Here is a 57,671-nt window from a genome sequence, read left to right as displayed (position 1 = left end):
GAGGTCGAGACTTCGTTCAAAACCGTCGTCGGTTTTCTGGAACTGCTGCTTCAACACCTCCATCCCGGCGACGTTCCGAACCGAAAGCGTGGTCAAGCCCCGCAGGGCGTTCCGGAACGTGAGGGTGGTCAATCCGTCGCTGGGGTTGGGTGATACCGTTAACAACTGATCGGGTAAGGACGTTGGAATACCGGTAACGGCACCGGCGCGTACGAAAATCCGGGCGGTGGCCGTCGAATCACACAATTCCATACCGGAACCCGTAACGGTATAGGAAGTTGTCTGGGTGGGGCGGGCGATCACCTGCGCACCCAGCGTTGAACTCAGATTGGCCCCGGTCCAGTTGAAAATACTGGCTCCCCGGGCATTCAGCGTGACCGCTTCGCCAGCGCCCACAAATTGCGCCGAAGCCGCAACCTGGACGGACGATTTCATGCCTACGCGGGCCGAAATGTCATGGGCGACGTTGATACCAAGACTGTCCGCATACCGCGCCCAGTCGCCCTTTGCATTTTGTTTCCAGGCCGTTGCAAAAACCGACTCGCCGTTCTTCGTTGTTACCAGCGCCACGGTATCTCCGGCTGCGTACTTCAACTCAATGCCGATGTGGTAACCCAAACCGCTCAACGGCACGTTTCGGTCGAAGGTTACTTTGGTAGCCCGGTTATTGGCGACGTCTTCCAGGATGGTTCGCAACGGCACTTCTTTCGTTTCCAGGATGGCGCCCGGTCCGTTCTGGAAGCCGCGTGCATTCCAGACGTTCACAACCACAATGGATTCGGTTTCAGCACCTTTAGCGGCTTTGGCCACGCCAAACCGTAAGCTGGCCGAGCTCAGGTTGGTATAACCCAATTCGTTCGCAAACGATTCGGATACAGCTTTGGTCAGTAAACTATTCTGGCCCGCTACATACCCTCTTCCCCCGGGTTGAGGCAAAACCGTTCGGGTACCGTTGAAATTGGTTTGATCGCTGCACAACCCGCTGTTTAACACCTCAATATACGCCGTTTTAATTAATGGCTCGGAAGCTCCGGCAGGATTAGCGGCCACCAGCGTTACCTTGAATTTACCCGCCTGATTGTAAACAACGGTCGGATTCTGTTCCGATGAAGTAGACGGTGTTCCCCCTTCGAAGGTCCACTCCCAGCGCGTGGGGAAGTTGGATGATAAATCCGTAAACCGGACTGACGAACCCAACAGAACACGCTGGCGGTCGGCGCGGAAGTCCGGGATCGGTTTTCCGGCGACGCTCGTACCACATAGGCTGTTTTTAACCAGATTCGCCCGGCGCGGACTCACGTCCATAACCGCCCGGATACGAGTTTTCTGATCGAGCGTAAACACGTTAAAACAGGCGTCGTCGGAATAATCCATGTAGTTTTCAACCATGTTGGTATTGCCACAACTGACGCGTCCTTTCTGACATCCCCGGCTTTCGGAAGCCTGCGGAGGGGTGTCGGCGCAGAAATCGTCCCCGCAGGTTGCATCGCCCCAGATATGGCGAAGGCCCAGCCAGTGACCAGTTTCGTGAGTCAGCGTCCGGCCCAGATTGGTTGGTGCCCGCAGGACCGGGAAACTGCCTTTTTCGGAATTTCCAAACGCCCAGTAATTCACAACGACCCCGTCCGTACTGGCCGGTCCGGCCGACGGAATCCCCGGCAGATTGGACCCGCTCGGAAACTGCGCATATGCGACCACAATACCGCCCGCAGTAGCCTCGCTCATATCCACCACCCAGATGTTAAAGTATTTTTCGGGGTCCCAGTAAGAACCCGGTTTTAACACGCCTTCAACGTCACTTCGCGACCAGGTCGCCCGGTTTCCGTTCACCCGGTCAATCCCGCGTTCGGCCATCGCTCCGCCCTGCTGGTTGAAAGCAGCCAGACAAAACTCGATCTCGATATCGGCCCCGACGGCGTTCGTGTTAAACCCGCGCGTTCCGGCTTTCCGCCGAAAATCTTCGTTGAGGGTTTCGATTTGCGACTGCACCTGCGCGGCACTGATGTTCCGGCCGGTGCCGACGGCTTCACCATTGTGAACCACGTGGACAACGACCGGGATGGTCAGTAAGCTGGCGGCCAGACGGCCCGTACTCTGGAGTTTTTTGAGCTGGGTAATCCGGTCCTGCAACGATTTTTCAAGGTCATTCAACGAGCCCATTTCCGGATAACGTGCCCGTAGAGCGCTGTCCATTTGCATGGTTGCGCATTTTTCCGCCGTGGGCCGATCAATAATCTGCTTCCAGGCGGGGTTCTGCTGAGCTGCTAACCAATGACATGTCAGTAGAAATAGAGCTGTGGAAAGGAGTAATCGTTGAAGCATAAAACGGATCACAAAGTGTGAATTACGACTTGAATTTTACCATCAAATCCCCAAAACGCTCAGGAAATTTTCTATTTAAACCGCAATCCACCTTTTATTTAGTGGTTGAATTAAACGTAAACCGGTAACTGGCGTTGACCGGATCGGTGTATATTTTTTCGAAGTAAATCTCTACCGTCATCGATGTGGCCGTCAGATTCTTGATCGTGTAGGGCAAAACGCTGTTGGCAAAAACCGGGATCACAAATTCCAGCGTTGCGTTGGCGTTAATCAGCGCCCAGCTATCTTCGAATAAGGTGTCGGGTTCTGTAGCACTGCATTTTAAGGAACCGTTCAGGTAAGAAAGTTTGCGGGACTCATCTGCATAAAAGACGTACTGATCATCCCCCCGGCAGGCACTCAACGCATTCTGAACCGGGATGATGCCCGATTTCTGTCCCTGATCGACCACTTCGATGGAGACCAGCCGCCAGGTTTTCTTATCGGTTCCGGTAAGAAGCTGGCTGTAGGTCGGCGGCTTCGGTTCCAGTTTCTCCGCACAACCGGAGAAGATCCAGATCAGGCCAGCTGACAAAACCACAAGTCGGGCGAATATTTTCATGGTACTCATTATTGCGGAGTGTAAGTAAATGGGAATGTAATCGTCAAGGTCGTATCCTTACCGGCCGAGTTTGTGAAAACCGATTTCCAGCGTAGATTAAGTGAAATCTGACGGTTTTGCGGATTCCAGGAACCCGAGCCCGTCAACGTATCCCCACCCAGATCAGGACTCGACTGAACCGGAATCGTCAGCGAATTATCCCCGTTGTCAATAAAAGTAAATTTGGGTTTGATGGCACTGAATCCGAAAATATCTTCCAGCCCGATATTCCAGTTCGCGATCGTGTAGGTTTTACAATCCAGGCTGCTGATGTCGATACCCGAAACCGTAGCGCTGGCCGGCGTAATTCCCAGCAGGTTTACATAGGCTCCATTCTGGCGGACACCCGCATAGCTACCGCTGAACAGGCAATCATCCTGAATGATAAACGTCATCCGTTTTCCCAAAGCGCCTTCATTGCCAAAACCTACCTTCAGCGAATTGGGCGTAACACTTGTCAGGGTCAGCACCACCGTTTGCGATTCCAGGATATTATTCGCGTTGTTGATCAGTTTCAGCTTGATCTCCCCAAAACTTTGTTTCGCCGGAATCGTCACGGTTCCTTTGGTAGACTGAAAAGCGTAGTCTTTCCCTTCCCGGGCCGTTCCGCTGACGGTATAGTTAATGGTGATCGCTTCATTCAATTGCGGCCCCGCATTGTGCACGCGGATGGTAATCGGCTGGCTGTAGCTTTCTTTGTAGGTCAACGTTGTATCCGTAAACCGCACAAAATAAGGCCCTTCAAAGGTTCGGTCGATGTCTCCTTTTTCGCAAGCCACCACCACCCAGCCCAGGAGTAGCGCCACCAAACCAACCAGCAACTTTTTATAGATAGTCATCATGCGTCGTTATTGATCCTTTCTTAATATCCCGGATTCTGTGCGCCTTTCAGGGCCGGATTTCGCTGAATTTCGGTTTGCGGAATGGGCCAGCGCTCATAACGGGCATTCCAGTTGGGCGAAAAGGCTGCCATAACGGTCTGAACGCGCCCGGTCCGGACCAGATCATACCAGCGGTGCCCTTCAAACGACAGCTCATACTGGCGTTCGCGCTCGATTGTCAGCAGGAGTTCAGCCTGCGAAGTCACTGCAGCCGCACTTGCTTTCGCCCGGGCCCGGAGAACGTTTACATCCGCAATCGCTCCGCTTGTCCCCGTCAGTTTGCCCAACTGGGCGCGGGCTTCGGCCCGGATCAGGTACATTTCCGCCAGCCGGAAAACCACCATGTTGGAGTTACCGTCGGTGGCCGTACCGTATTTCCGAACGGTCCAGCCGTTGTCGTTACCCCGCTGTTTCGTACCGTCGAATCCGATGGTGCTAATCCGGTCTTTCGATTCCGCCGATGCCAGCGCCTGAATCAACTGTTCGGAAGGGATCATTTCGCGCCGGGTCACGAGCAGGTTATTCAGCAAGGGGCTATTCGCATCGTTCTGCGTATAACCCACTTCAAAGATCGATTCTTTCGGAAAGTTGGTCAGCACGATCGTTTCGTAAGATGGCTCCAGGGTATAGACTTTCGAGTCGATCACCTGCCCGGCATACTGTTCGGCCAGTGCCCAGTTTTTCTGATACAAATAATACCGGGCCAAAGCCGCCTTGACGGTATTCTGGGTGGCATACGCAGCTCCTTCGGTTTGCTCAGCGGGCAAATTGGTGAGGGCATACTGGTAATCCGCCAGCACGGAAGCCAGGATGTCAGCCTTCGCCGTTCGGGCAATGTTCCGGTTGGTTTCCTGATCGGTGGTTGTCACTTTCGGAATATCACCGTAGGTATAAGCCCCGTAAAAATTGGACAAACCGCGCAGAAAGTGGGCCTCAGCCAGCAGTTGCTTTTTCGCGGCAGCCTGCACGCCCGTTAAATCCGGCAGACGTTCCAGAATAAAATTGGCGACGTAAATTGTGTTGTAGATGTAGCCCCACATGGCCGCAACGTCGCCATTGGTGGTCGTGACCTGTTTGGTACCAAATTCCCGGTAATCATTGAAAGTACCGTTGTACCGGACGTGATCGGACATAAAATCCCCGGCCACCACCGTATACTGGGTAATGGCGCGGAACGAGGAATAAAGTCCTACGCGAACGGCCGGTACATCCTGCGGACGCTTCAACACCAGGTCATCGATCCGCAAGTCGCGCGGAGGTGGTTCCAGCACTTCTTTACAGGCACTCAGATACACCAGCGAAAACAGGAAAATATAGCTAAGAAGACGAGTCATAATCGAAAGTGATGAACGATGCGTATGGATTAAAAAGTAACCGAAAGACCCACCATGCCGGTTTTTACCTGGGGCAGGGTGTTAAGCTCAATACCCTGTGCCGAGGTCGATCCGTCAAGCGTACTTACTTCCGGATCGGAACCGCTGTATTTTGTCAGTGTCCAGAGGTTGGTTCCCGAAACGTACACCCGGGCGCTGGCCACCTTGACCCGGTTTACCCACTTTTTATTAACATTATACCCCAGGGTCACGTTTTTCAGGCGGAGGTAAGATCCATCTTCCAGAAACCGGCTGCTTTGGTAGTTATTGAACGTATTTTCGAATTCGTACCGGGGAACGCTGGTAATGTCTCCCGGTTTCCGCCAACGTTTCAGCGCATCCTTGCTCTGGTTGAACTCCAAAGATTCGCCTGCATTGACCGTACTGTTCTTCGTCAAATTGAGCACTTTGTTTCCGTACGAGAACTGGAGGAAAACACTCAGATCGAAGCCATTCCACGACACTTTGTTGGTCATCCCACCGAAGAGTTTGGCCTGGGCCGTTCCGATTACCTGCGCATCGTCGGGCGTAATCCGGCCATCGCCGTTTTTATCTTCATAAATTGCGTCGCCCGTTGCCGGATCAACGCCCAGGAACTTGAGTCCCCAGAACGTCCCGAGCGGCTGGCCGGGCAAAATAATGTTCGTCGCCGTGGCTCCGGAAGCCTGGTAACCCCGGTACAACGGTTCGGGCGTATCGAGTTCCACGACTTTATTGGAGTTGTGAGACAGGTTCAGATCCGTGCTCCAGCGCACGGTTTTATTCAGATTGACCGAAGACACCGTCAACTCGGCTCCTTTGTTCGATACTTTACCGATATTTCCCTGAACGGCGCCAAAACCGGTCGTACGCGGAATGGGCTGGGCAAACAAGAGTTTATCCGTTAAGTTGTCGTAAGCATCGATCGAGAAAGACAAGCGACCGTTAAAAAAGGAAGCATCCAATCCTAAGTTGGCTTCGCGGGTTCGCTCCCACTGCAGAAAAGGGTTCGGAACCGACGATGGTCCCAGACCCGTGGCCCCGCTGTAGGTTGTTGATCCCCAGGTACCCAGAAACTGGAAGTCTCCAATTCGTTCGTTACCCGTGTAACCAAAACTGGCCCGCAGCTTCAGGTCGCTCAGGTCGCGGAAACGCTCCATGAACTCTTCGCCGGAAATCCGCCAGGCAGCCGAAGCCGATGGAAAAAACCCAAACCGGCGGTCACTCCCGAATCGTGATGAGCCGTCGTACCGCGAGGTCAGCGTAAACAGGTAGCGTTCCTTGTAGTCATACCGGGCTTCCCCAAAGAACGACAACAGACCGCTGTTGGACAACCCTGAGCCTCCCTGGTCGACTACACCGGCTGAACTGATATATGTAAAGTCGTCGCTGGTAAACAACCGACCCTGCACAAAGCTGCTCCGGTCCGTCCGGTTGATCAGTTCGTGACCCAGCATCACACTCAGGCGGTGCTTTTCGCTGAATAGCGCATTGTACGTCAGCGTGTTGGTATTGATGAAGGTAGCCGCTACGGAAGCCGTATAAACCCCGAGCCCCTGCCCGCCGACACCTTCGCTGATCCCGCCCGCCCAGGTCGTCGTCGGGAAGTAATCATCGTCGATAACGCTATTGTAGTCGATACTGGCTTTGGACCGAAACCGCAGGTTATCCAGTAATTCATACTCTGCGTAAATACCGCCTAACATTTTGACCGAAATTACATTTTGGCGCGGAAACAGGGCTTCGCCAACCGGGTTGTAATTGCGCAGGGAATAATTCGGATCACCCGGCACCAGGATCTGCCCTTTTTCATTGTAGGGCGAATAAAATGGCAGGCTATTGACCGCCCCGGAGTAAACCCCATTGAGCGAGTTATCGCCCAACACCCGTTTGTTCATGGAGCGGGCCAGCGTCATATTGGTTCCGAATGATAACTTCGAGTTGGCTTTGTGGTCCAGATTGACCGTTCCACTCATGCGTTTAAACTCATTCGCCAGCAGAACACCCTGCTCGTCACGGAAGTTGCCACTGATGTAAAACCGGGTTCGTTCGGTTCCACCGCTCGCCGAAAGCTGGTATTGCTTGTAGAGTCCGCGACGGGTAACGGCATCGACCCAATCCGTATTGATCGCGTCGGTTACGCCGGGAATTAACCCGAATTTGTCCGGGTCCTGACCGGCATTGACAACCGCTTCGCGTTGCAGTTCGAGCAATTCCGTCGAGTTCAACAAACGCGGTTTGCGGATAATTTCCGTCATACCCCGCTGCACTTCCGCCGTGATCGTGGTTTTTTCGTTGTTCTTCCCGCGCTTGGTGGTGATTAGCACCACACCGTTGGCGGCCCGGGAGCCGTAAATGGCTTTGGCCGAAGCATCTTTCAAAATCTGCATCGACTCGATATCATTCGGATTCAGCAACGCAAAAGCGTTGTCGTTCTGCCCGCCGGTACCCAGCGAAGAAAGACCGCCGTCTTCGACAGGAACGCCATCGACAATAAACAGGGGCCGGTTGCTGGCCGAGATGGACGTGCTACCCCGAACACGGACGGAAATACCCCCCCCCGGCGTACCCGACGATTGGGTTACCTGAACCCCCGCAGCCTGACCTTGCAAAGCCTGATCGAAACTCGTTACCGGAAGCTCTTTGAATTTTTCAGAAGATACCGAAACCATCGAGCCGGTAATGTCTTTCTTCTGGACGGAGTTGTATCCCGTTACGACGACCTGTGCCAGTTCGTTGACGGCTTCCTTCAACTGCACATTGATGACTGACCGGTTATTGATCGTGACGTCCTGGGCAATTAGCGCGATGGAGGAGAAAGTCAGGATATTTTTGTCGTCGGGGACGTTGATGCTGTAACTCCCCTGCGCATCGGTGCTGACGCCGATGGTTGTTCCCTTCACAACGACGTTCACGCCCGGCAGCGTGGTTCCGTCCTGCGCCGAGGTTACCCGCCCCGTCACCCGGCGAGTCTGCCCAAATGCCAGACTGCCCGACAGAATAAGAAGTAATAACCAGGAACTTAAAAAAGTAGACCGTCTTCCCATAGATTGGTTACTGCGTGTTTAACTGAACTCCCGGCCAGGATTAAATGCCTTTTCTGCCCATTAAAAGTCCAATATACTTAATTTTCAAAATTATAAACGTTGAAGATCTATTAATCAATGTATACCGAATAAAAAATTCTGTAACATAGACCATGACGCGGTTTTTGACTGAAACGTTGTAGTTAGGCCAAATAAAAACGCCGAACCCTGAGGGAACGGCGTTTTTAGTATTAGCTTTTACTACCTGTCAATAGCCCGGATTCTGAACCAGCAGGTTGTTGGCGTCAACTTCGCGTTTTGGAATCGGGAACACCAGCTTCGGATCATTCCAGTTATAATCACCGGTTTTGCCTTTGGTCCGTTTGATGTCGTGGATGCGTAACCCCTCGAATGCCAGTTCTTTAACCCGCTCGGTTAGGACGTTCTGGATCGTCGGTGCCGCAATCGGCGCGATCCCTGCGCGCTGCCGGATGGCGTTCAGATCGGCGGCTGGCGTGGCGCCCACCGTTGAATTCAGCCGGAGGTTGCATTCGGCACGGACCAGCATCATTTCCGCCAGCCGAATCACCGGAATGTTGGCACCAAAGTCGGTGTATTTTCCCGTATAGTAGCGGTTTACACCTTTGTATCCGATGTAAAAAAGCTCCGTCCGGCGCGCATCCGTCGAATCATACGAAGTAACAAAAGCCGTGTTTACCTGGATGTCACCCCGACCAATATTGACGCCATTTACCGGCAAGCTGGCATACAGGGTGGTCAGACCGTCGTTCGACGTTCCGGCGTTGTTCTGATCGTTTTGCTGAATTTCGAAAATACTTTCTGACGTATTCCGGTTGCGGAAGGCAGAAGTAACCGACGGATTCAGCCGGAATTGCCCCGACTCAATGACCTGATTGGCGGCATTCAGCGCTTTGGTATAATCGCTTTGCTGCAGGTAAACCCGCGCCAGAAACGCCAGAGCCGAATACTTATCCGCCCGCGTTCTGTTATCGGTGGGCAACAAGGTCGATGCTTTGGTCAGATCGTCGATTGCTTGGGCGTAAACCTGAGCGACTGTATTCCGGGCTGCGGTTTGGGCAGCCTGATCCGCGGTGATGGTGGCCCGCAACACGATCGGCACGCCCGGCTGACTGTTGTCGGCGGTTGCACCCCAGGGCAGGGCATAATACCGTGCCAGTTCAAAATACAGAATGCCCCGTACAAACCGCGCTTCTCCTTCCAGTTGGGCTTTTTTATCAGCATCCTGCACCTTGCCCAGCGCTTCCAGCACATTATTGACGGTATTAATGGCCGCGTAAGCATTCACCCAGGTGCGGGTTACATCGGTATTGATGGCCTGCGTCGTTTTCTGATACACTTCGCGGTAACTGGCAAACGTGCCGCGCCAGGTCAGGTACCCTTCGGCTCCCTGCAATTCAGACAGCAGGTTCAGGTTGGTTCCGTACAAGGCCCCGTTGCCCAATTGACCGTAAGCCCCGATAATGGCACTTTCGACATCCTGTTCCGTCGATAAAGCCGTTGCGGCATCAATCGACTGGGCGGGTTGCAGATTCAGCCGGTTGTCGCAGGCCGACAGGCCCAAAACCAGCGAAACGCTTAAGATTGCGATTATTTTTTTCATCCTGAAAGTCTTTTTTGATTGTCTTCCTCCACGCAGGTTTGCGGAGATGAGCTGACAATCCGGCTAAAATTTAGAATCCGAGATTGATACCAACCGTGATCGTCCGGGCCTGCGGTGGCGTATAGAAATCGTGTCCCAAGGCGACGTTGGCCGTTTGGGTCGACGAATTTGCGTACTGCGTGCTCACCTCGGGATCGTACCCGGTATACTTGGTAAACGTAAACAGGTTCAGGGCTGACACGTAAATCCGGGCCGACTGCGCAAAAACCCGGCGCATCAACCGACTCGGCACATTATAGCCCAGCGAAACGGTTTTAACCCGGAGAAACGACCCATCCTGCACCCAGCGCGACGAAACCGACGTTCCGTTTCCTTCGTACAGACGCGCCTGCGGAATGTCAGTCTGATCACCCGGTTTTTGCCAGCGTCTCAGCTGGTCAACGGTTTGGTTATCAAAATAATCGCCATTGACTGACTGGAATAATCCGGCAACGTTGTAGATATCATTTCCCGAAACGAATTGCAGCAACACGTTCAGGTCGAAGCCTTTGTAGGAGAAATTATTGGTCAAACCACCCGTAAAATCCGGGTTCGGGTTGCCGACGTACAGGTCCGGCGCCGAAGCGTAATCGTTGGTCGGTTTTCCATCCGGGCCTTCATACAGGGCGTCGCCATTGGCGGGGTCAGCACCCAAATACTTTTTACCGTAGAAAATACCCAGTGGCTGCCCTTCCGTCACGTAGCTCAGGAAGCGCGAATTGGGGCGGATGGGCGATACATCGAGCCGGAGTACTTTATTGCGGTTGAAGGAAATGTTGAAATTAGTCGACCAGCGGAAAGCGCCAACCAGATTCTGGGAGGTCACGCTGAATTCGATTCCCCGGTTTCGCAAACTACCGATGTTGCGGGCGATGGTCGTAAAACCGTTAATGGCAGGTTGCGGTACGTTCAGCAGCAAGTCGTTGGTCGTTTTGTCATATAAATCGATCTGGCCGTTCACCCGGTTATTGCGGAAGCCAAATTCCAGACCCAGATCAAACTGCGACGATTTTTCCCAGCGCAAATCCGGATTGGCGATCTGGGTAGGCTGAATACCGGCCTGATCCGCGTACGGAATGGCGGAATACAAACCCCGCGAGTCGAAGTTGCCAATTTCTGAGTTGCCGGTTACGCCGTAGCTGGCCCGCAGTTTCAACAGACTAAGAACGGGAACCAGATTTTTAATGAAAGGCTCTTCATTCAGCACCCAGCCTGCCGACACCGATGGAAAAAAACCGTACCGGTTATTAGCCCCAAACCGCGATGAGCCATCGATCCGGCCCGACAGTCCGAGCAGGTACCGATCCCGGTATTTGTAGTTGGCCCGGGCAACGTACGAAAGAATGCTGTACCCCGTGGCAGTCGAACTGCCACTCAGAATGCGGGCCGCACTGGCCAGTTTCTTAAACTGATCGTTTGGAAAACCCCGGCCCGAGGTTGTTACGGACTGCAAATTCTGTTCCTGGTAGGTTATACCTCCCAGTAAGTCAATGTTGTGATTACCGAAAGTCCGCAAATACGACAGGGTATTGTTGGTCGTCCAGTTCAGCGCCCGCGACTGCGCCTGGTAGCCGTAGCCCGTGGGCGAACCATCTTCCGTCAGGCGGCCTTGATAAAGTTCTTCCTGCAGGTTCAAAAAGTCAAAACCGTATTCGGTGCGGAACGTCAGTCCGGGAATGACCTGATACGATCCAAACAGGTTGCCAAAAATCCGGTACGTATTTGCATAATTATAGGCATTGGTGACTTCGATCAGGTTGTTGTAATACAGCGTCTGCCGGTTAAACTGGGTCGGATTGGCCGGATCGTAGATCGGCTGGATCGGCGGCAGTGCGTTCAGCTGCACCGGGTTCGAGAAAGCGTTGTCGCCCGGTGTTTTGCGGTTAATCGTCCGGGTCAGGGCCAGACTGGTTCCGACGGTAAACTTCTTGCTGATGTTATGATCCAGGTTTAACCGGATGTTGTTCCGCTTGAATTCATTCGCGATCACAATCCCGATCTGCTTGTTGAGCGCCCCTGAAAGGTTGAAGCGGGTCTTTTCGTTTCCTCCGCTGATCCCGAAATTTGCCTGATTGACCGACCCGGTTTGAAAAGCCTGGTCGGACCAGTTTACGTCGGAGGTGGAATTAAGGTCCAGCCCGGCGCCTTCAAATTCCTCGGCCGGAACATAACCGGCATTGGTGGCGGCTTCCGAGAAGAGTTCCTTGTACTGGGCGGCATTCAGGAATTTGCGCAGTCGGGTTGGTTTACTCACCCCGGTATAATAACCGACGGTTACGTTGGTCCGGCCCACTTTTCCCCGTTTGGTTGTCACCAGCACGACGCCATTGCTGGCCCGTGAGCCATAAATAGCCGATGCCGAAGCATCTTTCAGAATTTCAATGGACTCAATATCATTCGGATCAATGTCGGCCAGCGGGCTGAAAAGTTCGTTGTCCGTGGTATTGACGTCCTGTGAAGTAATCGGAATGCCATCCAGCACGTACAGAGGTTCGTTTCCGGCCGAAATGGAAGCCGCCCCGCGAACCCGGATCTGCAGCGCCGACCCCAGCCGACCGCTTCCCTGCGTAATCTGAACGCCCGGCGTACGGCCCTGCAGGGCGGTTTCGAACGTTTGCACCGGTAGCCGGGCAATGTCGTCACCTCTGACCGTTACCTGAGAACCGGTCAGGTCCCGACGTTGCTGCGTACCGTACCCAACCACGACCACCTCATTCAAGGCGCGGGCATCGTTGACCAGTCTGACATCAATCGTGCTGCGATTGCCAATTTCAACTTCCTGCGTAGTAGTACCGATGAAGCTAAAAATCAGCGTACCGCCCGAGCTGGGAACACTGATCGTGTAGGCGCCATTGGCGTCAGTCTGGGTGCCGCGCGAGGACCCTTTCACTTGAATGGATACACCCGGCAACGATGATCCGTCATCGGCAGACGTGACCTTTCCCGTCACCTGCCGGTCTTGCGCACTAGCCGTCGCCCACACCAATAGGGTTAGCAGACAGCTAAGCAGTAATGATCTTCTCATACAAATAGGTTTGGTTTGTTAATGAAATTGATAAACTATTACGTAATCCCGCACTCAATGGGAATTTACTTAATGGCAATTTAATGCAATCCGGGGGATAAGAAGTGCCTTACAATCAAAAAAATTTGTATGCCTGCATACCAATAAACGATAATTTATCGGCTCTGCAATTAAACAAAAAATAAAAATAAAGCTATAAATAGCTGATAAACAAAGACATACCCAGTTCTTCTATATTTTAGTCCAAGAAAAAGCGATGAGATCACTCTGGCAGGCAACGTTCCGTATTTGCTACCTCATTGGGTTACAAAATGTATTCATTTCTGCCCAACCGGTTTACAAACAGACGGAAAGGTTCGGCGTTTTGCAGTAGCGGTTCCCAAACAATTGATTTGCCTCGGTTTATTACAGGTCAGTTACAAGACAGAATCCAGCGTTTTGCTTAGCTCGGATTTGATGGATTGGGTGTGCTGGTAACCAATGCGGAAGAGATCGCGGGCCCGTCGCCAGTCGAACACATCGAAGCGGCTGAGTTCGGGCGGCTCGATGAGCAGATTGCATTTGGCCAGGCGTTCCTTGGTTTTGCTGCGGACGGCCAGAATCAGGCTGCGTTCCAGGACGCCTTTGACGGAGGTAATCGGTTTTTGCGTCGTGAACGGATTGCAGTGAACGCCCACGATAAAATCAACTTTCGGCTCAACAACTTCCACCGGCATATTATTCAAAACCGCCCCATCAACGTATTGTCGTTTATTGATCAGATACGGTTCAAAGATTCCGGGCAAACAACAGGACGCCAGGATGGGCCGGACGAGTTCACCGGTTTCAAAAACCGTCAGAACGCCTTCGTTCAAATCCGTCGCCACTACGTGCATAGGGATTTGTAGGGCTTCAAAACGATCGTGCGGCAGATAAGTCCGGTATAAGTCTTCGGCTTTATCAAGTCGCAGCAAACCCATCCGGGTAAACGCGGGCCGGATGTGCCGGTAAAACGGTGTCGTCTCGATGATTTTCAATATTTCATCAGGCGTATATCCATTAGCGAATAACGCGCCGACAATTGCTCCGGCACTCGTACCCGCAATCTGATCGAATGCAAAGCCCTGCTCGAGCAATCCCTTCAAAACGCCCAGGTGCGCGATCCCCCGCGCCCCGCCCCCCGAAAGCACCAGGCCAATTTTCATTGCATTACATCAATTAATTACCAGACAACTATTTCTTATAATAAGCTGGAGAGCGATCCTTTGTCCCGGATTCGGATGCCTTTTTCGGTCGCTTCAACGGTGGCAGCTTCAAAAAGCGGATCGTGTTCGAAAACCAGAATCCAGTTCCCATCGGCGGCCTGTTGCAGCAAGCGCGTTTTTTCTTCCAGCGTCAACAGCGGGCGCACATCGTAGCTCATGATCCACGGCAACGCAATGTGGGCCGACGACGGAATCAAATCGGCAACGTACGCAATGGTCCGATCCCCAAACTTAAAAATGGGCAACGTCATTTTTTCGGTATGCCCGTCGACCTGCCTTAGATCAACGTTGGGAAATGCGAAACTATTTTTATCCAGAAACTGCAGTTGGCCGCTTTCCTGCAATGGCTCCATATTCTCCTTCAAAAAAGACGCCTTCTCACGCGGGTTCGGATGGGTGGCCCACTGCCAGTGTTCGCTATGACTCCAATAGGTTGCTGCACTGAACGTTGGCAATAAGCGATCAGACGCCCGATATACAGCCCCACCAACATGATCGAAGTGCAGGTGAGTCAATAAAACATCCGTAATATCCTTCTCCGAATACCCCGCCTGGTGGATCGACGTCAAAAGGGAAGCCTCACCGTGTGGTTCATAAAAACTGAAAAACCGGGCATCCTGTTTATCACCCATGCCGGTATCCACCAACAACAACCGGTTCCCGTTTTCGACCAGCAGGCAGCGCATGGCCCACGTACAAAGGTTGCGGTCGTCGGCCGGATTGTGTTTGCTCCAGAGCGTCTTCGGTACAACGCCGAACATCGCCCCGCCATCTAATTTGAAAAAACCGGTATCAATAATTTGTAATTTCATAAGGATTCAGCTAGGATTTCCGAAAATGAATAAACAGACTCTCATTTACAATTTAATTGGCTATTTTTCCCCGAAAAATAAAAAATGAACATACTTTACTTGAAGAAAAAACTATTTTTATTTATTTTAAAAATTGATTTGACTTGCATTTACCAGACATAATCATTACCTTTAGGCGTTGATTTAATACTTAACGTGTATGAACCTTAAAGATTTCCCTGCTGAACTGCTCTACTCGAGCTAGACATTCACGCCTGTTTTTTTGGTGTACACATACCCGACATTTCATCAAAAATTTTACTCGTTCAAATCCGTGTCAACGTGCACAAGATTTGATATCATTTGAATTTATTCGGCCATTTATTATTTCGTTGCAAATTGATCAATCTGATTGCCACGAGTATTGTTCAGGCGGATCAACCCATGGCGCGAATTCAATATAAAGATCTTTTTTGAGCCTTACTCTTAACGGGGTAAGGTAGGTAGGACAGAGAAAATGGTAGCAAAGATCCCCGGACGAAGATTCCGGGGATTTTTCTTTTTTGGTCAATTCGCCGGGCGGTCCAGGTTGTTCGGGTCGATTAAAAAAGTCACCCTTTCGCCGATCTTCCATCCGGAGGTTTGCGACGACATTTCCAGCAATACGGTTTGATCAGTCAGGGAAATTTGAACCTGCCCGGTTTCTTCTTTCAATTCCGTTACGATTCCGGCAACCCGCTGACTTTTGAAACTGCTACGGTCCGGATGGTCCCCGGCGAAGTGAATTTTCCCCATTTTTAATTCGATCCAGTGATCGGCTACCCGGTGTATTTCTTCCAATTGGTGGCTCACCAAAACCGTTGTGGTTTCAAATCGCTGGTGCAATCGAACCAGTTCCATCAAAAGCTGGTCGCGGGTTTCGCGGTCTAAAGCCGAGAAGGGTTCGTCCAGCAACAATACCTTTGGCCGTCGCGCCAGTGCCCGAATCAGCGCTACCCGCTGCCGCTGCCCTCCCGAAAGCGTGGCCGGTTTTCGGTCCGCCAGATTCTGTAAACCCATCAGTTCCAACAGTTCATCCACGAGGAAAGCCCGGCGGTTTTCGGCCGCAAATTCCACATTTTGCCGAACGGTCATATTGGGAAACAAAGCCGCATCCTGAAAAACCATCCCAACGTTTCGTTGCTGAGCGGGCAAATCAATACGCCGTTCGGTATCGAGCCAAAACCGGTCGTCGACCCGAATTCGGCCACTTTCCGGTGTGGTCAAACCCGCCAGAATCCGCAAAAGAGTGGTTTTTCCCGAACCGGACGGGCCGTATAAACCGGTCAGGCTACCGGTTTTCAAGGTAAAATCGACGTCCAGTAAATCGCTGCCGCTGGCGAACGCCAGGTTCATCCGGGCTTGTAAATGAATGGTTGGCATCAGAAAATCACCCACCGTTTATTAATGGCATAAACCGCCAGCAAAATACCAAAGGAGACCGCCAACAGCAACAGGGCGTAGGCATTGGCAGTATCGTAGTGCAGCAGCTCGACCTCGTCGTAGATGGCCACCGACGCCACGCGGGTTTCGCCGGGCAGGTTGCCGCCAATCATCAGCACCAGTCCAAATTCGCCGATCGTATGGGCGAAAGAGAGCACGACGCCGGTTAACAGCGAGGGTTTTATGTTGGGCAGCAATACCCGGAAAAACGTTTCCCGGGGCGACTTTCCCAAGGTATAGGCCACTTCACGCAATGAATTGGGGAGGTTTTCCAACCCAGCCTGAACGGGATGCACCATGAACGGCAGGCTGTAAAAAATGGAAGCAACCACCAGCCCTTCAAACGTAAACAATAAGCGTATATCGAACCAGGTAAGCAGTTTTGCGCCCCAGAAACCGGTCGGGCTAAACGCCAGCAGGAAGTAAAAACCCAGCACCGAGGGCGGCAGAACCAACGGCAGGCTGATGACCGCTTCGACCACCGGTTTGAACCGAAACCGGGTAAATGCCAGCCAACCGGCCAGCGGAATACCGACCAGGAGCAACAGGATAGTGGTGGTGGTAGCCAGCCGAAACGTGAGCAGCAACGGTTGCCAGTCGAAATCAATCATTGGCGGGAAGGCAGTTGGTAGCCGTATTGCCGGAAAATGGCCCGCGCTTCCGGCGTAAACAGGTAATCGTAAAACGCCCGGGAGCCTTCTTTGGCGTTTTTGAGTAACACCACCCCCTGGGCGATCGGCTCCGCACCTTTCACGTCAGCCCAGCGCCCTTTGTCTTTCAGCATCGGCTCCAGTACCACCGATTTGGCCGTAAAACCGGCGTCGACTGCGCCCGAAATCAGGTACTGATTGACCTGGGCAATGCTTTCGCCGTAAACGATTTTGGGTTGCAGACCGGTCAGGAGTTTCTGTTTGGTTAACACATCGACGGCTACGGTTCCGTATGGGGCGGTTTTGGGATTTGCGACGGCGATTTTTACGACAGCTTTATCGTTCAACACGGACAATCCCCGGCTGGGGTCGAGCCCGGATCGCGTCCAGAGCACCAGCAAACCGTAGGCGTAAATTTTCGGTTTGGTTTCGGACAATCCGGCCTGAAAAACCGCTTCGGGATAGCTCATGTCGGCTGACAGAAAAACGTCGAACGGCGCTCCATTCTGAATCTGGGTGGTTAATTTCCCCGACGAGCTAACGATGGTTTCAACCTCCCGACCGGTTTTCTTTTCAAAACCCGCCTGTAGTTTCTCCATCACAAACTGCGCATTGGCGGCCACTGCCACCCGGATTTTCTGGCCCGACGCGGATAAGGTAAGTGCAATAAGCAGCAAAGTCAGGCACTGACGCATACGGTATCGTTATGGTTTTCCAAATATAGCGAGTTCTTGAAATTTCGGGTTAAAATTGGTAGTATTGATTTCATCTTGATGAGCCAGCTATGACCATTCCGATTGTTACCGAAGAACCCAGGCGTCGGAGAAAGATTCCTACTTCGCTGATTTACGAGACACTCAACGGGAAGCCCCTGTATTACAGGGACTATAAAGAAGTTTTGTCCGGAAAGAAAACACCCGAAGAGGTTATGGGAAGTAGTTCGTTGCAAGCAGCACTCGTATCGCTTATACACGGTTTTCTGTTTAACAATATCAATCGAAAACTATATTTACTCGTTACGAATGAGTCTGGCGTGCATGTGGATAAAGGGAATAATTTATCCAATGACATTGCCATCTTTGCAAAAAAAGGTTTAATCCTGAATAACAAATATTTCGACAGACCTCCGAAAGTTGCCATTGAAATTGACGTCCGGATTGATCTGGAAAACTTCCCGTCCCGCGACCAAAGTTACATTTACGAAAAAACCGAGCGGCTCCTCGACTTTGGCGTCGAACGGGTGATCTGGATTACTACCCAACCGCAAAAGATTTTCATCGCCAGCCGCGCTGCCGACTGGACAACGCATAACTGGGACATCAATATACCGGTTTTGGATACTTGTGTATTGAATCTGGCGGAGTTGTTGCGGGAAGAGGGGATTGAATTTTAGTTGATGAATTCTTTTTAGCCTCTGAGCCAGAAAACCGGCGTTCAATCGCCATCAGGCTTTTTTTCGTTTTTCCTCCGAGACAAATTAGCTGCGTAATATGGCCCCTGATCACATCAAACATGGGCGATATCAATTACCCGGATTAAACCGGGCCGCATCGATGATGGACCATAAATGAATCAGCCAGCCGAGCAGAAAAAACCAGAGAACGCCCGCCAGCACGAACTGAATGATCGCCATCAGCAGTCGGCCTTGCAAAAGCTGTCCCAAACCCGGAATGAAGAAACTACAGAGGGCTGCCAACACGTTGCCGCCCGATCCTTGACCTGCCATTTTTTGCGAGTTTAAAGGGTAAAACCGTCCTGAATTTAACAGGATAACTAATCGAACCATCCGGTTTTTTACGAATGGAAGTTTGCTGCTTTAAACTGTCAAAATCCGGGGGTGGTTTTAAAATTTGAGGGAGAATTGTCCCCAGGTCCTGACCAATAGAACCTTAGGACAACTCTCCCCCACTGAATTATAAGCCCAGCAATTTCTTGTTGAATGCTTCATCAGCACCGGTTCCGGCGAAATCGTCGAAAGCGTGTTCCGTTACGCGAATGATGTGGCTTTCGATAAACGGTGCGCCTTCGGCCGCACCCTGCTCGGGGTGTTTGATGGCACATTCCCATTCCAGAACCGCCCAGCCGTCGTAGTCGTACTGCGACAATTTGCTAAATATGCCGCCGAAATCGACCTGACCGTCGCCCAGCGAACGGAACCGCCCGGCCCGCTCAACCCAGCCCTGATACCCGCTGTAAACACCCTGCTTGCCCGTCGGGTTGAACTCGGCGTCTTTCACGTGGAAGGCATAAATCCGGTCGTGGTAGAAATCGATGAATTGCAGGTAATCAAGCTGTTGCAACACAAAGTGGCTCGGGTCGTAGTTGATCCCCGCGCGTGGGTGCCCGCCGACGTAGTCCAGAAAGGTTTCGAACGTAATCCCATCGTGCAGGTCTTCGCCGGGGTGCAGCTCATAACCAACGTTCACACCCGACTCATCGAACGCGTCCAGGATGGGTTTCCAGCGGTTTGCCAGTTCCTGGAAAGCCGTGGTTACCAACCCTTGCGGGCGTTGAGGCCAGGGATAAACAAACGGCCATAACAACGCCCCCGAGAACGTCACGTGCGACGTCAGACCGAGATTCTGGCTCGCTTTGGCGGCCCATTTCAATTGCTGCACGGCCCACTCCTGCTGCGCTTTCGGTTTTCCCGCCAGTTCGCCCGGCCCAAAACCGTCGAACATGGAGGCATACGCCGGATGAACAGCCACGAGTTGCCCCTGAAGGTGCGTCGAAAGTTCGGTGATTTCCACGCCAATATCCTTCAGTTTGCCTTTCAGTTCATCGCAATACGTAACACTTTCAGCGGCTTTTTTCAGGTCAATCACCCGGGGATCCCAGGTTGGCAACTGAATCCCTTTATAGCCCAGATCGGCCATGTATTTCGCAATCGAATCTAACGAATTGAAGGGTGCCGAATCCCCTAAAAACTGCGCCAGAAAGACCGCAGGTCCTTTGATAGTCTTCATTTTTATTGAGTGAGTTAGTGATTGAGTGATTGAGCGAAAGCAATCGGCTATTTTTTGATACTGTTCCGTGATTTGGAAAGCATCTTCACTAGTTGGATTCCTTCACTTAGTAAATCACTTAACCGGGTTTCTGTTACTATTTCGGTATCAATTAATGTTTCTAGCCAAAAGAGCGATTCGTCTAATTCTTCGATAACGATGCTGATTTTAGCGAAAAACTCATTTTGGCTTCGGGCTCGTCGCACCGCCCGGTAATTTGCGGCAGATGACGATGAACTTCAAAGAAGTTGTTTCCCAAAATGTTATGCTTCGAACGAATTAGGCAATGAGCGAAAAACCTTAACACACCGTAACATGAATCCTTTAAGGCGTTTTTCCACACCGTCAGCAAATTCACCTTTATCAATTCGGATCGACTCTATATACTGGCGTGGCGGTTTTTCACTCAATCATTCATTCGCTCAATCACTCAATGTTCACCCATGCCTGTTTGCGGTTTGATTCCAGGATTCGTTCGCAGATCAGCAACTCGCGGTAGCCGTCGGCGAAAGTGGGGAATGTGGGGTTTTCGGGCTGTTTTCCGGCCGCAATGGCGTCGTACACCTCTTTGAAAAGCTGCTTCGAGGTGTCGGGGAACCCTTCGTTGTGACCGCCGGGGAAGGAGACGACCGACCGCGCTTCGGAGTACAGCAACGAGGGGTCGCGCATCAGGTTTTCGTTGTAACCGTCACGGTTTCCGATCCACATTTCGTTCGGCGCTTCGGAGTTCCAGGCAAACGTCTTCTTCGAACCGGCAATCTCCAGTTTCATCTGGTTTTTCCGACCCGCCGACACCTGCGAAACCGTAATCACTCCTTTATTTCCGTTGTCGAAGCGCAATAATACGTTGGCGTGGTCTTCAGTATTGATGGGCACATCGGCGTAATCTTCCGGTTGCAACATCTTGCCCGAATACGTTTCAACGGCTTTTAGCGGTTTTTTGCGGGTTTTATGAATGGTATTGAAATCGGCAAGCACGGCAACGGTTTTCAAACCGGTAATGTATTCCAGAATGTCCATCAGGTGCGAACCGATGTCGGCAATGGCCCGGGAGTCGCCCGATTTATCGGGTTCGAGTCGCCAGTTGTAATCGGTATTGTAGAAAAGCCAGTCCTGCAAATACGACCCTATCACCGAATAAACTTCGCCCAAATCGCCTTTTTGCCGCATTACCCGCATCTGACGGGCCAGGGGATAATACCGCAGGTTAAAGTGAACGGCATTCACCAGCCCCGATTTAGCGGCCAGTTCAACCAGCTCTTCAGCTTCTTTCAGGTCTTTGGCGAGCGGTTTTTCGCAAATTACATGCTTACCGGCTGCCAAAGCCGCTTTCGATTGCGAGTAGTGCAGGAAGTTGGGCGTACAGATGTGTACACTCTGAATGTCGTCCTGTTTGAGCAATTCGTCAAAGGTGTAGGAACGGGCAATGCCGAGCGCATCGGCTTTTTGCCGGGCCAGTTCGGCGGTCACTTCGCAAAGCGCAACGACCTCGACGTTCGGAAGCCGACGCAGGGCTTCAATGTGGGCCGGACCAATAAAGCCCGTACCAACTACACCAACTTTGATTTTTTCCATTTGTGAGATTTGAAGTAATGTATTTAAAGGTTAAAAAAGGGTTGTTTCGCGAAGTATAGCGGAGTTTTAAGAGTTAAGCGGAGTTTTACCCAGAGAAAATAATTCTCCGCTTAACTCCTTTTTTCTCTGCTAATCTTCGCGATACAACTTATTTCATTCAATAAATTTCGTCCACTTTTCCGAAGACTGATTCGACTGGATGACGGTTTCGATGAACGCCAGCCCGCGGATGCCGTCTTCGGCCGAAGGGAAGTCGGCGTAGATCGGATCGGGTTCCTTGCCTTCCATTTTGCTGCGCAGCGTGATGGCAAAGTTGCGATACAGATTGGCGAACGCTTCGAAGAAGCCTTCGGGGTGACCCGACGGCACCCGAATGTGCGCTTTGGCAGCCGCCGACAAATCTCCCACGGATGGCCGGAAAATCCGCTGGCCTTCCTGCGTCTTATAAATCAGCGTATTCGGCTCCATCTGGTGCCATTCCAAACCGCCCAGTTCACCGTAAATCCGGATATTCAGCGCGTTTTCTTCACCGTTGGCAATCTGGCTGGCGTGCAGCACGCCTTTAACGCCGTCTTCAAACCGCAGCAATACATTGCCGTCGTCGTCGAGTTTGCGGCCCGGCACAAAAATGGTCAGATCAGCACATAATTCGGTGATTTTCAAACCAGTAATGTATTCTGCCAGGTTTTCGGCATGGGTTCCAATATCGCCCATACAGCCCGCTGCGCCCGACTGCGCCGGGTCGGTCCGCCAGATGGCCTGTTTGTAGGAAGTCGCTTCTTCGAGCTTGGAAAGCCAGCCCTGCGGGTATTCCACCACCACTTTCCGCAATTTGCCCAATTTGCCGCTCCGCACGATCTCGCGGGCTTCTTTCACCATCGGATAACCCGTATAATTGTGCGTCAGGCAGAACAGGTTGCCGGTTTCCTGGACGATGCGGGCCAGCTCCCGGGCTTCCTCCAAATTCAGCGTCATCGGTTTATCGCAAACCACATGAAATCCGTTTTCCAGCGCCAGCTTGGCCGGTGGAAAGTGCATGTGGTTCGGCGTCACGATCGACACAAAATCCATCCGTTCGCCCTCCGGCAATTCTTTTTCTTTCAAAATCATTTCCTCAAAGCTGCCATACACCCGTTCGTCGGGCAGGTAGAGGGCGTATCCGGTGGCTTTTGATTTTTCCGGATTGGAGCTAAACGCCCCGCAGACCAGTTCGATTTCCCCGTCGAAAACGGCAGCCCGGCGGTGGACGGCCCCAATGAAGGCTTCAAGGCTTCCGCCAATCATGCCCATCCGCATTTTTCTGTGCGCCATAATTGTATAAAACTGAAGGTTTGGTTAGAATTGTTGATTTCTGACTGAATCTTTCGGGTTCCGGAAAGATGAAGGTTTTGAAAACCAGTTCCTACTAATCCACGATCAAAAATCTGAGAATTTAAAATCCGAAGATTTTGGCCGGGAAATTAGCAGTTTCGCTTATTTTTCGGAAATTTTGTATATTTCCAATCAATAAAACTTAGTATTGACCGAAAATTTTTCAACTAAACCCCTACTTCCTTTTTATGCAGACCGCTATGGCGACCTCGCCTGTCAACCAAAGCCGCCTTTTTAATGCTAGTTGCTTTGCGCTCATTACCACGGCCTTTTCCTTTAGTATCCGGGCGGGTATTTTGCCCCAGCTGGGTACGGAATTTGGATTAACTGCCACGCAGTTAGGTTTTATCAATTCGATGTTCTTCTTCGGATTTCCCATTTCGATGATTATCGGCGGATTGGTTTACCACTCGGTTGGTCCGCGGATCATCATGATGGTAGCCTTTGTGGCGCACACGCTCGGTATTCTGCTGACCATTTATTCAGGTGGCTACACCGGTTTATTGATCTCTACCTTCTTCATCGGTTTCGGGAATGGTTGTACCGAAGCGGCCTGTAACCCGATGATTGCCGACATGTACGTGGGCGAAAAAATGAACAAAATGCTGAGCCGGTTTCACATGTGGTTCCCCGGCGGTATCGTTTTGGGTAGCTTGATCTCGAAATTCATGACGGATAGTGGCTACGGCTGGCAGTCACAAATCTGGATCATCATGATCCCAACCCTGATTTACGTGTTCCTGTATTTCGGACAGGCTTTTCCAAAACCGCAGGTTGAAGGCGCTACCTCGCTGGCCAAAAACTTCAAGGCGATGGGCACATTCCTGTATATTTTCATCTTCTGCTGCATGGCGTTTACTGCTATCTCTGAGTTCGGTCCGCAGCAGTGGGTTGGTCTGATCATGAGCAAGAGCGGTGCCAGCCCGATGCTGATTCTGGCGCTGGTAACGGGTCTGATGGCCATTGGGCGGTTTTTCGCCGGACCGATCATTCACCGGCTCGACCAAACGGGCGTTCTGCTGGGCTCGGCGGTTTTTGCCACCATCGGTATCTATCTTTTCAGCACCCAAACCGGCACTTCCGCTTACATCGCTGCGGTTTTCTTCGCCATCGGAGTTTGTTATTTCTGGCCAACCATGATCGGTTTTGTGGCCGAACGCATTCCCCTGAGCGGAGCCCTCGGTATGTCGATTGTCGGTGGTGTCGGCATGTTCTCAACCGCTATTTTCCAGCCGATCATTGGTGGCTGGATCGATGCCGAGCGCGTTGAGAAATCCGCGCTGGGCTTATCCGGCGACGAACTGGAACTGGCAGCCGGACAGGCAACCCTGCTCCGGATGACTTCCTTTCCCATTATTCTGATCGTTGCTTTTACGTTCCTTTATATTTATATTCGGAACCGGAAAGCGGCTGCGCGTTGATCAATGGTTCATTCCTGAACTATCTCAAATAGAACCAGTTAGCTTAAAAAAAGATCCGATTCAATGAATCGGATCTTTTTTTATTAATTTTTACAGAAATTTTGTAATTATTTAACAATTTGTTTATTTTTGGATTATTCAAGCTGACCTAAAATGAAGATTCTAGTAATAGTACAATAAGTATCTTTTAAACCGTACCGTATCGTCGATGAATCACTTAACCCGAACCCGTGAATGGCCGACATTAAAGTTGTCGCGCTGGCAGATTATCCAGTTGTCGGTTCTTTCACTCCTGATCGTTGCAATGTCTTTCTGGAGATTTCAATACGATCAGATGTTACCCAAAATCAACCCGGTTAAAATGCTGATGGAGGAACGTGGAATACTAAATGAGCAGACTATCGCTAAAACCACCCTGCCAAAAGCGTCCGTAGGTAAAGTCCAACTCTAAAAACTCTGTTCTTAATTTGATCTAAATCTACTACCTTCTCTGAATACCTGGTGACCCGCTATTATTGGCGGGTCATCTTATTTTAAAAGGCTTTGAAAGCTACTTTTTTCCTTACCTTAGCGACCCGGTTCATCCGCTAAAAAAAAATAAAAATGCGGCTGGAATCCGAAACCGCATCGAATGTTCCACCATCTTTATTCCACAGTACACCCCTGACACATTGCTTTATGGAGAAGAAAATCCGCCGGGAAGATGCCCTTGAATATCATGCCAAGGGACGTCCGGGTAAAATCGAAGTTATACCGACCAAAGAATATAGCACGCAACGTGACCTGACCCTGGCCTATTCTCCGGGTGTGGCCGAGCCCTGTCTGGCCATTGCCGAAAATAGCGAGGACGTTTACAAATATACCGCTAAAGGAAACCTGGTGGCGGTTATCAGCAATGGAAGTGCGGTTTTGGGCCTGGGCGACATTGGCCCCGAAGCCGGAAAACCGGTCATGGAAGGCAAAGGGTTGCTTTTTAAGATTTACGCCGACATCGATGTCTTTGACATTGAACTCAATACGAAAAACGTTGACGAATTTGTCCGCACCGTTAAAATTCTGGAACCGACCTTCGGTGGCGTCAATCTGGAAGACATCAAAGCGCCGGAATGTTTCGAGATTGAAGAACGACTCAAAAAAGAGCTCAATATTCCCGTCATGCACGACGACCAGCACGGAACCGCCATCATCTCGGCGGCCGCCTTGCTGAACGCGCTGGAGATCATCGGTAAAAATATTGAGGACGTCAAAATTGTGGTCAACGGCGCGGGCGCGTCGGCCATTTCGTGCTCGAAACTGTACATTGCACTGGGTGCGAAAGTCGAAAATTTCGTCATGTGCGACAGCAAAGGCGTTATCCGCCCCGATCGAAACGACCTCGATGAGCGCAAAAGCCAGTTCATTACCTCCCGCGATTTACATACGCTGGAGGAAGCGATGGTCGGCGCAGATGTCTTTATCGGTTTATCAAAAGGAAATGTGGTAACGCAGGACATGGTGCGCTCGATGGCGAAAGACGCGATCGTTTTTGCGATGGCCAATCCCACGCCCGAAATCGCGTATCCCGACGCCATTGAGGCCCGACCGGATATTATCATGGCAACAGGGCGTTCCGATTATCCCAATCAGGTCAACAACGTACTCGGCTTTCCGTTCATTTTCCGGGGAGCGCTGGACGTTCGGGCCACCGAAATCAACGAAGCCATGAAACTGGCCGCCGTACACGCGCTGGCCGATCTGGCGAAGAAATCCGTACCCGATCTGGTCAATCTGGCTTATGGCGAATCCAATTTGATGTTTGGCCGGAAATACATCATTCCAAAACCGGTCGATCCGCGTCTGCTGACGACCGTGGCCCCGGCCGTGGCCCAGGCAGCTATGGATTCGGGCGTTGCCAAACATCCGATCGAAGACTGGGACGCCTACGAGCAGCAATTGGCCCGACGACTGGGCCAGGACAATCAGATTTCGCGGGTCATTCTGAACAAGGCCAAATCCAATCCAAAGCGCGTCGTTTTTGCGGATGCCGAAAACCTGAAAGTTTTAAAAGCCGCTCAACAGGTTCGGGATGAAGGAATTGCATTCCCAATCCTGCTGGGTCAGGTGGATCGCATTCGGGCGCTGATTACCGAAAATAACCTGGATCTGGCCAATATTCCGATTCTCGACCCCCGCGCTCCGGAACAGGAAGAACTGATTCAGAAATTCAGCGAACTGTATTACGAAAAGCGCAAACGCAAGGGCGTCACCGCGACAGAAGCGAAGAAGCAAATGTATTTCCGGAATTATTTCGGAGTGATGATGGTGGAAGCGGGCGAAGCCGACGCCGTTATTTCAGGTCTGACGCGCAATTATCCCGACACAATTCGGCCGGCCCTGCAAGTAATGGGCAAAGAAGCCGGGGTGAAAAAAGTGGCCGGGATGTACATTCTGCTGACCAAACGCGGCCCCTTGTTCTTCTCCGATACGACCGTCAATTTTAACCCGACAGTCGACGAAATTGTCGAAATCACGGAACTGACGGCCAAAGCCGTCGAACGGTTTAACATCAAGCCCCGAATTGCGCTGGTTTCGTATTCCAACTTCGGCAGTGCGAAAGGCGACGATGCGCAAAAGATGAACCAGGCCGTCGAAATTTTGCAGCGCAAACACCCGGAAATGATCGTGGATGGGGAAATTCAGGCCCACCTGGCTTTCAATACCGACCTGCTGAAGCTCAATCACCCGTTCAGCAAACTGGTGGAGGAAGGCGCCAACACCCTTATTTTCCCGAATCTGGCAGCCTCGAACATTGCCTACAACCTCATGACGGAATCCGCTGGTTTCGACGCGATTGGGCCCATTCTGCTGGGTCTGCGAAAACCGGTGCACGTCCTGCAACTCGGTAGCTCCGAACGCGAAATCGTTAACATGGTCGCCATCGCGGTGGTTGAAGCGCAGGGAAAGTAAAAAATGAATGATGAATTAGGAATGACGAACGATGAACGGGCTGACGCATCAATTCATCGTTCATCATTCCTAATTCATCATTAAGTTAACCAAACTTCTCCTGCCATTCCTTCTGCATCCGTTTGTAATCTGCGTCTTCACGGGCAAGGAGGTATTTTTCGCGGAAAATGGCGGCACTTTCGGCTTTAACCGGATCGGTGTCGAGGGGTAAAGTATCTCGGCCGTGGCTTCCGCTGCGGCCTTTTTTATCGTCGGGAACCGGGCCATCGTATTTCTGACCGGTTCGGTGATTGGCATACCGCCGGGAGCGCGTCACGCCCATTTGCAGGAATTTCCGCGCCATGTCCATCCCGACAAAATCAGCGTTCTTTTTGTAATCCAGAAATAGTTCGTAAATCTTCTCCGACGATTCGCGGGCAATGTCGGGAGTCTTAAACCGCCAGTGCGGCAGAATTTCCGATTTATACGGTTCGACCAACAAAACGCCCTGCTCGCCTTTTCCAACGCGATACAATTCAGGCTGTTTCCGCAAATCCAAGGCTTTGTAATTAAGACTGTAATCAAACTTTTCCCGCTCGTTTTTCATTGGTTACCAGGTTGATTCTTAGTAAACCACGGCTTCCGGTTTTGGTTTTTATTCTCTTTTTTCGCCGGATTTGTAATAAATGCCGCTTTCCCGCGACTAACATCGTGAAAGTTCAACACTCCGAAATGGAAAAGGAATTTGTCATTTTACTCAATCGTCACCCCGGCATTCTCTACAAAGTCTGTTCGCTGTATTGCCAGGAACCGGAAGACCGGAAAGATCTTTTTCAGGAGATTGTTCTGCAACTCTGGAAAGCGTTCCCGGCTTTTAAAAACGAATCGGCAATAACGACCTGGATGTACCGGATTGCGCTCAATACCGCCATTTCCAATTTTCGGAAAAGGACGCAAAAACCGCAACCGATCGCATTCTCAACCAGTGAGTTGCAAATTCCGGATTTAAAAGACGACCATTTCGAAGAAGAAAGAACGCAGCTCTACACGGCCATCGGTCAGCTTTCGCCCGTTGAAAAAGCCGTTATTACCCTCTACCTGGACGACCGAAGTTACGACGAAATGGCAACTATTCTAGGCATCTCCAAGTCCAACGTGGGTGTCAAGCTAAACCGCATCAAACTGAAATTAGAGAAGCTAATTAAAGCTACAACCCATTAACTACCAACAACATGAATCTGGAAGAATTAAAATCAACCTGGAAGGCTTATGATGAGAAATTGAGCAACAGTCAGAAACTGAGCGAACAACTGATTTTCCTGATGATCAAAGACCGATCGAATGGCACACTGGCAAAACTGGAGCGAAAGCTGCGGCTGGCGGGTTTTATCATGAGTTCCGTGATCGTTTTCTTTTCGGCGGCCATCATCGGCAATGCGTTCGATTACCCCGACTGGTATTTTTACCTGCCGTCCGGGTTGTATATTTTGCTGGCGGTTATTGCCCTGACGGTTGTTGTGACAACTTCCCGCAATTTGCGCCGGGTCAACCTGAGCCGCCGGAATCTCCGGGACAGCCTGACGACAGTTCTCCGGTGGCACGAAAAGGCGGAGGCTACTTTATCGCGCGTCTGGCTTCTCTGCATGTTATCCGGTTTTCTGTTTGCGGTTTCGATGGTGACCCGGAAACTGGAAGCGTACAGTTTGACCAAAATCAGTTTTTTTCTGAGCTTTCAGGCGGTAATGATCGTGATACTTTATGCGGCTGCCCGCTGGATTTTCAATCTTTTTGAAGACCGAATCGGGAATGATCTGCGGGAACACATCCAGGAACTGGAGCAATTGGACACGACTGCCTAGCGGTTTCTTTCCCACTCATCCGGCTTAAAAACCGCTCAAACAAACCGCTCAGAACGCGATTTTGCCCTGCCCCAAAATACCTCGTGTTCATCCCCTAAAAACCGCCACTCGTCGAATTTCAGGTGCTGAAGCAATCCTACTGCCGTACATTTGGGTGTACTTTTTAATTAATCGATTGCAATCCGTTCATCCATTTCCTATACCACCTGCGGCTCTGATTTTGCCGTTCCACCGATTTAAAAGAACTGTAGTCAACCGGGTTGTCTTATTGACTGAAGTTAACGGTATCTTTGTATAGTTCTATTTAATTGGTCAGATTCAGCATCCTACTCAATATTATATTAAAATTATGAAAAAGTTAATACTTTTTATTACTATTCTTTGTTCCACACTTTCGTTTGCTCAACCTCCTGCGGGTCCGCCCCAGGGGGGTGCCCGTCCGGCAACCGTTATTCCCGGAACCGTCAATCCCGAAGCTCCGCGCGGGAACGGAAAAATCTCCGGCGTTCTGGTTGACTCCACGACCAACAAACCCGTTGAATTTGCTACCATTGCCCTGCTCAGCATGCAAACCGGCAAGCCCGTCGACGGCACTACCAGCGACGAAAAAGGCAAGTTTTCATTGACCAAGCTGCTGCCGGGCGAATACCGCTTGCAGGCGTCTTTCATGGGTTACAAAAACAAAGAAACCGGTAAGCTGAAAATCGAACGCGGCACGGACATTAACGTCGGCAATGTCTTGCTGGCCCCGGATGTGCGGACGCTGAAGGAAGTCAACGTGGTCGGTCAGGCTGCGGTGATTGAAGAAAAAGTGGACCGTCTCGTTTACAATGCCGATAAGGATGTGACGAATAAAGGCGGTGATGCCGCCGAAGTGATGCGGAAAGTGCCGATGCTGTCAGTCGATCTCGACGGCAATGTGTCGCTGCGGGGCAGCAGCAACGTCCGGGTTTTGATCAACAACAAACCGTCGACGATTGTGGCCGCCAGCGTGGCTGACGCCCTGAAGCAGATTCCGGCCGACATGATCAAATCGGTGGAGGTCATTACCTCGCCGTCGGCCAAATACGATGCGGAAGGTTCGGCCGGCATTATCAACATCATTACCAAGAAAAATACGCTGCAGGGTCTAACGCTGAATGTCGATGCGGGTGTCGGGAACCGGGGTTCCAATCTTGGGTTAAACGGAAACTACCGCGCCGGAAAAATGGGCTTTTCGCTGGGCGGTTTTGGTCGGGCGAATTACAACCTGATTGGCAAGTCGGAAAATATCCAGCGCAGTTTTGTGGACGGCGTCACGACCGAAACCCGCCAGGCGAGCGATTCGAAGAATCAATTTATTTTCGGAAACTACCAACTGGGCTTCGATTACGATATTGCTAAAAACCAGAGTCTTACGGCAACGTTGCGGTATGGCGCACAGAACGGAAAAACGTCGCAGAATCTGACAACGCTCCTGTTCCCGGGCGGATTGATTCCGGGGCAAACCTCGCGCCGGGATGTCGATATGAAAAACCTGTCAGGAACGGTCGACCTGAATGTCGATTACACCCGGACGTTTAAAAAACCGCAGCAGGAACTCAGCATTCTGACGCAGTTCAGCCGCAACAACCGGACGAATGATTACGAAGCCGAATTGTTTGGCAACACCGCCATCATCACGGGCCGCGACCGCAACGACAACCTGAGCTACAACCAGGAATCGACCATTCAGATCGACTACCAGACGCCGATTAAAACCAATCAACAGATCGAATTTGGGGGAAAAGGAATTTTCCGGCAGGTAGACAGTGACTATAAATACTTCATCTCGACCGGCCCGACTGGCGAATACGGCCAGAACCCGCTGCGCCCGAACAACGGTCTGGACTACAACCAGAACGTTGCCGCTTCGTACGTGTCGTATACGTACACCACAAAAACCAAGTATACGATCAAAGCCGGTGCGCGGTACGAATACACAATGATCGATGCCAATTTCCGATCGGAAACGCCGGGCCAAACCATCGATATTCCGAACTACGGAAACCTGGTTCCGAGCATCAACATTTCGAAATCGCTGAAAGGTGGCAAAATCGTGAAACTGGCGTATAACCGGCGTTTGCAGCGGCCCGGTATCCAGTTCCTGAATCCGAACGTGAACGCAGCTAACCCGCAGAACATCACCTTCGGAAACCCGTATCTGGCACCCGAACTAACGGATAACGTGGAACTGAGCACCAGCGCCAGCATCAAGAAAACATACCTGAACGTTTCGCTTTTTGCCCGTCGCACGGACAACTCGATTGAAAGCGTGCGAACGACGAGTCAGGAAGGCGTGATCACGACGACGTACCAGAATATCGGTCACAAAGAAAACTACGGCGCCAACGTTTTCGGAAACGTCAGCGTAACCTCAAAATGGCAGGTGGGTGGCGGTTTTGATGCCTACCATTCCTACATCACCAACAACAGCCCGTCGCCGACTCTGAATGCAAGCAATTCGGGCTGGGTAATGACCGGGCGGTTATTCACCAACCTATCCATGAAAAAGGGTTGGGGTATTCAGGGTTTTGGGTTCATGCAGGGCCGGAATGTGCAACTGCAGGGCTATCAGACCGGTTTTGCCTTTTATTCGCTGGGTATCAAGAAGGACTTCAAAGACGATAAAGGACAGACCCGAGGCAGCCTCGGACTGGCGGGTGAAAACTTCCTGGCCAACCGGTTTAAAATGCAAACCGAACTGACCTCCCCCACTTTCCAGCAGAGCAGCATCAACTACTTTTACAACCGGGGTGTGCGGTTGACGTTCAGCTACCGGATCGGTAAAATGAGCTTCGACCAACCCCAACGCCGGAAAAAATCGGTTAATAACGACGACGTGAAAGACGGTGGCGACGGCGGAGGTCAACAGGGTGGAAATAACCGCCAGCGGTAAAAACAGATTCCACATCTATCCAGTCCCAAAAAGAGCGAACCGGCCGGTTCGCTCTTTTTGTTTTATACCTGAAACTCGGAGCTATTACCGTTCCAAAACATGGAGGATTCGTAAAAATGGAGTGCGGTTTAAAGCTTCATTTAAAAGACCTAAAATGGTTTCGTTAGGGAAACCCCTCGCTTCATAAAGAAAGCTCTTGCACTCGTAAAGTTACCAAATCCAAATTTCCAGTTATTAGCCAAATTTAAGGGTAGAACACAGGTTGGAAACAACCATTGCCAAGCCCTATCACGTCATGCTGTTTAAAGTAGCTTCTTTCAATTCTGGTCTCCTCCTACTGATCGCTTCCATCATTTTAGTTCAGGCCTGCACCGTTCGCATTCCAATGGGGCAGGTGGTGCAAACCTCGCACCACGGAGCCCAACGCATTCAACCTTCTTATCAGGTAACCAAGAAAGGTGGAAGAGTAGGATCTTATCTCGGAATTACGGCGGGATGCAGCCTTCTCTTTGGCGGATTAGGCTATGCATCCAAAGAAGATAAAAATGGCAATCCGTACACCAATGAGCAACGTGTTGGCAATGCGAAATCACTGGCACTAGCGGGGCTTTACGTAGGAGGATTGTACGGCATTTATGCACTTGTTCGTAAGAAAAAGCCGCCAAGAACGGAGCAGGTTACGCCCGCAAATTTTAACAACTGGCTTTCAGACTACAACCGGAAGCAAAACCAGAAATTTGTGAGATATGGTCAGGATACGTACGGATACTTCCTGATTCCTCAAAATAACCTGGCGGCTTACGAAGCCGAAGAAAAAGCAATAGTTGATCGGGCGGAAGCTCAAAAACGAGCCAGAGAAGAAGAAATCATCCGTTTGGCCCAGGCCAAAGAAGATTCGGTTTATCGAAAATTCAGGAATAACCCCAACTATTACTGGGATACCTACCTAACCGCCTACCCCAATGGCCGGTATGCTGAAGAGGTGCGGGAACGGGGCGAAGAAGAAGCCTACTACGACGTCAGAGATGGAAAAACGCATATTTGGAATAAGAATGGTTCATGGGAAAAATACATGACCTTTTTCCCGAAGGGCAAACACGTAGCTATTGTACGGGAATACCGGGATGTTAGCAAAGGACTTGATGCGATTCACGACCTGTATTTCTCCGCGAAATACAATTCCGATTACCTGGCCGCTAAAGAAGCTGCCGAACGGTTCAAACCACGTCTGGATGCCTGGTATGAAGAGGCTGGCAAAGTTCACCGCGAAATAGCGACCAGTAATCCGCTCACCGATCTTAGAAAAGCCTTGCAAAATCGAATTAGTCGAATAGACGAAGCCGCCAAAGAAGCACTGGCCAAAGAAGAAGCCCGCCGATTAGTTGTTTCGAAATGGGTGATTGGCGACAATTTATGCTGGGAAGCCGAGTCTTATTCAACGGACGAAAAAGGAGAACGCATCAAAGGAACAGAAGGTAAAACCCTGATCCGCGTGACCATTGAGTCGATCTCAAACGGCGGTGAACGAGTCCAGGTGAAAGTGAAGGAATTGTATGATTTGAAAAAATTGAGAAATGTTAGTCAGTTTACAATGAGCTCTCCCGTTCGGGTGTGGAGAATAGATATAACAGACTGGATTGACCCTCGCGAAATGGATAAGTTTAATGTGTGTCAATAAACGTGACCACTAAGCAGTCTAACCCAAATGAAATATCTATCCACACCTTTTCATCAATTTTTGTCAGTAAGCCCAGTACTTAATCATCAACCATGTAAACACCAATTACCTACAGCATAGCGGCCCCGAAAACTCCGGCACTGTCGCCAAGTTTGGGCTTGAGGAAGTGCGTGCTCAGCCGACCTTCGTTGAAAACGTATTTTTTGGCGCGCTCAACACCTTCGGTATACAACAGATCAATGTTGCCCACTCCCCCGCCCAACACAATGGCGTCCGGGTCCAGAACGTTGATAATCACCGAAATCGCCTTGCCGAAGTTTTCCAGCAGCCGGTCGATGGTTTGGGTCGCGTGCGGGTCAATTCCGGCGAAGTGACGCTCGACAATCTCTTTCAGTTTCCGCTTTTCACCGCTGATGTCGCTGTAATACCGCTGAAGGGCCGGGCCGGAGAAAACCTGTTCGTTGCACCCCCGCTTGCCGCAGTAACACGGATAGCCGTTTTCTTCGAGGACAATGTGCCCCCACTCGCCACCAATCCCCTGCAAACCGTTCTGCACAAAAGGCTGGCCGTCTTTTCCGCGAAAAACCACTCCTCCGCCAACGCCGGTTCCCATGATTACACCAAAAACCGCCCGGTAATCCGGAACAACTTCCGGCACGGCCCCCAGCGTGGCCTCGGCCAGTGCAAAACAGTTGGCATCGTTCGCGATGGTTACCGGCACGCCCAAAACTTTCTCCAGTTCCTGCGGCAGCGGCATTCCGTTCAGACAGGTCGTATTGCAGCCTTTCATGACATGCCGGGCGGGATCGAAGGTGCCGGGTGTACCAAAACCAATGTGGTCGGGCTGGTAACCGGTTTCAGCTTTCAGTAAATCAACAAGGCTGGCAATTTGATTGACAATGTGGTGATAGCCTTTATCCGCTTCGGTATCGATGCGTTTGCGAACCACAACGGCGTCGGGCGAAGGTGCCGACAGCACAACTCCTTCAATTTTGGTACCGCCCAGATCGATACCCCAGTATGTTTGCATAGATGGATTTAAGAATTATTCTCCGCGAATTACGTTTATTTGTCGAAAAGCTCAAAAGAATGATGGATTATGTATGATAAACGATGAATGAAACGCATCAACAATTCATAACTCATCATTACATAATTCATCATTCCCTCATGCCTTGGTACGATAATTTTTTCAGCGGTTTGGTGCAGGAAGCCTGGAAAGCCGCCCAGACCGACGAGCAAACCGAACTGGAAGCCGATTTCCTGAATGACGTCCTGGCGTTGCAACCGGGCCAGCGGGTTCTGGATGTTTTCTGCGGATACGGTCGGCATGCGATCGAGCTGGCCCGGTTGGGCTATTCAGTAACCGGCGTCGATATTTCAACCGAATCGATTCTCCAACTCCAAAAAACCGCTCAACGTGAAAAACTGTCCATCGAAGCACTGGCGGGTGATTTTTTAACCGTTCCGCTCGCAAGCGGTTTTCAGGGTGCCTATTGCATGGGCAACAGTTTCAGCTTTTTTCCCCACGATCAGATGGCGGTTTTTCTGGAAAAAATTGCCGGCAGTCTGACGCCGGGCGGGTATTTTGTGGCCGACACCGCCATGATTGCCGAGAGCGTTTTGCCTGATTTTCAGGAACGAAGCTGGATGCAGATCGGCGATATTACTTTTCTGATGGAAAACGAATACGATGCCCGCGCGAGCTGCGTGACGGCCCACCTGACGTACTTGCGGAATGGCCAGACCGAGCACCGCACCTCCCGGCATTACATTTACACGGTTGCCGAACTGCATCGTCTTTTTCAAAAAACCGGACTGATCGTTACGGAACAGTTTGGTAATCTGGATGGTTCGGATTTTCAACTTGGCGACGAACGGCTCCTGCTCATCGCCCGAAAAAGTGAATGACTTAGATTGGGGATAGATCTGATCGAATAAACTTCTGGTATCAAACGGATTAACTAGACTATTCATTGCAAGTATTGAATAATTTGAAGAATAATTGCAATTTTATTAGACGGTTTGGTTTCTAATGCGTAGCTTAACGCCAATTTAACACTGTTAACTTGATGTAAGCTGAATGGAGACACTTGAGCGCAAGCAACGCAGCCGGGAGCAAACCCGCGTCGGAATTGTTTTGACCGCTAAGGACATCGCTCGCCGGGAAGGTTGGCAAGCCGTGTCGATCCGCAAAATTGCCGATGCCATTGAATATAGTGCACCGATCGTCTACGAATATTTTGATAGCAAAGATATACTGCTCGACGAAATCCGAAATGAAGGATTTCGCCATTTGAAACAAGAATACGAACGCATCAAAAAAGTTTACCGGGACCCCGAAAAAAGGCTTTTTGAGATGTCCATTGCCCAATGGCAATTTGCCGTCGAGCAACCCGAAATTTACCAGGTTATGTACAACCTGAACGGCGCGTATTGTACCATTCCGGTTTGCAATTCAGTCGCCGTTGAAGACCTTAGCAACACCATCCGGGAGATCATTTTCTCCTTTATTCCGAAGTCGAAAGAAAGCATTCAGAAGCTTTATTTCGAATGGTGGTCACTGTCGCACGGCATGATTACGCTCGCCATGATGCTCCGCGAGCAGCAGCCGCTGGAACTCTCCGAACAAGTTTACCGTGACTCGATCCGCCGGTTTGTCCGCGGACTTCGTTAACGGATTGATGGACGATGAAGAGCCTGACGCACTAAACAGTGCGGGCGTCATCGTCCATCATTTTAAATTCCACACCCAGTACATTCATGCACTTTTTAGTTGCTTTTTTATTCCTCCTTATTCCTCGCTACGTATAATGCGGCTAAAGCACTCGGTATTTCAAACAAAACCGGTGTTATAAAAAAGGAATGAAAGCTGACCTGACGGTTTTTAAAGGCGATCTGGAAAACAACTTTTCCGCTTCACTTTTTGACGTAGAAGTGGTGATTAAAGAGGGGCAAATCGTCCATTCCGGTAAGCCATAAATTCGGTTTATTTCAGCTCTTTTTGCTTCTCCGATTTCAGCAAATCCGCCAATTCAGCAATCACCTGCGGATTCTGTTCGGCCACGTTTCTGGTTTCACCCAGATCACTTTCTAAATTATACAACTGCGGTTGCGCGTTATTTCCTAGTTCGGTATTGGTGTTTTTTTGCACGGCAGGTCCGTTGCTCGGTTCAATGTATTTCCAGTTGCCTTTCACGACCGACAGCGTATTGTTCAGGGCTTGTTCGATGACATAATCCCGTCCTTTTTTGTCTTTTCCCAGCAGCGCGTCGAGGGTATTGAAGCTGTCGGTGGCATCGATCTTAGCCAGTTTCTGTCCCGTTAAAACCGCCAGTGATGCCAGCAAATCCACCTGACTCAGCAACGCATCGGAAGTTCCAGGCTTCACTTTTCCCGGCCACCGAACAATGAACGGTACCCGGGTTCCGGCATCGAATGCGCTGTATTTTCCCCCCCGCAACGGCCCCGCTGGTTTATGTCCACCCAATTTTGCCACGGCATCATCCTGGTAACCATCGTCCACAACGGGTCCGTTGTCGCTGCTGATCAGGATAATCGTGTTGTTTTTCAGACCAAGCCGCTCCACGGTTTTCATGACTTCACCCACACACCAGTCCAGTTGCAGAATGGCGTCACCCCGTGGACCCATTTCGCTTTTTCCCACAAAACGGGAATGCGGCATCCGGGGAACATGAATATCGTGCGTTGAAAAATAGAGAAAAAAGGGCTTTTTTTGATTGGTTTCGATAAACTGGTTTACTTTCCCGGTCAACACGTCGGCCATTTCTTCGTCGACCCAGCGCGCCGATTTTCCTCCGCTCATGTAACCGATCCGGCTAACACCGTTGATGATGGTTTGATCATGTCCGTGGGAATACTTCATTTTCAGCAATTCCGGATTGGCTTTCCCGGTCGGTTCGGTTCCGATCGGTTCGCCGTAACTCACCTGAACCGGATCGCCGGGGTTTAGGCCAACAATACGGTGGTTTTCGACATACACGCAGGGAACCCGGTCGCCCGTGGCCGGAAGCAGAAACGAATAATTGAAACCGATTTCCAGCGGCCCGGGTTTAATGTCAGCATTCCAGTCGGGACCGCCTTTTGGCCCTAACCCCAGGTGCCATTTGCCCACCACACCGGACTGGTACCCGGCTTTCTGGAGCATTCCGGGCAAGGTGATTCGATTGGTTGGAATCAGCAAAGCCGCGTCGCCGGGGGCAATTCCCGTCCCGGTTTTTCGCCAGGCATACTGTCCCGTCAGCATCGAATACCGGGACGGTGTGCAGGTCGCGGAGGTAGCATGCGCATTGGTAAACCGCAGCCCTTCGGCCGCAACCCGGTCGATGTTCGGTGTTTTTACCTTCGTAGCTCCGTAACAACTCAGATCGCCATATCCTAAATCATCCGCATAGATCAGAATAATGTTGGGTTTTTGCTGGGCCTGACTGTTTGGGGATAGAAAGGCTGCTGCACAGAAAAATAGCAATAGGAACGTATTTCTCATCGACTCAGGGAAGGGATTTCGGGGATTGTTGTCAATTAGCGGATTAATAACCGCGCTCAAAGTATGAATTTTCCGGGCTTAATTCAACCTTTTTTATCGCGTCTGCACCACTCCGGGTCATTCATTCGTCGTTTGGTCTTCCGCCTACCGGTTTTTACCGGTTAACAGAACGCGATGTAGTCATTTGAAACCCATTCACCGACAGATTTAGAATGTTTACCTACAAAATCAACCCGGATGCAACGAAACGATTCCTTTCGACGATATAGAAAGGAAACGGATTCAAATCCGTGAGTCCTGTTAATCAACCACCTATAGCAAAATGGAGCGTAAAGAATTTTTGAAACGAACTTTTTCGGCCCTGGGAATCGCGGCCATTTCACCGATGGTAGGCGCCTGTAATACCGACGATGCCGTTGTACCTGATTCAACGACCAGTACAGGAACGACGACCGGTACAACTTCCGGCAGTTGCACGACCACTTCGGACGAAACCGACGGCCCTTTCCCGACCAAAACTCCGGCTAGCCTGGTTGCGACGGACATTCGGTCCGATCGGCAGGGCACACAACTTACCGTTAAAATTACCGTTCAAAACAAAAACAACAGTTGCGGGGCATTATCGGGCGCCCTGGTCGACATCTGGCACTGCGATGCGGGCGGAAATTACTCCGAATACGGCGGCACCGGCATGCAGTCGACCAACTACCAGAGCGTCCACTTCCTGCGCGGTCGGCAGACGACCGACGCCAACGGACTGGTTACCTTCACCAGTATCTATCCCGGCTGGTACTCGGGTCGCGCGGTTCATATCCACGTTCACGTTTACAATTCGGCCGGCAAGTCGCTGAAAATTTCGCAGATTGCTTTTCCGGAAGACATCAGCAAGGTGGTTTTTGCGCAGGGAGTTTATGCCAGCCACGGCCAGGCCGACACCACCAATGCCCGGGATAATGTGTTCAGCGACGGCGTTACTACCAACCTGTCTACCATAACGGGAAGTACGTCAGCTGGTTATGTATTGACCTGGAACATGGTCGTTGAAGCGTAAGCGTTGGAACCAATGCGTAGTAAAGGCATTATCAAATTGTGTTATCGTAAAATCATCGATGCGTCGTCGCAGAAACCCTGGGATCAGATGGTGTTCAACGACACGCATCTTGAATTCTACATGCAGGCGCAGCGACTGGACCCGGAAAGTAAATACCCAACTTTCCGGCTTTTGCGGGAGAACCTCCCCCGCGCCGAGCAACTCCACTTCCTGACCAGCACGGCCGCGATTGGTTACATTCGACAACTCAATGATCAGGTCCCGGATGTGACCAACCAGTTTGGTAAATTATGCCTGCCCTTCAAGAACTTTAAGTTTGAAATTATCGACTCCCATATTCAGGATAAAAGTCAGCATAAAATCGCCATTTACTTTTACAGCGAACCACTAACCTGGCTCGACACCATTGGTACTAATCTGCTGATTGTGTATGGTGATCAAACGACACAACTGGCTGCGGGACAGGGACTTGAAACCGATCTAATTCCGCTGGTTCCGTTTTTAAGTATTTCACATATATCTTTTCCCGGGAAGGTCGAATAAAACGCAAAACCGATGAATATGCTTGCCCAAACGGAAGCCCAAATTTACCTTGCCGAACAACGGGGAATGACGCAAACCGCCGGTTTCCGCAGTTTTCACACGTTTAATTTTGGCAGTTACCAACACGATAGCCGCGGTTCGTTTGGCGGTCTGACGGTTTTTAATGACAACACTTTACTGGCGGGAAAAAACCACACCATCCAGGTTGAGGAGCCAACGGAAATTCTCCTGATCCCGGTCGTTGGCGGTATCGAACTGGTGGATGGACTCGGCGAAAGCGTTTTTCTGGGGTCCGGTGACGTATTTCACTTGACGGTTTTTGCGGATCAGGAATACCGGATCGGAAATCCGTATGATTCCGAAGCGGTTAATTATTTACAGATCGGCCTGAAGGTGAATCCATCGGCCGCCGATAGCACTTCCCATTTTCCGCTCACGACGTTTGATCTGGCGAATAAAAACCGGTTGATTCCGCTTTTTTCGTCACCTAATCACAATCGCCTAGGTTTCATCGGAAAATACGGCGGTCGGCAGTACGGTATTTATACGCTCAGCAATCCTCAAAACCGCCTGTTCGTTTTCGTGATCGAAGGCGCTTTTGAAGTTCAGGGGCGGCTTTTGCACCCCCGCGACGGCCTCGCCTTGTGGAATCTGGATGAGCTGGAGTTCGAAGCCCTTTCCAACGATGCTATTTTGCTGGTGATGGAAACGTGAATGGATTAATGATAAATGTAAAATGATGAACACCGAATGTAAAAGTGGTTGCGCCGATCCCAGCCTTTCACTTTTCCATTCGGTGTTCATCATTTTACATTCGGCATTCAAAATGCTCCTTCCGGAGCATTTTGAATCAGTTATTCTGGTATTTCAAAACCACCGCTGCCAGGGGCGGAATCGTCAGCACAACGGAAGCCGAACGTCCGTGCCACTCCTGCGGCTGTGAAACGATTGGTTCAGAATTTGTTAAACCGCTGCCAAAAAACGCCCGGTCATCGCTGTTGAACAGCTCAAGCCAGGTCCCGGAAACCGGTACGCCAATGCGGTAATCGGTACGGGGAACGGGCGTCATGTTCAGCACAACCACAATCTGTTCTTTCGTCCGGGTACCTTTCCGGGCGTAAACAATGGTGCTGTTTTCGCGGTCCATCGTGTCGATCCATTCAAACCCTTCGGCCACAAAACTCTGTTCATAAAGCGCCGGTTCGCTGCGATACAGGCGGTTTAGCGCTTTCATACATTCTTTCATGCCCTGGTGGGGCGCATAATCGAGCAGGTGCCAGTCGAGACTGCCGTCGAATTTCCACTCCGACGTTTGCCCGAATTCGCTGCCCATGAACAGCAGTTTAGTACCGGGATGCGTAAACATGTAGGTAAACAGCAACCGCAAATTCGCAAACCGCTGCCACTCGTCGCCCGGCATTTTGCTGATCAGCGACTTTTTGCCGTACACGACTTCATCGTGGGAAAAAGGCAACATGAAGTTCTCCGAAAACGCGTAGACCGTGCTGAAGGTCAGCTCGTCCTGGTGCCAGCGACGGTAATAGGAATCGCGCTGAAAATACCGCAGGGTATCGTTCATCCAGCCCATCATCCACTTCATGCCGAAGCCTAAACCGCCCGTATACGTAGGTCGCGTGACGCCCGGAAAAGCCGTCGATTCCTCGGCAATCATCTGGGCTTCGGGGAAATCCTTATAAACCGCTTCGTTCAGTTCCTTGAAAAGCGAAATCGCTTCCAGGTTTTCCCGGCCACCGAAAATATTGGGCTCCCATTCGCCGTGATTCCGCGAATAATCCAGGTACAACATCGACGCTACGGCATCGACCCGCAAGCCGTCGGCGTGGAAACGATCCAGCCAAAACAGCGCATTGCTGAGGAGAAACGCCCGGACCTCGTTGCGACCGTAGTTAAATATATAGCTTTTCCAGTCGGGATGATAACCTTTTCGCGGGTCCGGGTGCTCGTACAGGTGGGAGCCATCAAACTCGTACAACCCGTGGGCATCGTTGGGAAAATGCGAGGGCACCCAGTCGAGGTAAACACCAATGTTTTCCTGGTGCAGCCGTTCGATCATCTGCATGAAATCCTGGGGCGTCCCGAACCGGCTCGTCGGTGCAAAATAACCCGTGATCTGATAGCCCCAGGACGGATCGTAGGGGTGCTCCATGACGGGCATAAATTCGACGTGCGTGAAGCCCAGTTCCTTGATGTACGGCACCAGCGCATCGGCCACTTCGTTGTATGACAACTGCCGGGCGGGTTCCGAGGGATCGCGACGCCACGAATTCAGGTGAATTTCGTAGACGGAAATAGGTTTGTTGAGGGCATTGAATTTGCCCCGGTTCCGCATCCAGTAATCGTCTTTCCACTCATACCAGGTATCCCAAACCACGGATGCGGTTTTGGGGGGCGTTTCCCACCAGAGCGCAAATGGATCGCCCTTTTCGAGTTCGCGACCGTTCACGTGCGTGATGGCATATTTGTAAACTTCACCCCGTCCGATGTGCGGCACAAAACCTTCCCAGATTCCCGAACTGTCCCAGCGGACATTCAGCGGATGACTGCCTTTGTTCCAGCCGTTGAAATTCCCGATGACGGACACGTAGCGGGCCGACGGTGCCCAAACGGCAAAATAGGTACCCACAACGCCGTTTACTTCCACGACGTGCGAACCCAGTTTCTCGTACAGACGCGTGTGCTTTCCGGCACGGAACAGGTAAATATCAAATTCGGTAAGCCGACTGTAAGGCCCCGATTCAGGCGAGGATGTCGATTGCGCCGGTGCCGGAGCAGCCAGCTCAGTTTCCGGTTTTGGGTCAGAATTTTGGGGACTGGTTTTAGTCGTACGTTTCGCCATAGGAAAGCTATTTCGTTTAGCCCGTGAAATATAGGCATTTTTTTACCGAAGAATCAACCTGATTCGAGCCGGTTTTACTCTTCAAAAACTTCGCGCAGATCAATCTGTAATTCCGGAAAAATGGCCGGCGAAATCATATCGCTTTCATCGTAAGGATGTTGGCTGATAAACTGCCCCTGTTCGTTCAGGGTATAAACCAATACATTGTTGTACTCCGGCAGAACCACCCAGTATTCACGAACACCAGCTTCTTCGTAGGCGCTGAATTTTTCCTTCATTTCTTTTTTGGTGTTGCCTTTCGACAATACCTCAATCACCAGATCGGGCGCCCCAACGCAACCGGCATCGTCCAGCTTCGATCTGTCGCAAATGATGCACAAATCCGGCTGAACGACCGTGACAATGGACTCATTCGTGATTTTATTCGTTCGCGGCAGCCGAACATCGAAAGGAGCAATAAAAACCTGACACGGTTTTCCTTTCAGGTAATTACCAAACGGCAAAAAGAATTTTCCCACCAACTGCTGATGCCGACGACTCGGTGCGGGTGACATTTTCCAGATATAGCCCCGAATCAACTCCAGCCGCTCCTGCATTCGCCAGCTCAGGTAATCGGCGTAGGTGTATTGCCGCGTTAAATCCAACTGATCCAGACTGGTTATTTCCATACCACGATGCGTTTACCACAAACTTACTCTTTTTTCGACTGCAACAAGCCTACCTGCAGCAGCGGAAGTTCCGAATCCCGCGTTGGATCGGCAATTCGTATTTTTTCAATTTCCCGAATCACGTCCATGATTCCTTTCAGCGGAATCTTGACCCAGGCGGGTCGGTAGCTGATTTCGTAACCGAGTTCGTAAACCGCCTTTTCGAGCAGGTAAACCAGCAACAGGAAATTTACTTCGCTGTTGTTCTTAAACAGCGGATGTGGGCTCCCGATGGTTTCCAGGTATGCGTCGAGATACGTATCCCGAATCAATTTGAACCAGCGTTCGGAAACGCGTTGCAGGTGATCGGGCTCGATACCCGCCGTTTCGGTACTGCCAAACAACTTGGCAGAAACCGCGTAGTGGTACGACCGAATCATCCCGGCGACATCTTTCAGGGGCGAGTGCTTGATCTTCCGTTCGGCAATACTGCTTTCCGGTTCGCCTTCGAAATCAATGATAATGAAGTCTTTACCGGTTACCAGCACTTGCCCCAGGTGATAATCCCCGTGAATCCGGATCCGGAGCGATTCGAGCGGGCGGTTTCTGAAATCATCAACAAACTCATCGATCATTTCCTTCGCTTCCATAAAGACCCACGCCAGACGCTGCGCCAGCGGATCGAGCTTCACGTAATTGTCGATCAGCAGGTTATACCGGCGTTCCAACAGATTTTCAAACCGCTGAATGATGAACTCCCGGTACTCGTCGCTGAACGGTTCGGGCGCAAAAGCCGCTTCGTCCGGGTCAGAATTGTACAGCGCCAGGTGCATCTGCCCCGTTCGCCTGCCCAGCAATTCCACGCGCTCGAATACTTCTTCTTTTACCGAAAACAGGCGGTTCGGAACCGCATACAGAAAATCGTTAAGGTCATCGCCCGTCTGGTTCCAGCTATCGTGGCGGTTTTCAACCATCCGCTGCATCATGCCCAGCGTTACATCCGCCCCCGTTTCCTGCTCCCAGACCACACTTCCCGCGTAGGCCGGAATATGGTCAAAATTACTTTTCTCCGTCAGAAAACTCACCAGTTCCACTTCCGGATTCGTTTCCTGAAACAGTTTGCGGTAAAGTTTCAGAAAGTATTTTTCGCCCTGCGACGAAATGCCAAAAACCAGCGCCGAATTGCTCGAATCGACCGGAAGCACGCGACTGCTCACCTCGGCGTCAATGTCGTCAGCCGCCAGCCCGCGTCCCCGGTGAAACCGGAGTTGTCCGCTTTGCTGCGTCAGCGTTTCCTGATGGACCAGATTAAAATAAAGCGCCCGCCGAAACCGCTCATCGTAAATGGCATCGACGATCCGGCCCGGTTTTTGGTCGAACAAAGCCGTCGTCAGAATCCCTTTGGGCGGAATTTCCGGCTGAGCCCTTTCCACAAAAGACAGCGGGAGCAGGTAACTTTCAGTTTCCCCATCAGCGTAACCCACTTCAACAATCACCAGAAAAGCCTGGTCGCTGGTTTCCGCGTCAGCCCGATACGGAATTTCGTGTGCAAACTGAACCCGAAAGTAAGCTTGCTGGCGGGCTTTTCCGGCAAACCAGCGGCAGGAATTCAGGTAGGGCGGCAAAACCGTCGTTTCCAGCAACCGGATGGCGTCGTGATCCTGCATCAGATTCGCCCAGGATTGCTGACTGGTCAGGTTGGAAGCAGTTGAATCGAACATGTAATCAAGTGAGTTACAGGCAAAACAATCCTACCCGTAAGTATACAAAGTGATTAGACAAATAAGCCAATTTCTAGAATTATAAATTGATGAATCGGGCGCGCGGCTAGATTCCCACCAGGTAATCCGTTAAGGTTTTCCACTGGATTTTCTGGTAAAAAAGCCAGCCCGTTCCCGCAATCATCGTGTTAATCGCCGACCGATCGCCCGCTTCCGGGCTCTGGTTGTTGGCCCGTTCGTTTTCGCCAAGCTGACAGCCAAAAACCGTCAGCCCAACCAGCGAGACCCGAAACGTACTGGTGGAATCATCAGTAAAAAAGTGTTCCGTCGGGCCGTTTTTTTCCCTCGGATCGGCGCTGGGCCGGGCGATAAATCCCGCTTTCCGATCTTCATCTTCCACCTGGATGACCTGAACCCAGTTCGCCGGTGCGGGGCCGGGCAGCTCTACGCGGATGAAATCGCCCACTTCCGGACGACCCGCCGGTTTGGGATTTCCGATTTGATCGTGCAGAACGAAATCAGCCGTTATCGCCGACAGATCCGACCAGCGGTTGACATCGAACACTTTTTCCCGGGCCTTTTGAAAGGCTTGCAGAGCCGTGGGCTCGTCCCGGTAGGAGTTCTGGCTGCAATAAGCTTTATCGATTGCCTCCTCCCCTTTCAACAGGTCTACGCCGTGTTGAACTGCATCAACAATACCCTTGATTCTCATACGGTTATGGAGAAATATAGTAAAAAGAGAAATAGTAAAAACCCATTCCAACGTTCAGGCTGGAATGGGTTTTATGACCTTGAAAATCGAAAACCGGTGTTAATTTTCGGAACCGGTATCGCCGAAGGTGCGGCCATTGCTGCGTTTCTTCTTCGTTGCTGCATCGGCTTTCGGCCTCATTTTGGTCGAAACCTTACCGTCCGAATTGCTTGGGGCTCGCCCTTCCCGGTCGGCTTGTTTGCTGGACCGACCGAATTTGTTGGACAACTGGTTACTATCCGGACGCGATCCGCTGACTTCCCGGCTTACCTTGGCCCGCGCGCGGCCCGATTCAACCTCCGGCTGCTGCATTTTACCATTTTTACTCATGGCCGGATTGGCGGCATTGCCTTCCGAGCTGGTCGACTGAGCCTGAGTTTGCAGTGTGGTAACCATCATTCCTACCCAAACCACTGCCATTAGCGTTACCTTTTTCATACTTCTTTCCGTTAGATTAAACTTGATCTCTGGTTGTTTTCATTTTCCTGGCAGGGTGTGATGAATACTGCCAGCTCACCACTTGCCGCCGAATCCGTTCCCCGGACCTGCCCGGCAGCTTCCCCTCCAATTAGTAAACCCTCAAACCGGGCAACAGGAATTTAAAATTTATCCATCGGACTCGATCCGGTTTTGCCGGTTGGTAATCGGGTGAATCTCAAGCAATTTATAAAATGCCGTAGGTCTGTTAACTAAATTAAAAACCGGGTAGCGGGCCGGTTAAACGAATTATCATTATTCGTATCATTAATGAAGTTATATATTGTTACTTTTAATTCTGCTAACTTTTACTGCCTAAAAATCAACACATTTATATTATTTTCTTTTCGTTTGGGCATCAAAATCGGCAGTTAATTTGTTGCGCCCAGCAAATCAAACCGTTAATAAACAGACGGAGTCAAGGTGCATTTTCATTTGGCTGCGCGCTTAATCAGTAATTAAAAAACGAATTGTGACTTCACGTGTATGAGCATATCCCGCCTTAAATCAAACCCGAATCAAAATCGGAATCCCCGGATTCTGGTTATCGAAGACAACCTTGACCACCAGTTAATCATAGAAAATGCGATTCAACAGAGTTTCGTCGGTGTTGAGGCCGTTCTGGTAGCCACCGAACCGGAAGCCATTGACTACCTCGACAATACGGCCCTGACCGGAAACCGCCTTCCTCAACTGATCTTGCTGGATTTGTACCTGCCCGACCGGGAAGATGGCTGGAATTGCCTGAATGGAATTAAGAGTAGAAGCCCGGAAATCGGGCAGATTCCGGTTATCGTTTTTAGCAATTCGGCATATTCTGAAGATATTACCGAATCGTATAACCTGGGCGTTGCCTCGTACGTGGTGAAACCCGCCGATTTTACAGAATGGGTCGAGTACTTCCAGACCTTAAAGGAATACTGGTGGGAAACCGTCAGTCTGCCAAGCCACAAGTCGATGTACTAGCCAACCGCCAAAATCAGGCCGCCAATGGCCTGTTTATCGCCGAGGCACTGGGAGCCGCAGCCATCGTCAGCCAGTAGCGAAATGTTTTTTCCAGTACCTGAATAAACCGGGTCAGGTCCGACGGGTGAACGATGACAGAGTTAGCGCCGGATGCGTAGCCCTCCTGGGAAAGATCCTGGCTCCCGGCCGAACTCAAAACCAGCGTGGGAATGAACCGGTAGTCGCGACTTTCTTTGATCGACTTCAGCGTCAGCATACTCCGGGTTTCGCTACCGTCGAGAATGATCATGGCAGGCAAATCAGAACCCACCGCAGCGGGCAGGGCATTTTGCAGCCGGGTGCCGGTCTCGAATAACTCAATCCACCACTGAGGCCATTTTTCATGGATCAACTGCCGAACCAGTCCCGCTTTCATTTCATCCGCCATCACGATCCAGACGTGCTTGTAAGGCTGTTTCCGGTTATGGGTAGCTGGTTCAACTGAATCCGGAACCGGCTGAATGGTCTCCGGCTGGTCGCTGGCGGAAGCGGCCTGAAAAGAAGCTGGACTTTTCAGCATGGCAATCGTGATCGGGTCGACCACTTCGTGCCAACGCCGACGGCTGACGGGCAATTTTATCTCCCCTTTCAAGGTAATTGACCCCGCCATTTTGTGGCCCGGCGGTGCCTGAAGATCCGTCACATAATGCGGATTAATCATGGCGGTTTTATGAATCCGAAAAAAACCGGGCAACCGCTTTTCAAAATAACCGAGAGATTTGGCTAACAGCAATTTACGTCCATCGCAATAGTGCAACCACGTGTAATTACTGAATCCTTTCAAATGTGTAATCAGTGCGGGATATTGAATGGCTTGCTGAATCATGCGCTTCTCTACAGTATTTACCTTATTGTTTAATAACTCTAAAGCAATCAAGAGCGCACTGGCTAGTGAGGCAACGGTCCGCTACACCTCAATCTTCAGCAGGTGCATCGGCAAAAGGTACGGATCCAGCTCGACATAATTCCACTGACCTTTCCAGGTATAGTATGCACCGGTCAGCAGATCAAACACCGTATACTCCTGATCGTCAGCGATTCCCAGTTGCCAGGTAGGCACCTGGATCATGGCAGCCCGGCGGTTGTACGCGTCGGTATTGATTACCATCAGCAGGCGGTTATTGCCGGTCACTTTCAGGTACCCCATCAGCGCGTCGTCGTCGATGCGGCAAAACGTCAGGTTATTGGTGGTTTGCAGGGCCGGGTTTTCCCGCCGAAGGCGGTTGACGAGTCCAATCAGGTACGTCAGCCGGTTGGTGCGGTTCCAGTCCCAATGCCGGATTTCGTATTTTTCCGAGTCGATGTATTCTTCCTTGCCCGGAAACGGCAGGTGTTCCATCAATTCAAACGACGGCCCGTAGATGCCGTAATTGGAGGATAACGTGGCCGCCAGCAAATACCGGATCAGGAACTGCGGTTCATGACCCGATTGCAGAATGTAGGGGTTGATGTCGTGCGTAGTCGGCCAGAAATTCGGGCGGTAGTAGCTCTTCATTTCGGTCTGCGTCAGCTCGGTCATATATTCCTCCAGTTCGCGTTTGTTGTTGCGCCAGGTGAAATAAGTATACGACTGGGCAAAACCGCGCTTCGCCAGTTGCTGCATCACCTTCGGTTTGGTGAACGCTTCGGCCAGGAAAATCAGATCAGGGTAGACTTTCTTCACCTCCGAAATCAGCCACTCCCAGAACTGGAACGGTTTGGTATGCGGATTATCGACCCGGATAATCCGAACGCCCCACGACGCCCAGGTCAGCATTGTTTCCTTCATTTCGATCCAGAGACTCTGCCAGTCGTCGGTTTCGAAATAAACCGGGTAAATATCCTGGTATTTCTTGGGCGGATTTTCGGCGTACTGAATGGTTCCGTCGGGCCGTTTTTTAAACCATTCCGGGTGATCCTTGGCCCAGGGATGATCGGGTGAAACCTGAATCGCCAGATCCATCGCCACTTCCATCCCGTGGTTTTTGGCAATGGCAATCAGGTGTTTGAAATCGTCGAGCGTGCCCAGCTCGGGGTGAATGGCGGTGTGGCCGCCGAGTTCCGAACCAATTCCGTAAGGAACGCCGGGTTCGCCGGGTTCCGACATCACATTATTGTTCTTTCCTTTCCGGAATGCCTGGCCAATGGGATGAATCGGCGGCAGATACAGCACGTCAAAGCCCATCGCTTCGATGCGCGGCAGCAGTTTTTCAACATCCCGGAACGTGCCGTGCCGGCCCGGTTCCTGCGAGGCCGAACGGGGAAACAGGCAGTACCAGGTGCTAAAACCGGCCTTCGGACGATCGACATCGATAATCAGTTCACGCCCGAAGCGGCTGGCATGCTGCCGTTCGGGGTAGCGGTTGAGCAAGTCCGTAAACTGCTCGCTTTGGGCCACCCGGATCGCTTCGTTATACTGAATCTCATTGTATTCTTCCGCTCCTTCCCTGAACAGACCAGCCACCCACTCCAGCGTTGGTTTGTCGTCACCTTCGGCTTTTTCGGCCATGCCGTCGGCAAAAACCGCCCCGGCTTTCAACTCACTCGTAATGCGCTGACCGGCCGCCACTTTCAGACTCACTTCGTGCTGCCACGACGCGATATGATCCACCCAGGCTTCAAACGTGTACGAATAAAGACCCGGTTTTTCGACCGAAAAAGCCGCGCCCCAGCGGTCGTTATTGATAAAAACCATCGGCACCTCCGTCCAGTCCGGATCGTCGGCGTGTTTAACCAACAGCCGTGCGGCCAGTTTGTCGTGACCATCCAGAAAAATATCGGCTTCAACGGGAATGGTGTCGCCCGGAACGGCTTTGATCGGAAACCGCCCGCCGTCGAGTTCGGGCGTCACCCGCTCGATTACGACGCGGGTCCGGCCATCCACCGGTAAATTGGCAAGTTTATAAGCCGCAGCGGCCGATTTGGAGGTTTTAGTGCGAGTGGCCATAGTCAATCTCGAAATTTCGTGTTTAACCAACCGATATGCTTTTGCATACCTTCAGAATGTCATCCATCATCTCGTTGTAACCGCCCTTCGAAACAGGCTTCGACTTCACTAAAGTACCCCCCTGTTCCAGACAGGCAACGGCCAGTTCCTCCCCCACGTAGGTCGAGTAAATGACAACATTGATCGGGGAAAACCGCTCATCTGACCGAATGGCAACCAGCGTTTCCAGACCGGTCATTTTGGGCATATTCTGATCCAGAATAATAATATCCGGCAGCAGTTCGGGCAGTGAAATTCCGTCGAGGTACTCAATCACCTCAACGCCGGTTGTCAGGCTGGGCAGCAGTTCGATATCGGTTCGGTCACCTAAAAAGTCGGCAAAAAAATCCCGGTCGTCGCCGTCGTCTTCCGCCAGAAGTATTTTCTTTTTAGTGTGGGTCAGAGTCATTTCAGGACGGATTATTTTGCCTCAAAGGTAAGCTAATAATGAATGAAGACCCTACTCCTTCCCGACTCTGTACCTTAATTCGGCCATTGTGCTTGTCGATAATCCGCTTGGTTACCGCCAGCCCAATGCCTGAGCCTTCGTAAATATCTTTGGTATTCAGGCGCTGAAACAGCGAGAAAATTTTGTCAGCATACAGTTCATCAAAACCAATTCCGTTATCGGAAACGGTAATCGTACAAAACAGATCGTCGGCCTGACCGTTGGGATGACCCATGGCCGTGCAGTTAATTTCGATCACCGGCGGTTGATCGGCCTTACTGAATTTAAGGGCATTGCTGATCAGATTCTGAAAAACCTGCCGGATCTGCCCCGGATTGATTTCAATTTTGGGAAGTTTACCGACCAGCACCTGCGCTTTCTTGTCCTGAATCCGTAATTCAAAATCTTTTAGAACTTCGCTGACGATTTCATTCAAATCGGTCAGAATGTAGGTATCCTGGGGCGACGCCAGCCGCGAATAACTCAGAATGTCGATAATCATCGACCGCATTCGGTTCGACGAGTCGATGATTTTTTCCAGGTATTTGACGCTGTCGGCTGGCAGCTCGGCCAGGTGCCGGTCTTTCAGGATTTCCGAAAACATCTGGATTTTCCGCAGCGGTTCCTGCAAATCGTGGGACGCCACCGACGCAAACTGCTGCAGATCGTGGTTGCTGATTTCGAGGGCAACATTCATTTCTTCCAGCCGCTGGTTGTTGGATTTCAGCAACTTCTGGGTTTCTTTCTGGCTGGTCAGATCGGTAATGATCAGGCTCATCGCAATACCGCCGTCCAGTTCCAGCGTCGTCGCCGAAAGCTGACAAGGCACAAGGCCCTGAGTACTCAGAATGGACGTTTCCACTTTCCCGTTTTCGGTCCAGCCCAGTTCAAACAAGCGTTCGTATTCTTCGCTGCATTCGGGAGGAATAAACGTGGTAAAAGAAACCGCGATGACTTTTGAAAGCGGCAATCCGACCATCAATGCAAACCGCGAGTTGCAGTACAGAATCAGCCCTTCCTCGTTCAGCGTCACCGCGCCCTCATTCATGGTTTCGATAAAAACCCGGTAGGTCTGATCGGCGGTTTTCAGGCTGTAGAGTTCGTGGCCGTCTTTTCCCTGCACCACCAGGGCATCGACCTGGCCCGTCCGGATCGCGTGTATGGTTTCGGTAGCCTCCTCCAACTGAAGGAGCAAGGCTTCATTTTCCCGAACCAGTTGCTCATACGTTTTGGCCGTATTCATTCACTTTTTGTGGAAATACCCAGGCCTTTGAGCACCTTTGCCGTGTCCGACATATCGCCGATCAGCCTGCGCTGGGGCATGGGAAACTTTTTAATCAATAAAGGCAACGCAATAATTTGTTCACTTTCGGCCAGGTCCTTTTGCTGATATACATCGATGATTTCCAGGGAATACCGCCCCGGAATATAGCTTTCACAAATGTGCTTCAGGTTGGCGATGGCGCGAATGGAATTAATCGAAGCTCCGGTTACGAACAAACGCAGTTCGTAGGTCTTTCCGTTATTGTCATCAGACTCTAAATCCGAAAGTTTTGCGGGCTCGATCATTCTGCTTTCTTTGCCGGACGAATATTTAATCCTACCAATACTTTTTCTTCATTCGACAAATCGCCGATTATTTTCCGGATCGGCTCCGGCACTTTTTTTACCAGCGTCGGAATGGCCAGAATCTGGTCACCCTCCGCCAGTTGGGGCTCCACCAGCAAGTCAATTACTTCAATGACGTATTTTCCCTTCAAATGTTCTTCGCAGTAGCGTTTCAAATTCGTCAGAGCCGTAACGGATTTAGCGGTTTTTCCGGCTACATAAAGCCTTAACTCCCATTTTTCCTCTTTTGTTTCCATTTAGGTGCAGTGGATTTATAGTTTACGGTATACGGTTTTCAGTATCCGTGCAAAAACGCGCGTCGGCCCGGCGAAAACCGAATACCGTAAACCGACGATTATTCGTCGTGGCGGTTTCGTGTCAATTGTTCCCGGTTTTTCTCCATCACCTCTTTGCGCAACTCCTCTTCCACGTAGGTTCTATTCAACTCGTCCTGCATCGACTCAAACTCTTCTTTCAGGCTGGCAATCTTCGACTCCAGCACGAAACGTTTTCGCTCAATTTCGCGGTCTTTCCGGTTAATGGCGTTCTGGTGTAGAACGACACCGGTCTGTTCCTGCAACTGCTGGGCTTCCCGCGCCGAACCCGTCAACACCCCTTCCGGACCCAGGTAAACATCCACCAGATTGAGTCCTTCGTCGGTAATGACAAATTCGCGAACCTGGTTCGAATGCTTCATCCCACGCGATTTCATGATATACAAGCCCCGGTTTCGCTCGCCGTTCGACTCGATTTCGCGCACCAGCACCCAGGCGTCCACCAGCGACGAAACACCTTCATCGGTTTGTTCATTAACTATGGTATTGAGCGAAAGCGCCGTAAACATCACCGTGATCTGTCGCGATTGCAGAAAATCAATCAGCCGGATCAGCATCGACTTCACTTCACTCATCGAACCCACCGTAATCAGGTTGGTGATCGGATCAAGCGCAACCACCTGAGGATCATACAGCTCAACGGCTTTGTGAATCGACAGCAGGTGCATTTCCAGCCCATTGAGCGACGGCCGGGAAGCCTGAAATTGCAGCAAACCGCTGTCGACGTGCTGCTGCAGGTCGATTCCGATCGAGCGCATATTCCGGATAATCTGCTGCGGTGATTCTTCGTAGGCAAAGTAGATCGCCCGCTTTTTCTGGTTGCAGGCTTCATGAACAAAGCTGGCCGCAATACTGGTTTTTCCCGTACCGGCGGTTCCGGAAACCAGAATGCTGCTCCCCCGGAAAAACCCTTTGCCTTCGAGCATTTTGTCCATCGACGGAATGCCCGATGAAACCCGATCTGAGGTAACATCGTGCTCCAGCGTCAGCGAGGTGATCGGCAACACGGAAATTCCGGCTTCATCGATCAGGAAGGGATATTCGTTGGTGCCGTGGACCGTTCCCCGGTATTTGACGATGCGCAGAAGCCGGGTCGAAATCTGGTTCGCAACGCGGTGATCGAGCAGAATCACGCAGTCGGAAATGTATTCTTCCAGACCGTTGCGGGTTAACGTGCCTTCGCCTTTTTCGCCGGTGATGATCGTCGTGACCTTTTTTCCTTTCAGCCACTCAAAAAGCCGTCGGAGTTCGGCCCGCAAAATGCCCTGATCAAGCAGGCCGGAAAACAGGTTTTCGATGGTGTCGAGCACCACCCGTTTCGCCCCAATGCTATCAATGGCATAGCCCAGCCGGATAAACAGGCCATCCAGATCGTATTCACCGGTTTCCTCGATTTCGCTCCGGTCGATCCGGACGTAATCCATTTTGAGTAATTTATCCCGCTGAAGCTGCTCCAGATCGTACCCCAGCGAAACCACATTCAACGCCAATTCTTCCGATTTTTCCTCGAAGGACATAAAAACCCCCGGTTCGCCGTAGAGCAAGGCACCGTGAACCACAAATTCGATGGAAAACAAGGTTTTACCGCAGCCTGTTCCTCCGCAAATCAGCGTTGGTCGGCCTTTGGGTATTCCGCCACCGGTTATTTCATCTAATCCAGCAATTCCGGTAGGTGATTTTGGTAAGGAACCGGTGGGTGAGTCAGAATTATTTGAGGATTTCAAGCTCATTTATCGTTGCAATTTTTCAAAAACGTTTTGTGCAAAACTATCTGCAATATGTCTGGTTTTTTGGGCAAATCAAATCCAGACGCTCTTAAAACCGCTGATTGAGCCGGTTCGATTTATTCAAAAATACAACCGGAGTTCTTCGCTCCGTGTTTAAACCTCTTCATCACCTAAAGAAAAAGGATAGAAGCAAATGCTCCTATCCTTTACGGCATTATTTCACCTAAGTATGCATTGATTGAATTTTGACCATTGACGATCGACGATTGACCATCGACGATCTCAGCGCTCTCATCAATGGTCAATCGTCAAAATTCCCCCTTCACAAATACCGTGACGAGGCCGGGTGGAAGGTTTCCCACGAATGCAGGTATTCCTGGGAGGCCGGAATCCGGGCCAGTTTTTTGCCTTTTAACAAGCCTTCCGTACAGATCCCATTACGGTTCCAGCGTGACCCGGTTTCCTGATCCCGGAACGTATCGGTGGAGTCCGCCGAAAACCGCAGCGTCTGCCCATTCACTTTCCGGTTCCAGACGTGAAACGTCGCGCTGTCGGAGGCCACCATGAGCAGCAGCGGAGTTCCCGCCAGACTGTCGTTGGTGACTTTTTGTTTCAATAGCTGGCTCCAGTCATAGGCCCGGGCGGTTTTGTTCTGCTCGACCCCCACCACCCACGATTTGGGTTTCCAGGTCAGGCTGTCGCGCCCCGTCAGTTTGCGTTTGGTTTTGCCTCTTTCGTAGGGCTCCATATTCGCGTATTGCTCTTTGAACGTGGAATCGGGCTGTAGAACCAGCGTTTCAGGATGCAGTTCGGTCCAGGCTTTCAGGGTCATTTGTTCCGCCTGAAAACCGGGCAGATACTGGCCCTTCAGCGGTCCGGCAATGGCTTCTCCGTTGACCTGTCGCCACCAGCTACCGGTGGTTTTGTCTTCAAACATGGCGTTGAAATGGTCCATGCCCACCAGCCTGAATTCTTCTTTTTTATCGCCCACCAGTGGCCGGAACACCCGCCCCGTTCGGCAAACCGTACAGTATGTAATCATCACATGCTCTCCGCCCACCGTGTCCCGAACCTGGTGGTGGTAGCCGATGAACTGAATCGGATAGGCCCGCGCCTGCCCGTTGACCACCACTCCCAACACCACTTTATTCAGCGGAATTTTGCTGTTTTGCACATCCAGCATTACGGTTTCTTTAGGCTGGTAAAACATCTTTTCGGCTAAATACTGGAAGTTGAACAGGTAGAAAACCGTCCCGTAAACCGCCACCAGTACCAGCATCAACGCCTTCCGCCAAACGCGTTTCGGTTCAGTCAGCAGCCTGAAAGCCGGATAAGCGATCAGTAGCCAGCCCATCACCCGGATAATCCAGATATTCTGGTGAATCCAGTACGCAAAGTCGATTGTCTCGGCTTCCTGGCTACCCGGCATCGGCATAATGAAGTAAACTTTCGCGATCTCGGTCGCCGTCAACAGCAAAATTCCGATTACAAAAAGGAGTGTATTTCTCATTGTTTTAACGGTTTTCGGGTTACGCATTCCCTGTTTGGTGTTCGTTGTTCCCTTTTCATTATTCGATATTCAGTGTTCGCTATTCGTTTCATTTTTAAATATCGATTATTGAGAGACGTATAGAATTCAGATTTTCCCTTTCTTCGGTCTGCCCCCAACCCCCTGAAGGGGGCTCTGGGACGCCGATTAAAGTCTCCTTCAGGGGGTTGGGGGCAAAGTGGAAAAGGAAAATTTAGACAATCCCTGAATAACGAATAACGAACAGGGAGTGTCGGCCAACCATAACTACTTCGGCATATAATGATCATCGGCGGTATAGCCATACTCAGCAATTTTCGTCGCCCGAAATTTGTACAGTTCCGGATTTTCAGGCGCCCAGGTCGCTAGGCCATCGACGTAGCGATTGAACATGCAGAAGGCGGCCGCGATTAAAACCGTATCGTGAATGTCCTTGTCCGTTGCGCCCTGCTGCCGGGCTTCGTGAACCTGCTCGGGAGTGACCTCTTTTCCGCCTTTTTGCACGCTACCGGCTATCGCCAGCAGGGCTTTGAGTTTGGGCGTAATAGCTGTTAATCCGTAATTCTCCTTGACGGCTTTGACAAACTCTCCGTTTTCGTCGCCCCAGTAATAGCTGGCCACGGCACCGTGGATGGTCTGACAAAAAAAGCAATCGTTTTCGGAGGAAACGAAGGTCGCAATCAGCTCGCGTTCGGCGCGGCTCAGGCCCTCGTCAGTTTGCAACAGGGCGTTGGCCAGCGCGTTGAGTGGCCGGGCGGTTTCGGGGCTAAACGCCATCGGTCCGCGAATACCGGGTAATCCTTCAGGTAATTGAATATGAGGCATATATGGTAAAAATAAATATCGTTAACTGATTGAAAGTGAACCATATGTCCCTGACCGCAGAGCGGTCAGGGAATACCACTAACCTATTATGAACTATATCTTTTGGCAGAGGGCTTGGGGCACAGGGCAAAAATCAACTATTTAACCTTTGTCCCATGCCCAACGCCCTCTGCTGGCAAACTTGGCATGACGTAGCCAATTGTTCCCATGCGCTCGCCCATTGCTTCGTAAGCGGTTGGATCGGTCGGGGTTAGCGTGGCTAATCCATCGACGTAGCGATTGAACAGGCAGAAGGTAGCGGCAATCAAAACCGTATCATGAATGTCGCGGTCGGTGGCACCGGTGGCACGGGCTGCCGACACGAGTTCGTCCGAAACCGTGCGGGCGTCTTCCTGAACGTGTTTGGCGATGGTCAGCAGGGTTTTCAGTTTGTCGGAAATCGGGGCTGATTGGTAATCCTCGATCACCTGATCGACCAATTCCTTATCCTGCCCAAACAGAAACCGGGCGGCAGCCGCGTGGCTTCCGGCGCAGAAATTGCAATCGTTCAACGACGACACGAACGTGGCAATCAGCTCGCGCTCGGCTTCGCTCAACGGTGAATCGTTGCGCAGCAGCGCCTGCGCCAGTGCGTAGAGGTGCTGACCGGTGTCGGGGCGGTACATGACCAGACTGCGAATACCAAAAATACTCTCGGGAACTTGTATGTGTACCATAATTTTTGACGCCCTGACAGCGCCGGGCCGTCGTACGGTCGAAGACCCTGTCAGCGGCTAAAACGGTTTCTTAATTAAAAAATATTAACTATTTCAAGCCGCTGACAGGGTCTTC

General features: G+C 51.1%; 49 protein-coding genes (1 of these 49 running past the window's edge). 14 read left to right on the top strand and 35 right to left on the bottom strand.

Annotated elements, in window-relative coordinates; translation table 11 throughout:
* The 12 genes from GJJ30_RS30995 to modA form a co-directional block, all read right to left on the bottom strand.
* Nucleotides 1–2,193 carry the 5' portion of a M43 family zinc metalloprotease gene (locus GJJ30_RS30995; RefSeq protein ID WP_229313573.1) on the bottom strand. The gene continues 81 nt to the left of window position 1, outside the view, so 2,193 of the gene's 2,274 nt are visible here — the first part of the coding sequence; its start codon is at nucleotides 2,191–2,193; its stop codon lies off the left edge, out of view.
* Between the two features lie 223 nt (nucleotides 2,194–2,416).
* Nucleotides 2,417–2,923, bottom strand: coding sequence for a hypothetical protein (locus GJJ30_RS30990; RefSeq protein ID WP_154179123.1), 507 nt, complete (start codon nucleotides 2,921–2,923; stop codon nucleotides 2,417–2,419).
* Nucleotides 2,924–2,931: 8 nt separating this feature from the next.
* Nucleotides 2,932–3,804 (bottom strand): Calx-beta domain-containing protein, encoded by an 873-nt coding sequence (locus GJJ30_RS30985; RefSeq protein ID WP_154179122.1) that lies wholly within the window; start codon nucleotides 3,802–3,804, stop codon nucleotides 2,932–2,934.
* Nucleotides 3,805–3,824: 20 nt separating this feature from the next.
* Nucleotides 3,825–5,177 (bottom strand): RagB/SusD family nutrient uptake outer membrane protein, encoded by a 1,353-nt coding sequence (locus GJJ30_RS30980; protein WP_154179121.1) that lies wholly within the window; start codon nucleotides 5,175–5,177, stop codon nucleotides 3,825–3,827.
* Between the two features lie 29 nt (nucleotides 5,178–5,206).
* Complete coding sequence (locus GJJ30_RS30975) at nucleotides 5,207–8,242, bottom strand: SusC/RagA family TonB-linked outer membrane protein (RefSeq protein ID WP_154179120.1); 3,036 nt, start codon at nucleotides 8,240–8,242, stop codon at nucleotides 5,207–5,209.
* A gap of 247 nt (nucleotides 8,243–8,489) precedes the next feature.
* Nucleotides 8,490–9,863, bottom strand: coding sequence for a RagB/SusD family nutrient uptake outer membrane protein (locus GJJ30_RS30970; RefSeq protein WP_154179119.1), 1,374 nt, complete (start codon nucleotides 9,861–9,863; stop codon nucleotides 8,490–8,492).
* Between the two features lie 70 nt (nucleotides 9,864–9,933).
* Nucleotides 9,934–12,927 (bottom strand): SusC/RagA family TonB-linked outer membrane protein, encoded by a 2,994-nt coding sequence (locus GJJ30_RS30965; protein ID WP_154179118.1) that lies wholly within the window; start codon nucleotides 12,925–12,927, stop codon nucleotides 9,934–9,936.
* 416 nt (nucleotides 12,928–13,343) lie between these two features.
* Nucleotides 13,344–14,111, bottom strand: coding sequence for a patatin-like phospholipase family protein (locus GJJ30_RS30960; protein ID WP_154179117.1), 768 nt, complete (start codon nucleotides 14,109–14,111; stop codon nucleotides 13,344–13,346).
* Nucleotides 14,112–14,146: 35 nt separating this feature from the next.
* Nucleotides 14,147–14,983 (bottom strand): MBL fold metallo-hydrolase, encoded by an 837-nt coding sequence (locus tag GJJ30_RS30955; RefSeq protein ID WP_154179116.1) that lies wholly within the window; start codon nucleotides 14,981–14,983, stop codon nucleotides 14,147–14,149.
* 546 nt (nucleotides 14,984–15,529) lie between these two features.
* Nucleotides 15,530–16,384: a sulfate/molybdate ABC transporter ATP-binding protein gene (locus tag GJJ30_RS30950; RefSeq protein WP_154179115.1), complete on the bottom strand. Its 855-nt coding sequence runs from the start codon at nucleotides 16,382–16,384 to the stop codon at nucleotides 15,530–15,532.
* Entirely contained in the window at nucleotides 16,384–17,055 is a 672-nt protein-coding gene (gene modB / locus GJJ30_RS30945) for a molybdate ABC transporter permease subunit (protein WP_154179114.1), read from the bottom strand. The genes GJJ30_RS30950 and modB overlap by 1 nt, the downstream gene beginning before the upstream one ends.
* Nucleotides 17,052–17,789: a molybdate ABC transporter substrate-binding protein gene (gene modA / locus GJJ30_RS30940; protein WP_154179113.1), complete on the bottom strand. Its 738-nt coding sequence runs from the start codon at nucleotides 17,787–17,789 to the stop codon at nucleotides 17,052–17,054. Before modA ends, modB begins: the two co-directional genes overlap by 4 nt.
* 89 nt (nucleotides 17,790–17,878) lie before the next feature.
* Between modA and GJJ30_RS30935 the strand changes: the two genes are divergently transcribed.
* Nucleotides 17,879–18,487: a Uma2 family endonuclease gene (locus tag GJJ30_RS30935; protein ID WP_154179112.1), complete on the top strand. Its 609-nt coding sequence runs from the start codon at nucleotides 17,879–17,881 to the stop codon at nucleotides 18,485–18,487.
* 129 nt (nucleotides 18,488–18,616) lie between these two features.
* Here GJJ30_RS30935 and GJJ30_RS30930 read toward each other — a convergent pair whose 3' ends face one another.
* The 5 genes from GJJ30_RS30930 to GJJ30_RS30910 all read right to left on the bottom strand — a co-directional run bounded on the left by GJJ30_RS30930 (nucleotide 18,617) and on the right by GJJ30_RS30910 (nucleotide 22,964).
* Nucleotides 18,617–18,820: a hypothetical protein gene (locus tag GJJ30_RS30930; protein WP_154179111.1), complete on the bottom strand. Its 204-nt coding sequence runs from the start codon at nucleotides 18,818–18,820 to the stop codon at nucleotides 18,617–18,619.
* Between the two features lie 187 nt (nucleotides 18,821–19,007).
* The gene (locus GJJ30_RS30925; protein ID WP_154179110.1) at nucleotides 19,008–20,060 is read right to left on the bottom strand and encodes a sugar phosphate isomerase/epimerase family protein; all 1,053 of its coding nucleotides are present in this window, start codon (nucleotides 20,058–20,060) and stop codon (nucleotides 19,008–19,010) included.
* Nucleotides 20,061–20,107: 47 nt separating this feature from the next.
* Nucleotides 20,108–20,305 carry a four helix bundle protein gene (locus GJJ30_RS32485; protein ID WP_438821613.1) on the bottom strand — a complete coding sequence of 66 codons (198 nt, stop codon included), beginning with the start codon at nucleotides 20,303–20,305 and terminating at the stop codon, nucleotides 20,108–20,110.
* 220 nt (nucleotides 20,306–20,525) lie between these two features.
* Entirely contained in the window at nucleotides 20,526–21,674 is a 1,149-nt protein-coding gene (locus tag GJJ30_RS30915; protein ID WP_154179109.1) for a Gfo/Idh/MocA family protein, read from the bottom strand.
* Between the two features lie 153 nt (nucleotides 21,675–21,827).
* Entirely contained in the window at nucleotides 21,828–22,964 is a 1,137-nt protein-coding gene (locus tag GJJ30_RS30910; protein ID WP_154179153.1) for a Gfo/Idh/MocA family protein, read from the bottom strand.
* A 269-nt stretch (nucleotides 22,965–23,233) separates the two neighbouring features.
* On the opposite strand from GJJ30_RS30910, the gene GJJ30_RS30905 reads away from it, so the two are divergent.
* The 3 genes from GJJ30_RS30905 to GJJ30_RS30895 all read left to right on the top strand — a co-directional run bounded on the left by GJJ30_RS30905 (nucleotide 23,234) and on the right by GJJ30_RS30895 (nucleotide 27,412).
* Entirely contained in the window at nucleotides 23,234–24,466 is a 1,233-nt protein-coding gene (locus GJJ30_RS30905; protein ID WP_229313572.1) for an MFS transporter, read from the top strand.
* A gap of 208 nt (nucleotides 24,467–24,674) precedes the next feature.
* Nucleotides 24,675–24,917, top strand: a complete 243-nt coding sequence (locus tag GJJ30_RS30900) for a hypothetical protein (RefSeq protein ID WP_154179108.1) — start codon at nucleotides 24,675–24,677, stop codon at nucleotides 24,915–24,917.
* Between the two features lie 227 nt (nucleotides 24,918–25,144).
* Nucleotides 25,145–27,412 carry an NADP-dependent malic enzyme gene (locus tag GJJ30_RS30895; RefSeq protein WP_154179107.1) on the top strand — a complete coding sequence of 756 codons (2,268 nt, stop codon included), beginning with the start codon at nucleotides 25,145–25,147 and terminating at the stop codon, nucleotides 27,410–27,412.
* Nucleotides 27,413–27,497: 85 nt separating this feature from the next.
* On the opposite strand, the gene GJJ30_RS30890 is transcribed toward GJJ30_RS30895, so the two are convergent.
* On the bottom strand, nucleotides 27,498–27,998 hold the full coding sequence (locus GJJ30_RS30890; RefSeq protein ID WP_154179106.1) for a DUF4385 domain-containing protein: 501 nt from the start codon (nucleotides 27,996–27,998) through the stop codon (nucleotides 27,498–27,500).
* A gap of 125 nt (nucleotides 27,999–28,123) precedes the next feature.
* Between GJJ30_RS30890 and GJJ30_RS30885 the strand changes: the two genes are divergently transcribed.
* From GJJ30_RS30885 to GJJ30_RS30870, 4 genes are all read left to right on the top strand, one after another.
* Complete coding sequence (locus GJJ30_RS30885; protein WP_154179105.1) at nucleotides 28,124–28,612, top strand: RNA polymerase sigma factor; 489 nt, start codon at nucleotides 28,124–28,126, stop codon at nucleotides 28,610–28,612.
* A gap of 11 nt (nucleotides 28,613–28,623) precedes the next feature.
* A complete protein-coding gene (locus GJJ30_RS30880) occupies nucleotides 28,624–29,250 on the top strand; it encodes a hypothetical protein (RefSeq protein ID WP_154179104.1) in 627 nt (208 codons plus the stop codon).
* Between the two features lie 349 nt (nucleotides 29,251–29,599).
* Nucleotides 29,600–32,167, top strand: coding sequence for a TonB-dependent receptor (locus tag GJJ30_RS30875; RefSeq protein ID WP_154179103.1), 2,568 nt, complete (start codon nucleotides 29,600–29,602; stop codon nucleotides 32,165–32,167).
* 262 nt (nucleotides 32,168–32,429) lie between these two features.
* Nucleotides 32,430–33,845: a hypothetical protein gene (locus tag GJJ30_RS30870; RefSeq protein ID WP_154179102.1), complete on the top strand. Its 1,416-nt coding sequence runs from the start codon at nucleotides 32,430–32,432 to the stop codon at nucleotides 33,843–33,845.
* 109 nt (nucleotides 33,846–33,954) lie between these two features.
* Here GJJ30_RS30870 and GJJ30_RS30865 read toward each other — a convergent pair whose 3' ends face one another.
* Nucleotides 33,955–34,875: an ROK family protein gene (locus GJJ30_RS30865; protein WP_154179101.1), complete on the bottom strand. Its 921-nt coding sequence runs from the start codon at nucleotides 34,873–34,875 to the stop codon at nucleotides 33,955–33,957.
* Nucleotides 34,876–35,015: 140 nt separating this feature from the next.
* Between GJJ30_RS30865 and GJJ30_RS30860 the strand changes: the two genes are divergently transcribed.
* Entirely contained in the window at nucleotides 35,016–35,756 is a 741-nt protein-coding gene (locus GJJ30_RS30860; protein WP_154179100.1) for a class I SAM-dependent methyltransferase, read from the top strand.
* A gap of 172 nt (nucleotides 35,757–35,928) precedes the next feature.
* Nucleotides 35,929–36,522 carry a TetR/AcrR family transcriptional regulator gene (locus GJJ30_RS30855; RefSeq protein ID WP_154179099.1) on the top strand — a complete coding sequence of 198 codons (594 nt, stop codon included), beginning with the start codon at nucleotides 35,929–35,931 and terminating at the stop codon, nucleotides 36,520–36,522.
* 312 nt (nucleotides 36,523–36,834) lie between these two features.
* Here GJJ30_RS30855 and GJJ30_RS30850 read toward each other — a convergent pair whose 3' ends face one another.
* Nucleotides 36,835–38,352: a sulfatase family protein gene (locus GJJ30_RS30850; protein ID WP_154179098.1), complete on the bottom strand. Its 1,518-nt coding sequence runs from the start codon at nucleotides 38,350–38,352 to the stop codon at nucleotides 36,835–36,837.
* 322 nt (nucleotides 38,353–38,674) lie between these two features.
* Here GJJ30_RS30850 and GJJ30_RS30845 point away from each other — a divergent pair, with 322 nt between their 5' ends.
* Genes GJJ30_RS30845 through GJJ30_RS30835 form a run of 3 tightly spaced genes read left to right on the top strand, consistent with a single transcriptional unit; the run spans nucleotide 38,675 to nucleotide 40,660 of the window.
* Nucleotides 38,675–39,403, top strand: a complete 729-nt coding sequence (locus GJJ30_RS30845; RefSeq protein WP_154179097.1) for a dioxygenase family protein — start codon at nucleotides 38,675–38,677, stop codon at nucleotides 39,401–39,403.
* Nucleotides 39,404–39,415: 12 nt separating this feature from the next.
* Complete coding sequence (locus GJJ30_RS30840) at nucleotides 39,416–39,946, top strand: hypothetical protein (protein WP_154179096.1); 531 nt, start codon at nucleotides 39,416–39,418, stop codon at nucleotides 39,944–39,946.
* Nucleotides 39,947–39,964: 18 nt separating this feature from the next.
* Nucleotides 39,965–40,660, top strand: a complete 696-nt coding sequence (locus GJJ30_RS30835; RefSeq protein ID WP_154179095.1) for a pirin family protein — start codon at nucleotides 39,965–39,967, stop codon at nucleotides 40,658–40,660.
* 136 nt (nucleotides 40,661–40,796) lie between these two features.
* On the opposite strand, the gene glgB is transcribed toward GJJ30_RS30835, so the two are convergent.
* From glgB to GJJ30_RS30810, 5 genes are all read right to left on the bottom strand, one after another.
* Nucleotides 40,797–42,803, bottom strand: a complete 2,007-nt coding sequence (gene glgB / locus GJJ30_RS30830) for a 1,4-alpha-glucan branching protein GlgB (RefSeq protein WP_154179094.1) — start codon at nucleotides 42,801–42,803, stop codon at nucleotides 40,797–40,799.
* 74 nt (nucleotides 42,804–42,877) lie between these two features.
* A complete protein-coding gene (locus GJJ30_RS30825; protein WP_154179093.1) occupies nucleotides 42,878–43,471 on the bottom strand; it encodes a Uma2 family endonuclease in 594 nt (197 codons plus the stop codon).
* A gap of 23 nt (nucleotides 43,472–43,494) precedes the next feature.
* Nucleotides 43,495–45,171, bottom strand: coding sequence for a putative maltokinase (locus GJJ30_RS30820; RefSeq protein ID WP_154179092.1), 1,677 nt, complete (start codon nucleotides 45,169–45,171; stop codon nucleotides 43,495–43,497).
* 106 nt (nucleotides 45,172–45,277) lie between these two features.
* Entirely contained in the window at nucleotides 45,278–45,883 is a 606-nt protein-coding gene (locus GJJ30_RS30815; protein WP_154179091.1) for a hypothetical protein, read from the bottom strand.
* A 99-nt stretch (nucleotides 45,884–45,982) separates the two neighbouring features.
* Nucleotides 45,983–46,360: a hypothetical protein gene (locus GJJ30_RS30810; RefSeq protein ID WP_154179090.1), complete on the bottom strand. Its 378-nt coding sequence runs from the start codon at nucleotides 46,358–46,360 to the stop codon at nucleotides 45,983–45,985.
* A 525-nt stretch (nucleotides 46,361–46,885) separates the two neighbouring features.
* Here GJJ30_RS30810 and GJJ30_RS30805 point away from each other — a divergent pair.
* The gene (locus GJJ30_RS30805) at nucleotides 46,886–47,365 is read left to right on the top strand and encodes a response regulator (RefSeq protein WP_154179089.1); all 480 of its coding nucleotides are present in this window, start codon (nucleotides 46,886–46,888) and stop codon (nucleotides 47,363–47,365) included.
* Between the two features lie 13 nt (nucleotides 47,366–47,378).
* On the opposite strand, the gene GJJ30_RS30800 is transcribed toward GJJ30_RS30805, so the two are convergent.
* The 10 genes from GJJ30_RS30800 to GJJ30_RS30755 form a co-directional block, all read right to left on the bottom strand.
* Nucleotides 47,379–48,230, bottom strand: coding sequence for a response regulator transcription factor (locus GJJ30_RS30800; protein ID WP_154179088.1), 852 nt, complete (start codon nucleotides 48,228–48,230; stop codon nucleotides 47,379–47,381).
* Nucleotides 48,231–48,311: 81 nt separating this feature from the next.
* Nucleotides 48,312–50,330 carry an alpha-1,4-glucan--maltose-1-phosphate maltosyltransferase gene (locus tag GJJ30_RS30795; RefSeq protein ID WP_154179087.1) on the bottom strand — a complete coding sequence of 673 codons (2,019 nt, stop codon included), beginning with the start codon at nucleotides 50,328–50,330 and terminating at the stop codon, nucleotides 48,312–48,314.
* 22 nt (nucleotides 50,331–50,352) lie between these two features.
* Nucleotides 50,353–50,778: a response regulator gene (locus GJJ30_RS30790; RefSeq protein ID WP_154179086.1), complete on the bottom strand. Its 426-nt coding sequence runs from the start codon at nucleotides 50,776–50,778 to the stop codon at nucleotides 50,353–50,355.
* Between the two features lies 1 nt (nucleotide 50,779).
* Nucleotides 50,780–52,060 (bottom strand): sensor histidine kinase, encoded by a 1,281-nt coding sequence (locus GJJ30_RS30785; protein ID WP_154179085.1) that lies wholly within the window; start codon nucleotides 52,058–52,060, stop codon nucleotides 50,780–50,782.
* Nucleotides 52,057–52,386: a circadian clock KaiB family protein gene (locus tag GJJ30_RS30780; protein ID WP_154179084.1), complete on the bottom strand. Its 330-nt coding sequence runs from the start codon at nucleotides 52,384–52,386 to the stop codon at nucleotides 52,057–52,059. Before GJJ30_RS30780 ends, GJJ30_RS30785 begins: the two co-directional genes overlap by 4 nt.
* Complete coding sequence (locus tag GJJ30_RS30775; protein WP_154179083.1) at nucleotides 52,383–52,682, bottom strand: circadian clock KaiB family protein; 300 nt, start codon at nucleotides 52,680–52,682, stop codon at nucleotides 52,383–52,385. The genes GJJ30_RS30780 and GJJ30_RS30775 overlap by 4 nt, the downstream gene beginning before the upstream one ends.
* A 98-nt stretch (nucleotides 52,683–52,780) precedes the next feature.
* Nucleotides 52,781–54,490, bottom strand: a complete 1,710-nt coding sequence (gene kaiC / locus GJJ30_RS30770; protein ID WP_154179082.1) for a circadian clock protein KaiC — start codon at nucleotides 54,488–54,490, stop codon at nucleotides 52,781–52,783.
* 319 nt (nucleotides 54,491–54,809) lie between these two features.
* A complete protein-coding gene (locus GJJ30_RS30765) occupies nucleotides 54,810–55,997 on the bottom strand; it encodes a DUF3179 domain-containing (seleno)protein (RefSeq protein ID WP_154179081.1) in 1,188 nt (395 codons plus the stop codon).
* A 285-nt stretch (nucleotides 55,998–56,282) separates the two neighbouring features.
* A complete protein-coding gene (locus tag GJJ30_RS30760; protein WP_154179080.1) occupies nucleotides 56,283–56,840 on the bottom strand; it encodes a carboxymuconolactone decarboxylase family protein in 558 nt (185 codons plus the stop codon).
* Nucleotides 56,841–56,977: 137 nt separating this feature from the next.
* On the bottom strand, nucleotides 56,978–57,556 hold the full coding sequence (locus GJJ30_RS30755) for a carboxymuconolactone decarboxylase family protein (RefSeq protein ID WP_154179079.1): 579 nt from the start codon (nucleotides 57,554–57,556) through the stop codon (nucleotides 56,978–56,980).
* Between the last annotated feature and the right edge of the window lie 115 nt (nucleotides 57,557–57,671).

This window comes from Larkinella terrae (assembly GCF_009668025.1).
GTDB lineage: Bacteria > Bacteroidota > Bacteroidia > Cytophagales > Spirosomataceae > Larkinella > Larkinella terrae.
This window is presented reverse-complemented; position numbering and strand designations above follow the sequence as displayed.

What these genes read in the sequence shown, in the direction of transcription:
- glgB (WP_154179094.1), bottom strand. Translation starts at nt 42,803, where the DNA reads ATGGCGAAACGTACGACTAAAACCAGTCCCCAAAATTCTGACCCAAAA.
- GJJ30_RS30800 (WP_154179088.1), bottom strand. Translation starts at nt 48,230, where the DNA reads ATGATTCAGCAAGCCATTCAATATCCCGCACTGATTACACATTTGAAA.
- GJJ30_RS30790 (WP_154179086.1), bottom strand. Translation starts at nt 50,778, where the DNA reads ATGACTCTGACCCACACTAAAAAGAAAATACTTCTGGCGGAAGACGAC.
- GJJ30_RS30760 (WP_154179080.1), bottom strand. Translation starts at nt 56,840, where the DNA reads ATGCCTCATATTCAATTACCTGAAGGATTACCCGGTATTCGCGGACCG.
- GJJ30_RS30975 (WP_154179120.1), bottom strand. Translation starts at nt 8,242, where the DNA reads ATGGGAAGACGGTCTACTTTTTTAAGTTCCTGGTTATTACTTCTTATT.
- GJJ30_RS30930 (WP_154179111.1), bottom strand. Translation starts at nt 18,820, where the DNA reads ATGGCAGGTCAAGGATCGGGCGGCAACGTGTTGGCAGCCCTCTGTAGT.
- GJJ30_RS30925 (WP_154179110.1), bottom strand. Translation starts at nt 20,060, where the DNA reads ATGAAGACTATCAAAGGACCTGCGGTCTTTCTGGCGCAGTTTTTAGGG.
- GJJ30_RS30965 (WP_154179118.1), bottom strand. Translation starts at nt 12,927, where the DNA reads ATGAGAAGATCATTACTGCTTAGCTGTCTGCTAACCCTATTGGTGTGG.
- GJJ30_RS30815 (WP_154179091.1), bottom strand. Translation starts at nt 45,883, where the DNA reads ATGAGAATCAAGGGTATTGTTGATGCAGTTCAACACGGCGTAGACCTG.
- GJJ30_RS30885 (WP_154179105.1), top strand. Translation starts at nt 28,124, where the DNA reads ATGGAAAAGGAATTTGTCATTTTACTCAATCGTCACCCCGGCATTCTC.
- GJJ30_RS30980 (WP_154179121.1), bottom strand. Translation starts at nt 5,177, where the DNA reads ATGACTCGTCTTCTTAGCTATATTTTCCTGTTTTCGCTGGTGTATCTG.
- modB (WP_154179114.1), bottom strand. Translation starts at nt 17,055, where the DNA reads ATGATTGATTTCGACTGGCAACCGTTGCTGCTCACGTTTCGGCTGGCT.
- GJJ30_RS30865 (WP_154179101.1), bottom strand. Translation starts at nt 34,875, where the DNA reads ATGCAAACATACTGGGGTATCGATCTGGGCGGTACCAAAATTGAAGGA.
- GJJ30_RS30780 (WP_154179084.1), bottom strand. Translation starts at nt 52,386, where the DNA reads ATGATCGAGCCCGCAAAACTTTCGGATTTAGAGTCTGATGACAATAAC.
- GJJ30_RS30935 (WP_154179112.1), top strand. Translation starts at nt 17,879, where the DNA reads ATGACCATTCCGATTGTTACCGAAGAACCCAGGCGTCGGAGAAAGATT.
- GJJ30_RS30890 (WP_154179106.1), bottom strand. Translation starts at nt 27,998, where the DNA reads ATGAAAAACGAGCGGGAAAAGTTTGATTACAGTCTTAATTACAAAGCC.
- GJJ30_RS30755 (WP_154179079.1), bottom strand. Translation starts at nt 57,556, where the DNA reads ATGGTACACATACAAGTTCCCGAGAGTATTTTTGGTATTCGCAGTCTG.
- GJJ30_RS30910 (WP_154179153.1), bottom strand. Translation starts at nt 22,964, where the DNA reads ATGGGCATGATTGGCGGAAGCCTTGAAGCCTTCATTGGGGCCGTCCAC.
- GJJ30_RS30950 (WP_154179115.1), bottom strand. Translation starts at nt 16,384, where the DNA reads ATGCCAACCATTCATTTACAAGCCCGGATGAACCTGGCGTTCGCCAGC.
- GJJ30_RS30985 (WP_154179122.1), bottom strand. Translation starts at nt 3,804, where the DNA reads ATGATGACTATCTATAAAAAGTTGCTGGTTGGTTTGGTGGCGCTACTC.
- GJJ30_RS30840 (WP_154179096.1), top strand. Translation starts at nt 39,416, where the DNA reads ATGCGTAGTAAAGGCATTATCAAATTGTGTTATCGTAAAATCATCGAT.
- GJJ30_RS30820 (WP_154179092.1), bottom strand. Translation starts at nt 45,171, where the DNA reads ATGTTCGATTCAACTGCTTCCAACCTGACCAGTCAGCAATCCTGGGCG.
- GJJ30_RS30900 (WP_154179108.1), top strand. Translation starts at nt 24,675, where the DNA reads ATGAATCACTTAACCCGAACCCGTGAATGGCCGACATTAAAGTTGTCG.
- GJJ30_RS30795 (WP_154179087.1), bottom strand. Translation starts at nt 50,330, where the DNA reads ATGGCCACTCGCACTAAAACCTCCAAATCGGCCGCTGCGGCTTATAAA.
- GJJ30_RS30855 (WP_154179099.1), top strand. Translation starts at nt 35,929, where the DNA reads ATGGAGACACTTGAGCGCAAGCAACGCAGCCGGGAGCAAACCCGCGTC.
- GJJ30_RS30810 (WP_154179090.1), bottom strand. Translation starts at nt 46,360, where the DNA reads ATGAAAAAGGTAACGCTAATGGCAGTGGTTTGGGTAGGAATGATGGTT.
- GJJ30_RS30785 (WP_154179085.1), bottom strand. Translation starts at nt 52,060, where the DNA reads ATGAATACGGCCAAAACGTATGAGCAACTGGTTCGGGAAAATGAAGCC.
- GJJ30_RS30825 (WP_154179093.1), bottom strand. Translation starts at nt 43,471, where the DNA reads ATGGAAATAACCAGTCTGGATCAGTTGGATTTAACGCGGCAATACACC.
- GJJ30_RS30860 (WP_154179100.1), top strand. Translation starts at nt 35,016, where the DNA reads ATGCCTTGGTACGATAATTTTTTCAGCGGTTTGGTGCAGGAAGCCTGG.
- GJJ30_RS30850 (WP_154179098.1), bottom strand. Translation starts at nt 38,352, where the DNA reads ATGAGAAATACGTTCCTATTGCTATTTTTCTGTGCAGCAGCCTTTCTA.
- GJJ30_RS30880 (WP_154179104.1), top strand. Translation starts at nt 28,624, where the DNA reads ATGAATCTGGAAGAATTAAAATCAACCTGGAAGGCTTATGATGAGAAA.
- modA (WP_154179113.1), bottom strand. Translation starts at nt 17,789, where the DNA reads ATGCGTCAGTGCCTGACTTTGCTGCTTATTGCACTTACCTTATCCGCG.
- GJJ30_RS30875 (WP_154179103.1), top strand. Translation starts at nt 29,600, where the DNA reads ATGAAAAAGTTAATACTTTTTATTACTATTCTTTGTTCCACACTTTCG.
- GJJ30_RS30915 (WP_154179109.1), bottom strand. Translation starts at nt 21,674, where the DNA reads ATGGAAAAAATCAAAGTTGGTGTAGTTGGTACGGGCTTTATTGGTCCG.
- GJJ30_RS30775 (WP_154179083.1), bottom strand. Translation starts at nt 52,682, where the DNA reads ATGGAAACAAAAGAGGAAAAATGGGAGTTAAGGCTTTATGTAGCCGGA.
- GJJ30_RS30970 (WP_154179119.1), bottom strand. Translation starts at nt 9,863, where the DNA reads ATGAAAAAAATAATCGCAATCTTAAGCGTTTCGCTGGTTTTGGGCCTG.
- GJJ30_RS30845 (WP_154179097.1), top strand. Translation starts at nt 38,675, where the DNA reads ATGGAGCGTAAAGAATTTTTGAAACGAACTTTTTCGGCCCTGGGAATC.
- GJJ30_RS30905 (WP_229313572.1), top strand. Translation starts at nt 23,234, where the DNA reads ATGCAGACCGCTATGGCGACCTCGCCTGTCAACCAAAGCCGCCTTTTT.
- GJJ30_RS30895 (WP_154179107.1), top strand. Translation starts at nt 25,145, where the DNA reads ATGGAGAAGAAAATCCGCCGGGAAGATGCCCTTGAATATCATGCCAAG.
- GJJ30_RS30765 (WP_154179081.1), bottom strand. Translation starts at nt 55,997, where the DNA reads ATGAGAAATACACTCCTTTTTGTAATCGGAATTTTGCTGTTGACGGCG.
- GJJ30_RS30990 (WP_154179123.1), bottom strand. Translation starts at nt 2,923, where the DNA reads ATGAAAATATTCGCCCGACTTGTGGTTTTGTCAGCTGGCCTGATCTGG.
- GJJ30_RS30835 (WP_154179095.1), top strand. Translation starts at nt 39,965, where the DNA reads ATGCTTGCCCAAACGGAAGCCCAAATTTACCTTGCCGAACAACGGGGA.
- GJJ30_RS30805 (WP_154179089.1), top strand. Translation starts at nt 46,886, where the DNA reads ATGAGCATATCCCGCCTTAAATCAAACCCGAATCAAAATCGGAATCCC.
- GJJ30_RS30955 (WP_154179116.1), bottom strand. Translation starts at nt 14,983, where the DNA reads ATGAAATTACAAATTATTGATACCGGTTTTTTCAAATTAGATGGCGGG.
- kaiC (WP_154179082.1), bottom strand. Translation starts at nt 54,490, where the DNA reads ATGAGCTTGAAATCCTCAAATAATTCTGACTCACCCACCGGTTCCTTA.
- GJJ30_RS30960 (WP_154179117.1), bottom strand. Translation starts at nt 14,111, where the DNA reads ATGAAAATTGGCCTGGTGCTTTCGGGGGGCGGGGCGCGGGGGATCGCG.